The following is a 57,671-nucleotide window of genomic DNA, read 5'->3' as shown; positions in this document are numbered from 1 at the left end:
AGTTCCAAAGTATGCCGTGTTTGCCCTGGTAGATAAAGGGGTTGACCGTAACGTTTGGTGATTCGGAACAGCCGAAACATGTGAACCCATGCTGTAAATTGGATAGGCGAACGATGTTCCGTACTGGATTTTCAGCCTTTCGACCGCATCCGTATCATCACTCGTCCAAGCTTGCGGCGCATAATACATCATCCCCGGATCAAATCGTCCGCCGCCTCCTGCACAGGATTCAAACAGCACCTCAGGAAACTCAGCAGTCAACCGCTCGTATAATCGATAAACACCTAATATATAACGGTGAAAAAATTCACCTTGCTGGTTTGCTGCAAGTCTTTGCGAAAATGGCTCCGTAATATTACGATTCATATCCCATTTAATATAAGAAAGGTTCGTCCGTCTGATGATATTGGACATTTTTTCATAGAGATAATCAACAATTTCCGGCCTTGAAAAATCAAGTACAAGCTGGTTACGGCCAAGCGTTTTGGGAAGCTGCGGCAGCCCTATAGCCCAATCGGGATGCTCCCGAAATAAATCGCTGTCGGGACTAATCATTTCCGGTTCAAACCAAAGCCCGAACTTCATTCCCAGCCCCTTTATTTTCTCCGCCAAGCTTTCCAGACCATTCGGGAGTTTGTTGAGATCCACATCCCAATCACCAAGCGAGGTAGTATCGTCATTTCTTTTTCCATACCAGCCATCATCAAGGACAAACAATTCAATTCCTAATTCCTTCGCTGATTTCGCGATGTTTACGAGCTTTTCCTCATTAAAGTCAAAATAGGTTGCTTCCCAGTTATTAATCAAAATCGGGCGGTCTTGCTTCTTCCACTGAGCCCGAATCAAATGCTCCCGGTAAAGCAAATGAAAAGCCTGACTCATCCCATTTAAACCTTGGTCAGAATACACCATTACAATCTCCGGGGTTTGGAAAGAATCCTGAGGCATAAGCCCCCACTTAAAACCAAATGGATGAATCCCTGCCATCACTCGCGTCACATCATAATGGTCCACCTCTGCCTGCATGATAAAATTACTGCTGTAGACAAAATTAAATCCATAAACTTCACCAGAATTCTCTGTTGCATGCGGCCTTTTTAAGGCTAAAAATGGATTATGGTGATGGGAACTGGCACCGCGCAAACTGGAAATGGACTGAATACCCGCTTCTAGCTTTCGTTCATTAACATGACGTTCACGTGACCAAGTCCCTGCTAAGTGGACAAACATAAAATCTTTATCTGGAAGGTCAATCGATGCCCCCATCATTCGCTCAATGTCTAATCTCTGCGAGCCAACGTTCATTACCTGAGCACTTCTCGCAATAACTGGAAGGTCACGGAATATTGTATAATTTAACGTCAATTCCGCTTGAAGGTGGTCATCCTTTAAGAGGATTTGAAGTGTACTTGCATCTTGCGCGTCTTCAACATATGTTGCCGGCAGCCCCTCAAGTCCTGGCTTTCCGTCTAGTATTTTAAAAGTTTGATATTGAAAGTTCGGAACATGATGCTCATCGTGTTTCCTTACACTTATCGCGGGTTCGCGAAAGTCAGAATTTCCATAGGCCGGGTACTCCTGTCGTAATGTTTCCAAGCTAAAGGCCGGATCATCCGCATATGGATGACAGCTTGCAGCAGTTGGAACATCATAGGTTTGTAAATGGGAAAAATCCGATCGATGCCGTAATCCCTTCCCGTAATATAGATGGCCAAGGTGGCCATTTTTCATTACATGAAAAATATAACTTACTTGGCCATTTGTTAAATGAAATTGTTTGGTTTCTTGATTCACATGGATTAGCATAACGTTCACCTTTTTCCCTGCTTTGTTTGATATACAAAATAAGGGGATTTTTATACCAACCTCCCCTTAAAATGCGATTCTTGATAGTTTATTTGCGAATTTTCTAGTTTTATTTGCGAATGTATTACTTTTATTTGCGAAAAGGCCGGCTTTATTTGCGTATCTCTTTTTCTAGATTCTCTGAATTCGAAACTCAAATTCCATATCCTGATCAGCTCGGATTAAGTACTCATCGAGCACCGGTGCGCCCCAGCTGTCGTCCCCGCCGACACCCATCTGCTTACCCGCAATCGTTACGACCGTATAATGGATATTTGGCAGCTCATAATGATGCTTGGCATTTTCGAGCTCGAACGCCGTAAATGGTGAAAAATTGCACTCTAGCGGTTCGCTGACAGAGGAGATTCTAATTCCCCGTCCTTCCTGATTTGTAAGATTTACCCGCCGGACTCCGGTCCTGTTTCCTGACTCTTGCGGCATTACATAACCGGAAAGGTTATCGGCAACCGTATTCTTAAAAAGACCGAGCCTTGCTCCATTATTGCGGTCAGCGTAATTTTCCTCTGGCCCCATGGCATACCATTCCAATTGGTCATAATCCGCTAGCACCTTAAAAGCTAAGGCGAAAGTCGGCATCTGTGGGAGGTTTTCCGCCCCGTGATAACTTGACTTCACGCGAATGCTGCCATCTGGATACACCCCGTAGGCTACCTTTACATCTGCTTCTTCGCTAATCGAAAATTTATAAGTAAAGGAAATCGTAACAAATCCTTCCGCCTCCTCCACTTCAAAACCAACGCATTTACGTGCTAAACTCGCTGCATACCAAACCCCAGAATGGTAATCTTGTGAAAAGCCTCTGTCGTTATCTGTAGTTGCTCTCCAAAATAATGGCGCAGGTGGGTAGGCAATCATTTCATTTTCGGCATAATTTAATGAGACCAGACTACCAGCTTGTTTCGAGAAGATTGCTGAGAAATCTCTGCCATGCACACCGATATTCACATCGCCATGGACAACCCTTATTTCCCCTTCAGGTTGAGGAGTCTCAAATAAACTTTCCACCTTAAACACATATTGTCCGAAGGCAATCTCATAACCAGCATCTGCCCAAAGCTGTTTTTCCTTCAATCTAAGGAAGACATGGATACAATACTCACCAGCTGCACTTGCGATTTCCTCAGGCCAATCAAAATCAACCCGTCCATCACTCAAAGGAGCAACAACAAAATCAAGATTTTTGCGGTAGATTTCCTTCCCTTCAAAATGAAGGACATATTCCAAATCATAATCTGATGTATCAATGAAAAGATGATCGTTCGTAATCGTCACGCCATTTTTGTCAGTTGTGAGCTTCACGTTTTGATACAAAAACTTCACTTCCTGCATCTTTGGAGACAGCTCCCGATTTGCATAGACGATTCCGTTCGTACAGAACCCGTAGTCAGTTGGACGATCATCAAAATCACCGCCGTAAGCTAAATACTCTTTGCCATATCTGTCTTTTTTCATAATCGACTGGTCAATATAATCCCAGATAAAACCACCTTGATACATTGGATATTTCAGTTCCAGCTCCGTGTATTTATGCATTCCGCCAAGCGAATTCCCCATCGCATGCATATATTCGCAGCTAATGTAGGGCTTTTCTGGATTTTCCGAGAGATATTTTTCAATATCCGCAGGCTTTGCATACATCCTGCTTTCCATATCACTTGTCTCATTATAGTCGCGATTATGAAATACTCCCTCATAATGGACTAGCCGGCTAGGGTCAACAGATTTGAAATAGCGGGAGACATTGAGAATGACCTCACCAGCGTATGATTCATTTCCACAAGACCAAATCAGGATGGAAGGATGGTTTTTATCTCGTTCTAACATCGATATCGCCCGATCCATGACAATTTCCTGCCACTCATGTCTATTACCCGGAATATTCCAGGATGGTTCAACAGCCCCCATCTTTTGCCATGACCCATGTGTCTCCAAATTCATTTCATCAATGACATAAATTCCGTATTCATCACAAAGCTCATACCAATAGCTCTGGTTTGGATAATGGGAGGTCCGAACCGCATTAATGTTATGCTGCTTCAATGTTTTAATATCCCATTGCATATCTTCTTTTGTTACTGCCCGACCGTGGCGGCAATTAAATTCATGGCGGTTCACGCCCTTAAACACAATGCGTTCACCATTAAGGTGCATGATTTTATCCACGAGCTCAAATCTTCGGAAACCCACTTTTTGTGGAATTACCTCTACCAATTGACCTTGAGCATTAAAAACCTGAATATACAATTTATATAAATAAGGATTCTCTGCGCTCCAAAGCATCGGTGCATCAACTGAAATCGAAATCAATCCTTTGTTTCCTGTTAAAGAGCCGTCCACCTCAGCAATCAGATTATTCTTTGTATCGTATAACTCCCCTACTACTTTTCCAGGAAGAGCTGATTGAAATTTTAGGTCTGCAGTTAACTCTCCCTTTGAAAAAGATTTGTGCAGTTCTGTACGGATAAAAAGATCCTGAACATGAACCTCCGGCACCGTGTAAAGATATACATCCCGGAAGATTCCCGAAAAACGCCAGAAATCCTGATCCTCGAGCCAGCTTCCCGTACTGCGCTGATACACTTCAACCGCCAGCTTATTCTCTCCTTCTATTAAAAAAGGTGTAAGTTCAAATTCTGCCGGAGTAAAAGAGTCTTCACTGTATCCGACAAAATCCCCGTTTAACCACACATAAAAGGCGGACTCCACTCCCTGGAAGCTAATAAATACAGGTTTATTTTTCATTTTGTCCGGCAGATGAAACATCTTCACATAGCTGCCGACCGGATTATGGTCCATCGGTATTTCGGGCGGCCGGATCTCATTATGCCCATCCCAAGGATACATTGTATTAACATACTGAGGTTTCCCGTAGCCCTGAAGCTGGATATGTCCTGGGACCGCAATATTCCCCCAGACTGAACAATCAAAGTCTTTTTTGAAAAAAGACTCCGGTCTCGACGCTGGATTTACTGCATAATTAAATTTCCAATCTCCGTTCAAAACATGTCGCATCGCCATCGGCACAGTACTTTTTGCCTCTTCCACCGTCTCATAATACTTGTGGTCAGAGTGTGCAGGAAGACGATTAACCGCAAACACATTTACGTCCGTAAGCCAATTAATTGTTGGAATTGTTGTCATTGTGATTTTCCTTCCTATCTCGATCATTTATTTCACTGAACCCATCATCCCTGCAACAAAATGCTTTTGCATGAGGAAGAAAATAAGCGCCGCCGGCAAGGTTGCAATGACAATAGCTGTCATAATAATTCCATAATCGGGTGCGTAACTAGACCCAAGATTGGAGATCAGTAATGGAATTGTCTGATTTTCAGGTGATTGTAAAATAACGAGCGGCCATAGGTAACTATTCCAGCTCGCCATAAAGGTAATGATGGCTGCCGCGGAATAAGAGGTCTTCATCGTTGGAATATAAATTCTAAAGAATAACCCCAGTTCCGTTAAACCATCAATCCGGCCAGCTTCCAAAATTTCTTTTGGAAACATCTTTGTGCTTTGTCTAAAAAAGAAAATAAGAAAGGCTGTTGTGACAGTTGGCAATACGACAGCTGTAAGGGTATCGATTCCAAGTACCGGGACTGTTTGTGAAATCGTTCCGAACATTCGGAATAACGGTACCATTAAAGCTGCAAACGGAATCATCATTGAAAGCAATAAGATATTAAACACAACATCCTTTGCTTTGCTTTTATAAATTTCAAAACCATAACCAGCCAAGGAGGCGATGAGCATCGCTAATACGGTCGTAGTAATGGAAATCTTCGCTGAATTCATTAACGCTGTGCCAAGGTCTGCTGTATCCAACAAATTATGAAGATTTTGCATAAAATGACTGCCAGGCAGCAATCTGCCCTTTGTTACATCAACGGACTTATTCGTTGAGCTGACAATCATCCATAAAAATGGAAAAACAGAAATGATTGAAGCGATGATAAGGACTGCATAGCTGAATACACGTTTAAGATTAGTCATTTTTATCACCTGCTACTTTGAACTGAATAATAGAGAAAAAGATAATTAAAATCACAATGGCATAAGAGACTGTCGCTGCATAGCCGAAATCAGGTGTATATTTGAATGAGACATTATAGATGTACTCGGAAATGGTCATCGTTGCATTTCCTGGTCCGCCTTTGGTAATATTCATAACTTCGTCAAACAATTGTAGTGTCCCGATTGTTGACGTGATGGTTGTGAATAAGATAATTGGCTTCATCATGGGAATCGTTATTTTGAAAAATTGCTGAATGGACGAGGCCCCATCAATTTTGGCTGCTTCATATATGGATTCATCAATGTTCTGCAAACCGGATAAAAAGAAAATCATGTTATACCCTGTCCAGCGCCATGTAATCGCAATGATAATTGTAATTTTGGCCCAAAAAGGGTCTGTCAGCCATTGGATGGGTTCTGAAATAAGCGCAATCTTCATGAGCATGAAGTTAATGATGCCATCTTGACCAAATAAATATTTAAAAATAACGGAATAAGCAACAAGGGAAGTTACACACGGTAAAAAGATAGCGGTCCGAAAGAAACCCTTTAGCTTAAGTTTTTTATTATTCAATAAAACCGATAGAAATAAAGCGAGAATAATCATAATCGGCACTTGAATGATCAAGTAAATCACGGTATTTTTTACAGTGGTGAGGAACACTGGGTCCTTGAATAAACGAACGTAATTTTCAAAACCAACAAATTTCAAACTGACTCCAGTACCTGACTTAAAGGACAGGATAAGGGATTGAATCATCGGGTAGAAATAAAATAAACCAATCATTACGGTAGCAATGGCAATAAAGGACCAGCCAATCAAGGTATTTTTCACTCGAAGGTTTCGATTCGATTTTACTACCGGAAGGCTTTTCTCAGCTTTTGCGGGTATCACGATCAATCAACTCCTTTACCTTTAAAGAAAAAGCCCCGGAAATCCCGCCTGCCCATCAGTTTGCTCCATTAAACCGAGTAGGAGAAGCTAGCGAATTCCTGAGGCTAAAGTTCTCATTGTTTTTTTAAAATAAATTTATTTAATTTGCTCTTCCGCTTGCTTTTGAGCATCTGTGAGCACTTTATCAAGGTCTTTACCTTTTAAATAATCCTGCATGGCAACAGCAAGAATGTCCTCAATAGCGTAAGTGTGTAAGCCGTAGTTTACTTGAGGAATTTGAGTAGTCCAATTTGCAAAATCAGTAATAACTTTTTGACCTCCGAAGAATTCATCACTTGCTTTATAAGCCTCACCCTCGGCAGCCGGCTTGTAAGTTCCAATTGCCCCAATCTCTTTAACTAATGTTTGATAAAAATCAACATTAGAACCAAAGGTTTTTGCTAAGAATTCTGCTGCCTTTTCTTTTCCTGGCACATTTAGAACATACCATGAGCTGCCGCCTAGGTTAGAGGCATTAACAGAAGTTTCTACACCAGGAAGCTTTGGAAGCGGTGCAACTGCCCACTTGCCAGATTGTGACGCCTCTGCTTTAATGGAAGCGGTAATCCAGTTACCAGTTGGAACAGTAGCAACTGCTCCGCTGTTAAAACCGGCAACAAATTGGCTCCAGTCAGAAACAGGTTTAACAAGGCCAGCATCTAAAATTGCTTTATAAGTTTTAAAGGCATCTTTCAATGCAGCGTTGTCTGCTAGATCAGGTGTTGTCCCATCGTTCTTTAAATACCATGAACCAGCAGATTGGATCATCATACGAATAAGACCAAGGTCTTTTGGATCCTGCGTTAACATTTCTTTACCAGTTGCAGCTTTTACTTTTTTACCAATTTCAATATATTTGTTCCAATCGATACCTTTTAAATCATCAATTGTGTAGCCTGCTTTTTTCAAATAATCTGTTCTTACATATAATCCTGTAACACCCGTATCAAATGGAAGACCGTAGCGCTTACCGTCCAAGCTGGTTGGAGCTAGTTTATATTGGGCAAAATCATCTGCATTAAATGTTTTGCTTAAATCATAGAATGCATCTGGATATGCTTTAAGGAAACTTTGCGCACGATAATCTTCAATTAATACAATGTTTGGCAGCCCTTTTGTCGTTCCTGAGCTTAATGAAGTGTTGAGCTTTTGAACAATATCCGCTTGAGCGTTTTCAACGACTTTAATATTGAGCTTTGGATCAACGGACTTGTAAGCTTCTTTTGCTAGATTCATTGCTTTGATATTAAAATTAGGATCCCAAGCCAATACGGTTATTTCTTTTGTATCTTTCGAGCTGCTGGAAGCTTTCTCTTTTGTTCCAGAAGAGCAGGCAGACAATAACAGTATGCTTACTAATAACAGTGCCAGTACTTTCTTCATCGATCTTTCCCCCCATTTAAAAAAGTATGTAAGCGTTATCCTTACATACTTAATGTTAGCATCTGCCTAAGAGCAATCGTTAGGACGATATTTTTCTAATCTGGTAATATTTTTGTAAAATGAATGCGGTTACATTCCCTAAATTTGTACTTTTTTTAGATAGTAAGACTTTTTTTAGATTGAATGAATAGGCAGAAGGATTCTAACCTTTGTCCCGTTCCCAATCTCACTAGAAATCGTTACACCATATTCCTCCCCATAAATCAGCTGAATCCGATCATGGACATTCCGTACACCAATTCCAGAGAAAAGCTGTTGTTTGCGCTTTGTTTTCGGAATCGTATTATCGACCCCAACTTCCATACCATCCCCATTATCAACCACTTCACAAATCAAGTTTTCACTGTCTCGCCATACTAATACATTAATGTAGCCTTCCGCTTTCCGGTTAAACCCATGGAAAAATGAATTTTCCATGAACGGCTGTAAAATCAGTTTCGGAATTTGAAAGTCCATACAATCCGGCGCTAGGAAATAGTTGACCTTGATCCGGTCACCATAGCGTTTTTGGTTAATTAATACATAGTTTTTCAGATTATCGATTTCCTGCTTAACCGAGATGGTTTCACTCACATTACCGATTGTATTTTGCAGCAAGGAAATCAAGGCATGAATGGTCGCTTCTGTCTCTTGCTTTTCCCCCTGATTCACCATGAATTTAATGGAAGTCAGTGTATTGTATAAAAAATGAGGGTTAATTTGCTGCTGCAGGGCCGCCAGTTCTGCATTTCGTTTTTCCTTTTGCGACAATATCAATTGCTCGACATACTCATGCAATTCATCCAGCATGGAATTAAAGGCATTGCCAATTTGCCTTGTTTCATACGTACCTGATACAGAAACATACTGATCGAAATCATGTTTTGGGGCACTGCCAATTTGCTTGACCAGGCTTGTTAATGAGTTTGTTAACCTTCTTGAGGCAAGAAAAACAATCATAAGCGCCAGCAAGACTATCGCCATTGCAACAAGTGCAATCGCCTTTTTGTCAATTAAATCGCCGAAGGCAGTTTGCTTGTCGATAATATTAAACAGATACATATCAAATTGAGGGAGGTAGTCCATTAAAATGATTTGATCCTTCCCCATAAATTTGCCGACGATATATTGGTGTGATTGGTTTTTTAACTTATCCGCATATCCTAAAAGCTCTTTTGATTTTTCTCCGATAAGCTTCGTTCGATCACTCGAGACAATACCGCCTGACTTGTCCACTAGAAACACATGATTACCGGGGCTTGTATAGTTGCTATAGAATTGACGGAATTCATTTTCTCGAATGGCAAAATACATTGAACCATAGACGGTTCCGGAAATCCGATCCATTAAGGCCTTGGAAGCAACAATAAACCGCTGGTCTCCTGTTTCTGAAGCTGTATAGGGACGCTGATCGTATTGGTACATCAGCTTTTTCGGCTGTCCAAGAGTATTCCTGACAAGAGTACTGTTTTTCAGTTCCTGGTCAGAAATCGTCCAAACATTCCGATCTGTTCGGAAGCTGACTCCATTTCTACCTAAAAGGATTATTTCTATTTCATATGGGTCCAAATTGGATTGGATGTGTTTTAACTGCTGCCCCACCGTATAAAAAGAGGTCATTTGTTGGACAGTAGTTTGTTTTTCGGTTAGTACGGAGCGGATTGTACCACTCTCAAGAATATTGTTTGCGGATGTAACGATCGAGTAATTAAATGTTTCAAAGCGCTCTTTTACCTGGTTCATTACTTTAGCATTCATGATACTAAATCTTTGAAAAAAGAATTGCTCGGCCATTCGAATGGTTGTCCATGCAATGGTGGTGGAAACAATGATGATAATCACCATTGTGATTAGGAACATATTAATAAATAAACCATTATGTTTAAGACGTTCAGAAACAAGTCTCATTGCTACCATCTCTTATCTGAAGTTTTGTTTTCTCTTAAATTGGCTGGGAGACAATCCCTTTATTTTTTTAAATACTTTACAAAAATAACTATGATCAGAATAGCCAACCATTCCGCTGATTTCGGAAATGCTAGCCGCTCCCTTGATCAGTAATTTTGCTGCTTCTTCAATGCGGATTTTATTTAAATATTCAATGAATCCTTCGTTATTATGCGTTGAAAAATAGCTGGAAAGATAGGAAGGATTAAAATGAAAATGCTTGGCAACTTCCTTTAAGGTTAGCGGTTCTGCATAATTCTCCCTCATGTATTCCATCAGCTTTTTCATATTAAGATTTTCAGGCTGATTTTGGGCAGAATTGATACAATTCTTGACTTCCTCAATAAAACGGTCCAGCAGTTGAACAGTTTCACCGGCCGTTTGAGCTTCATCAATTGCCCGAAAATACGAATATCTTGCGTTCTCTAATTCCTTTACATCATATTCCATATTGCTAAGCAGAACAGTGATGTTAAAAATAATGTTTCCAAAGAAAGCTTTATATTCAAAAACGTCCATCGTATAGCGGCTGGATAGTGATTGGACATGATTGAGCAAATAACTTAGAGCGGAATCAAATTGCCTGCGCTTAAATTCACTTGTGAACCATTCCAGATTAAAAGGATCCGTTTCAGACGGCAGCTTTGGCAGATTTTTAGCCATTAAGAGTCCGATCCCCGGCAAAAAAAATCGAAAGTTTAACAGTTTTAACAGACTTTCATTGCATTGGGTGCTAATTTGAGAAAAATCGCTGAATTCTTCTGTTAACGCGAAGGCAAATTTAGAATTGGACGTTGCTACTTGATGTGCGATCTCTATAATTTTGACCATGTCTTTACCGTTGAGATTAATGAGAAATGAATTGATATCTTGACTTACGTTAAAAAAAGTGTGGACAGCTTCATTCAGGTTTGTTTTTAAGGCGTTTTCAATGATCCCCTTTACTTCATCGAAAGAGTCGGATTTTCCATTCGAAGGTGTATTCTTTACACCTAACAAACAGAAATGGCTATACGGAAAAACGTTAGAGATGATCATAGGATCGTACTCGGTGTTATATCCAGAAATTAATTTTTGAATAATTTGTCCGGTTGATAGATTAATATCTGCCTGCTTCCCTGAATTTTGAAGCAAAGGGATTCTGCCGCGGGCTATATTCAACGCCTGTAACAGACTGTTGGCATCAAGCTTCGGTTTTAAGATATAATCCACGACCCCGCTTTGGAAGGTAGACCTTACATAATCAAACTCTCCAAAACTACTAAGAATAATTACTTCAATAAGGGGGTATTTATCTTTTACCACCCTCGTTAATTCTTCTCCGTCCATGATGGGCATGACAATATCCGTAATAATAATATGGGGATTCTTACCCTCAATTAATTCAAGCGCCTCCTGGCCATTTGCAGCCTCGCCAACAATTAAAAACCCTTCCTTTTCCCAATCGATATAATGTTTAATCCCTTGTCTAATCAATAATTCATCATCTACAATTAGCGTTCTGCATAATTCTGGAGCTGTCATGGAAAATCCCCCTCCTTAAAAAACCCATAAAATTCTGTAAATTAAAGCGGTACATATCACATAGAAATGAACACTTCATTTAATTTATTAAAGGCAATAAATATTTTACCGCTTTTATTGATAAAAATGCCTTCAGGTTCACGTTTTGTATTCAAAGATATTCGCTTCTTTTTGCCTCCGTTTGCCAGAAAAGACATATACTCACCATTTGAAAGTAAATAATATAGACCATTTCCAATCGAAAAGCCTTGGATCTCCTTTTTTGATGTTTTACCAATCAGTCCCCTAATATGAATCTTTCCACGCCAGTCTCTTATTGCATTCTTGCCTGCCCCTAAATGTATTTTATTAATATCATATCCATCACCTGATTTTGAAACGGCAATCGCAGTCTTGCTGTCCTCCATTGCAATCACATTTGGATGAATGGTTGAAGGCACCTTCCAAGTCCTTTCAACCATCAATGTACTTGGATTAATTTTTTGAAGTGTATAGCTTGGCTGGCCATTTATATCCGCTAATTGAAAAAGATAGCCACTTATATAGGAGAGTGCTTGTCCGTGACCAATTGTCAGCAATTCACTTTTTTTCATCAACTCTCCCTTACGATTATATTTATAAATATAACCATAGTGGGTCTTATCTCCTGTTGCATATGTTAAATAAATATTATCATTTCCATCAGCTGCTAAACCTTGCAATCCCTTTGCAGTACTGCCTGTAACATTTTTAGGATCGCGGTATGGATAGAACATGGTTTTCACCTTTATTTTGTTGCCAAATGTAATAGTATGGGTTGGGTTTGCTAAAGATTCCCCTTGAACACGATTATATGAGGGTATTAATAATCCCCCAAGACAGAGTACTGCTATAAATATCCCTATTATTGTTTTCTTCATTTATGTCCTCCGATATAATGGTCTTTAGTTAAAATAATACCTTTAAACACGAAAAAATGCAGGCCAATTTGCCTGCATTTTTATTCCATCCTATTTAGCTAAAAGTGCTAATGTTGTATCTAAAAGAACGTTTACACCCTTTTCACATTCTTCCCATGTGGTCAGTTCTTCCTCGCAATGGCTTTTTCCATTTTTGCTTGGAACAAACAGCATGGCAGTTGGAACAAGGCTTGCAATGAATTGAGCATCATGTCCAGCACCGCTCACCATCCGCTTATTGGAATATCCAAGCGACCGGGCAGATTGTTCAAAGTGATTGACTACTTCTTCATCAAACCAAACCGTGTCACGCTCCCACAGCTTAGTAACTTTAATCTCACAACCTTCATCTAAACCTAGATGTGGCAAGCTTTGAACAAAATCCTTAAAGGTACTGACAATTTCTGTATCCTTATGGCGCGCTTCCAATGAAAAGACAACTTTATTCGGAATGACAGTATGGATGCTAGGATAAACATTTACTCGTCCGATTGTAAATACTAAGTCTTCATCTAGTGAACCCAAGCGGCTGCGGATTTCATTGATTAAATTATTTGTAGCAAATAAGGCATCTTTTCTCATATCCATTGGGGTGGTTCCAGCATGATCGGATTCACCAGTTACTTCAATTTCGAAGCAGGCCATTCCGACAACGCATTCGACAACGCCAATGGCGAGTGCTTCTTTTTCAAGGATTGGCCCCTGTTCGATATGCAATTCTAACAGAGCGGTTGCTTCTTTCAAGCGGTTTGCCTCTTCGCCAACATAGCCGATTGTCTCTAGGGCATCCCCAAAGGTAATACCGTCTGCGTCTTTCTTTTGTAACATGGTGACTTTGTCAAATTTACCGGCAATGACGCCGGAAGCCATCATCGAAGGTTCAAATCTTGCCCCCTCTTCATTAGTCCAGTTTACAATCGTAATCGGAATTTTCGGCTTTACGCCATTTTCCACGAGGGTTCGGACCACTTCTAATCCGGCAACAACCCCAAGCACTCCGTCAAAGCGGCCGCCCTTTTTTACCGTATCCAGATGCGAGCCAATGACAATTGGAGGTTTATCTTCCGTTCCAGAAAGTGTCGCGTACATACAGCCCATATCATCGACCTTTACTGTTAAGCCGAGTTCTTCACAGGTGGATTTGAAATAATTTCTTACTAGACGGTCCTGCTCCGAGAGGGCGAGACGGGTGACCCCATTGTTTTCTGTTCGGCCAAAATCCGCGAACCGTTCTAACTCCTGGTGAAGTCTTTCTCCATTAACCAATAACTTTTGACGTTGCATGATTAACCACTCCTTTTTACTGATAGATTTGCAGTCCATTTTCATAACACTTGGTACATCCGTGAAACAAATGTAAGCGTATACAGTTTTTAAAAGTGTCAGTAATCCTTGTTTCAAACAGTTATAGTTATGCCAGTATGTAAATATTCAGACTTGTATATAAAATTATATACTATTCCAGCCCGTTGTCATTAGACAAAACATAAAATCTTTTCCATAAATTGTTTTATAGTTTGTAAAGTTCTACCCAACAAAAAAAGTGGAAGGCAGCTGCCCATCCACTTCTTTCTTCATTATTAAGGATTAATTTTTGTATTGAAGACTTGTTTACCATCTTTATATTCTAGGATTGTTGCTGATTTAATTGGGTTATGATTTTTGTCAATGGATACAATTCCGGTTACAAGTGATAGATCTTTCGTTTGTGCTAAAGCATCTTTAATTTTAGTTGAATCTGTACCACCGGCACGCTTAATTGCATCTGCTAACATATAAACGGTATCATAGCCAAGTGCATTGAAGGCATTTGGTGATTCGCCCTTGTTCTTTTCTTTAAAGAGTGTAACAAAATCTTGGATCTTTTTATCTGGGTCTTCAGATGAATAATGGTTTGTGATATACGTGTTATTCAATGCGTCTTTTCCTGCGATTTCAACTAGCTTTGGAGAATCCCAGCCATCTGCACCCATAAACGGTACAGTGATTCCTAATTCACGAGCCTGCTTAATGATTAAACCTACTTCTTCATAGTATCCAGGAATAAAAATGAATTCAGGCTTTTTCGCCTTAATACGAGTTAATTGAGAGCGGAAATCAGTATCTTTAGCAACATAAGCATCTTCTGCTATAACCTTGCCGCCGTCAGCTTCAAAAGTCTTTTTGAAGGATGCAGAAAGACCTTTAGCGTAATCACTAGAGCTGTCTGCAAAAATGGCTGCGTTTTTAACCTTTAATTTTTGTGCTGCAAAGTTTGCTGCAACTGTTCCTTGGAATGGATCGATAAATGATGTACGGAAAACAAATTCATTCAACTTTCCTTTGTCATCAACTGTTACGTTTGGTGCAGTCCCAGATGGTGTTAATAAAACTGTTTTCGTATCATTTGCGATTTGCGCCTGTGCAAGGGTGTCACCGCTGGTTGCTGCTCCAATAATAGCTGTTACATGGTCTTGGCTTGATAATTTAACTGCACCGTTTGTTGCTTCGGCTGCATCTGATTTATTATCGACTTTTACCATCTCAATCTTTTTGCCGTCAACTCCACCTTTTTTATTGATTTCATCGACCGCAATATTAATCCCGTCAAGCAGCGATTCACCGTAAGATGCAACCCCGCCAGAGAGCTCCAAGTTTACCCCAACTTTAATAGATTTGCTATTGTCGGAGCCTGAACTGCTATTTGCTCCTGAGCATCCAGCTAGAATTCCAGCCACTAAGCTCGATGCCATAAAAAGTTTTGCCATTTTCTTTTTCATACTAGTAATCTCCCTTTTCTGATTTTATCTCTCTGATGTAATTTTTAATGTTTTCAGAATATAACTTATGGATAGCCCTGTCAATGTTTTTTCAGAATAATTTTTAAAATTAAATTTTTCCACCACAACAGACTCCTGTCCATTACACGTGGACAGTTTGTTGTAACCGCTGTAGGAGTAGTTCTGCAAACTTTCGGCACCGTTTTAGGTCCTGCAGCTGTGGTGTTAACTCTACTTTCAGGGTAACCGCCAATTCGCTTTGAACATAAAGCATGTCCCGGAACTTATCGACAGCCCCGCAATAGTGAGGGTAAAATTGATCCCCTGTACCGAATACACCCGTTATGATTGAGTGGGTATCCAGGTTTTCAAATGCCCTAAACAAAGGCAGCATCTCTTCGGGAATTTCTCCGTTTCCCCATGTATACGTTCCGACTACAACGACGTCAAAATGACTTAATTGCCATAAAGGAAACTCTAAAATGGTAAACAACTGAGCATCTATGTCATAGCCCTTGATTAATCCTCCTAAAATCGAAGCGAGTTCTTTCGTATTCCCTGTAATCGAGGTATAAACGATGGCTAACTTCATTCCCGTCTCCTCCTACAGTTCATCAAACCCATTCGATTGCGTTACCTTGGAATAAGTTCTTGATTTTTGCTCAAAGAAATCTGACTTCGTATCATTAATCATTTCATCGCTAAATACATGGATCCACGGCATTGGGTTGTCACGGTCTGGATAGAGGTTCTGTAAACCCAGCTGCCGCAGGCGTTTATTTGCCAGGTACTCAACATAGCCGCTGAATTCCTCCAAATCAATTCCCTCAATATCTTTTAAGATAAACGCAGCCCATTCATTTTCAAGCTTTACTGCCCGATCTATCGTTTGGTAGATATACTCCACATTTTCCTCTGTATTCAGCTCCGGATTCTCACTTAAAAGAATACGGATAAACTGCGCGACAAAATAAGCATGCTGCATTTCATCCCGCTGAATATAGCTGATCATCGTGCTCGTTTTGAGCATTTTTTGTTGGCGAGCAAGATGATAGAAAAAGGCAAACCCGGCATAAAAATAGATTCCTTCCAGATTGATAGAATTCACTGAGAGTTTAAAGAGATTTAGTGGTGTTGGGTTTTGCCGGAAGTTCTCATATGATTCTAAAATGAATTGGTTCCGTTTCCGGACAATCGGATCATTTTTGGCTTGATCAAACCGTTTGTTTTGTTCACTTAACGGCACTAGCGAGCTCAAAATATAGGAATATGATTCGGTGTGAACTGCCTCCTGCTGTGAAATTACGGCAAAAATCGCCTTAAAGCTTGAGTCCGACACATAGTCCATGACCTGGCTCATCGTCGGTGTTTGCAGGCTGTCTAAGGAAGCTAATTGAGTATTAATTCTTAGAAAAACATCCTGCTCCACTGGTGAAAGGAACTCCCATTGCTTCAGGTCATCCTGCATATTAATCTCCTGGGCTTTCCAGAAGTTTGATAGTAAGGTTTGATAGAGGTCGTACATTTGCGTGTAGGCAATGTCATTCCAGTTCAGCAGACCGGAGGATTTTCCATTGATGATTCCTGTTGATTTATTTGGATGCTCCGGGTTTAGTAGTTTTATTTTTTTTAGTGGCAGTTGTGTATTCATTTTGAAGGCCTCCTTGAAAAATAATTTCGGGTCATTTAGGTAGTTTTGTAATTTACGAGTTGCTTGAAGGACATTTTCTCAGTCCTTTTGTATGATTTTGTCCTTCATTCGGCTTTTGATGGACATTTTCTTTGTCCTCTTGTATGATTTTGTCCTTCATTCGGTTTTTGAAGGACATTTTCTCGGTCTCTTGTATGATTTTGTCCTTCATTCGGTTTTGAAGGTCATTTTCTCGGTCTCTTGTATAATTTTGTCCTTCATTCGGCTTTTGAAGGACATTTTCTCGGTCTCTTGTATAATTTTGTCCTTCATTCGGCTTTTGAAGGACATTTTCTCGGTCTCTTGCCTGATTTTGTCCTTCATTCGGCCTTTGAAGGACATTTTCTCGGTCTCTTGTATAATTTTGTCCTTCATTCGGCTTTTGAAGGACATTTTCTCGGTCTCTTGTATAATTTTGTCCTTCATTCGGCTTTTGAAGGACATTTTCTCGGTCTCTTGCCTGATTTTGTCCTTCATTCGGCTTTTGAAGGACGTTTCCATTCGGCTCTCCGCTGATTTTGTACTTCATTTAGCTTTTGAAGGACATTTTCCTTCGCCTTCCCAGCAATTTTGTCCTTAACCCGTATAAAAAAGTCTATTTCCCCTAGCTATGACACGCTTCGCACTCCTCAATCTCAGCTTGAGACGTACTCCGGACATAATAAGTAGTTTTCAGCCCCTGCTTCCATGCCTCCAGATGAAGATTTAGTAACTCCCGTGCCTTAATATCATGACGAACATACAGATTAAAACTGATCGCTTGGTCGATATGGCGCTGGCGGGCAGCGTTTTGCTTAATACTCCAGACCTGATCCAAGTCATGCCGGGCCCGGCGGAAATACTCATACGTCACATGATCCAAATCTGGAGCCGTTACCTTGAACTTAAAGTTTTTCTTTTCCTCCGCGTACTCTACAGAATAAATTGGATCAATTCCATCCGTGGATCCGCCAATTTTAGCCGTCGAAGAATTAGGAGCAACCGCCATTAACCAGCCATTGCGAACCCCGAACCTCGAAACCTCCTGCTTCAATGAAAGCCAGCGATCCTTCACATATTTTTTTCGTTCAAAGTACGCACCAGTCTGCCACTCCGAACCCTCAAACTTGCTGTAGGCCCCTTTTTCTTTAGCAAGCTCAACCGAAGAACGAATCGTGTAATAAGCAATTTCCTCGTATAGCTCATCAGCTAACCCGACCGCATCCTCCGATTCCCAATGAAGTTTTTTCAAGGCTAGCAGGTGGTGCCATCCAAAGGTCCCCAGCCCAATTCCACGAAACTTTTGGTTCGTTAGCTGAGCCTGCCCGACCGCAATCGTATTTAAATCAATCACATTATCCAGCATCCGGACCTGAATCGGTATCAGCCGTTCCAATACATCCGCTGGCACCGCCTTTGCCAGATTAATAGACGATAGATTACAAACCACGAAATCACCAGGTCTACGGACAATGACAATATTTCCATCCTCATCAACATGCTCATTAACGACCCTAGAGGCAGACATGTTTTGCGCAATTTCCGTGCACAAATTACTGCAATAAATAGAAGTTCGCCCCGCCCCAAGAAGGTGCTTATTTGGATTTTGCCTGTTCACCTCATCTCGATAGAACATATAAGGAGTCCCGGTTTCCAGCTGCGAGACCATAATCCGGGCCATAATTTCCATTGCCCGATAAGTTTTGCGCGGAAGAAGCGGATTCCGGACAGCTTCCTCATATTTTTCGGTGAAATAAAGCTTGTCCTCCTCATCGTAAAAATCCTCCAAGCCAAGAGGCTGGCCAAACTCGTCCTTCCAGCCCATTATCTGCTTCACTTGATGCGGACAGAACGTGCACCACTGTCCAATACTTCTACCATTCTCGTCGACTTCTTCAAGCTTTTTCATAAATAAATCTGGGATCGCGACTCCTGTAAAAATATCATGAGCTTTGCGCCGCTCGTCGCCATTATTTGTCTTTAAATCAAGAAATCCATTCATAATATCCTTATGAAAAATATCGAGATAAACCGCGATGGCCCCCTGCCTTTGGCCTAACTGGTCAACGCTGACCGCTGTATCATTGATCAGCCGGATCCACGGCACAACCCCTGACGAATTGCCTTTAAACCCTTTAATATCGGAGCCAAGGGCGCGCACCTTGCCAAAGTAAATTCCAATTCCGCCGCCATCCTTACTTAATCTGGCACTGTCCCAATTGTTTAAATAAATCCCATCAAGCGAATCGTCAACGGTATCAATAAAACAGGAAGACAGCTGACCAAAGCTTTTTCCCGCGTTGGACAAGGTTGGTGTTGCCACGGTCATATAAAGATTGCTCATTGCCCAGTAGGCTTCTTTGACCAAAGCTAATCGTCGGTGGGGCTGCTCTTTTTGCATCAATGTCATCGCAATGACCATGAACCTTTCCTGCGGAAGCTCATACAAATTTCGCTCATAATCCTTGGCTAAATATCGATCGGCCAATAAAAATAATCCTATGTAGTTAAACAAGTGATCGCGTTCAGGTATGATTTCTCTGCCCAGCTGCTCGATCTCACCCTGCCCATAAGAATCCAATAGTTCACTAGAATAGATCCCTTTTTCCGTTAAAGTCCTAATTAACTGATAAAAGTCACCATATTGTTCCTCCTGTGAATAACCACGATTACGTGCTGCCTCCCTATATAATTCCTGCAAATACAATCGTGCAGCAACAAATGTCCAATTGGGCTGATCCATCGCAATCCGATTGAGAGCGTACATAAGAGCTTGCTGAGTTTGTTCTTTTTCCGGTGCATCTTGTATTTTTTGAACGAGTTCTGCAGTATCAAGACTATATTGCTCTGCTGCCTGCTGGATTACCTCGAAAACGTATTCTTTCGTGATCATTGAAAAATTCCTCCTAAAAATAGAAAAGTGTAAGCGCCTTGGTCAGCCCCGACAAGTGCTGGAGGACCTGACGGTGAAGTCGTTCTTTGACTTCATCGTCAGGGCCGAAGCAACCTCGAGGGGCTAGGCGCTGAAACTGGCCAATAAAAAAATCCGCTCGGGGCGGATTCGAGCGGATGAAACGACAACAGAAAAGAGGATTCAAGAAAGCATGCCTTCCTTGACCTAATTTGCCACCGTTCCAGCTCCCAATCCCCGAGGAAGTGAAACATCTCAAATTAGGACAGGTCTCCTGACTCATGCTTCTCCCTACTCTGAGCCCTTCCCGTATAAGCACCTGTTTTCACAAGAAACTTATACAGTGGTCATCGCTCATTTCGTCTGCATTTACAGTTGCGGGGGCAGCTCTGGATTCTCACCAGATTCCCTTTTAAGCCGTTTGGCATCCTAACTTAAGGCTAACACAATATGTAGTTGTTTTAATTCTCATTAAAATCAATATATAGTAATAGAATTATTTTTTCAAGTTTAATTGTTTTCGCTTCTATATATTGGTAATATTTATCTAAAAAAATAAGGTGATAATCCATGGCATTAGGGAAATTGATTGGGCGTGGAAACACAGCGGAAGTGTATGAATGGGGAGAAAATGAGGTCATCAAACTTTTTGATCTGCAAATTCCGGAAAGTCTAGTAGATGAAGAATATCAATCTAATATATTGATTCAAGATTTACAGCTGCCTTCCCCTCTCGTAAATGGGAAAACAGAAATAGATGGTAAGAAAGCAATTATCTATGAAAAAATAAATGGAAACAGTCTGACAAAACAGCTTACAAGGAATCCCTTTGCCATCCGAGGCAGGGCAAAACTTTTTTCACAATTACACCAGCAAATTCATAAAAAAGATGGCGCAGCCCTTCCGAAACAAACGACTTACCTCACAAGAAATATTCAACACACCAATTTATTAACCCCAGAAGAAAAGCAAGCGATTTGTGATTTTTTGAAACAACTGCCTGAAGGTCATCAGGTCTGCCATGGCGACTTTCACCCCGACAATATACTAGTCTCCAAGAATCAAGTTAAAGTGATTGATTGGATGACTGCAGCTTGCGGCAACCCTATTGGAGATATTGCGCGAACTTATATCATTTTAAAACATGCTTATTTGCCTAAAAACATGCCAGCTTTTGTGAGGGCCTCACTCGAGCGAGTCCGAAACAGATTTTGCACTTATTATCTTGAAGAATATCGGGAACAAACATTATTAACTTTAGAAGACCTCGAAAAATGGACCATACCTGTCATGGCTGCCCGGTTAATTGAGGGGGTTCACCCGGATGAAAAAGCGGTATTACTCCAGGAAACCCGCAATCTTCTAAAAAAATATTATTCTCATTAAAAAATGAGCCTGCCCTTCTAATGAGTGGCAGGCTCGTTTCCCATAGATTAAGCTGATACTTTTTCAGCGTATGCATGCTTCAGTTGCTTTCGGGCCCGATACAGACGGGTCTTAACGGTAGCTGCTTTAAGATTTAGCAGGCAGGCAATCTCATTTTCTTTTAAACCATAATGGATTTTCAAGATCAGCACTTCCTGAAATTCCTTTGATAAACAGCCCATCGTCTCATTTACCTCTTCTTTAAAGAGACGGATTCCAACCTCTTCCTCGAGATTTTCCCCGGACCGTTCCAGCCCGATGACCGGCTCCATAGTCGCAGGGTCAACGAGCATCAAGCCCTTTCGTTTTTCCACTCGTAAAAAATCAATCGCGGTCCTGGCTGTAATGGCGGACAACCAGGCACCCAATTTATTCGAATCTTCTACTGTATCCAGTTTCTTATAGGCCTTCAAAAATGCCTCCTGAACAATATCCTCAGCAATAAATCGATCCTTGGTGTAGGAATAAGCGATATAGTGCAGGCGCTGTGAGTACTCTCTAAATATTTGATTAAAATCAATGGAGCCCAAGACCCCACCCCCTTTATGAGAAGAAGTGCCATTATCTGAAATGTTCTTTTACAAAATCTGGCGCATGTGCTTCATCGAAAAATAATACCTCTTTGTAGTTACCCCTCTTATAGTAAAAAACGACAGTATAATCCTTTTGAGGATGACTTCCTGCCCTTTGCAGCGCAAGTTCAATTTCTTGCTTGTTCGTGCTTTTTAGCGAATTTTCATCCTTTTCCAGCTGTGGAATCGGTTCTTCTGAATCAAATGCATTAGAGTAATCCTTCTTTACGACCAGGATTTTTGAAATATCCTTGTTCGTTATTGTCACCCTTTCCAGTTGTTTCTGTTTCTTTAACCACTCTGTAAAATTTACAAAGGACGGTCTCAAAGTGAAATAAATATTTCTGTTTTTCCCCATATCCACTTCAATCCCGGAACCTCGGTCTTGGTAATAAAGATTGTCCTCATAGGATTCCGCTAATATATCGGACCGTAAGAGCGAAATAGCCTCCTTGATCTCGATTGGATCGGCAAAAGCGGCCTCTTTGCCAACCGGTCCATTCGTACTAATACGAATCGATCTGATTTGATTCACATTGATTTTAAAAATCTCATTCGTCGCAAGTTTATATTCTTTCGATTCGTTAATTGTTTTGAATAGATCCGCGTAAAGACGCTTATCCACCCTGTATTCTCGAGTTACATATTTTCCGTTTTTCAATTGATATCGTAAAAACAAATCCTGTGTCTGCTCAGAGATATGCCCCTTATTTAGCTTCTCATTCGCAATAATTTGCTTATGGAGGTTTCGAACCGATTCAATATTTGCTTCTTCTTTCAATGGTTCTGGTACACGAAATTTTTCAGTTGATGAATATTGGCTCCTAAAAAGGTATGGGTTATCCGTAATTAAAACGTTTTGAATTTCTGTTTGGTTCGGTACTCGTTTTTCATAGACTCCTAGTGTCTTAACCCCCAGGATTAACACTGCAAATATGGCTGAAAAAACAACCAACCCCTTTAATCGTCTAAGGCTGAACACGCGCCATGTTTTTTGCAGAACCATTTCTGCAATAAAATAGCCGATCACTGCTCCAATCACATATCCAAAAATAATCCAGCCGGTATTAGCATTTTGTACCTCACTAAAATACACTCCGCCAAGAAACATAACACAAAGCGTCACACCATATTTGAAAACCGAACGTAAGCGGACAAGCGCAATTGCTTCGGTAACTGTTTCCATTTTCCTTTTTTTATAAAAAAACAATGCAAGACCATAAAGGACCACCGATAAAAGCAAATAAATGACCACATACTCCCATTTTAAATCGGCATTATTAAGGGTGATCGCCGTCGTAATCGGTGACATCTTTTCCAAGTCCCGATTCAAAAGATAATCGCTTGGAAAACCATATAATAATATTTTTAAATTAGAGCAAACCAATACTGTTATTCCTACAGGGAACAGGACAAATACGTAGGTGAGCACTGCCTGAACCGCAGAAATTCCAGTCATCATCGCAATAAACACACCAGCTATAAACAACAGCAGGTCAAATAAAATCGTGGTTCCTGCCCAAATAAGAATATCGGTTTTGCTATAAATCGCCGTAATATCAAGATTGATCCGAATGATTAATAGCAAAATCGTTGTTATCGCAACCGGTAAAACCAAAAGGATGATTCCCGTAAGCGCATAATGATGGAAAATTTTATCTCTTTTAAGCGGGATACTATGCATCAGGTCTGAAGCCTGTTTTACATGTAAAAAACGGAATAAAAACACCGCCAGCAGGACAGGTACGATAATCATTAAGGTAATTTGAATATCATAATAAAATTGAAAAAGGTTTTCAGGATGCGCGTAAAAGGCTCTATTTTCTTCCGAAGAATACCTCATGATCAGCTGCAGCGGCAGCGCAAACAACAGTCCAAAAAAATAAACGATAGAAATCCAGCCCGTCCCCCTGCCAATTTGCATGATGAGTTCTCTATTAAACAATGACATTTTTGATGGCATAGCCGATATCCCCCATTTCGTAAATAAAGATTTCTTCGAGAGTGAGCGGCAGCAGGTCAAAAATGACCGGATTCGTTTGGCGGATTTGTTTTGCGATTTGATCCTCGTCACCTCTAATGATGAACAAGTAGATGCTTCCCCGTTTTTCTTGATGAAGCAGGTCCAGATTTTTCAGCAGTTGTTTTGGAAGATCGTCCTTATAGGCTACCTGCACTTTTTGAACATTTGCCTTCAAATCATCCAATTCTTTTTGCATAATGAGTTTGCCCTTATGGATGATTCCAATATGGTCGCAAATATCCTCGATTTCACGAAGATTGTGAGATGAAATTAAAATCGTCATTTCCCGTTCAGCCACATCATTGATTAGCAGATTCTTCACTTTTTTCCTCACAACTGGATCCAATCCATCCATCGGTTCGTCTAGAATGAGAATTTCAGGGTTGGCAGAAAGGGCCAGGATGAAAGCTATCTGTCTTTGCCAGCCTTTTGAAAAGGTGTGGATTTTTTTCGATAGGTTGACTTCAAATAACTCAGCCAGTTTATGAAAACGCTCCTCGCTCCAGGTTGGATAGATGTTTTTATAAAAACGGGCCATTTGCTTGGTTGTATAATGGGATAAAAAATACGGCTGGTCCGGTATGTAAAAAACCTTCTGTTTCAGATTGATGTTTTCAAATACCGGTTGGCCCTCCACCGTAACTTCTCCTGATTCTTGACGATAAATACCGGCAAGCAGCTTGATTAAGGTTGTTTTCCCCGCCCCATTGGACCCGATTAACCCATAAATCGATCCTTTTTGGATGGAGAGATTCACTTGGTCCACCGCTTTAAAGCGATCAAATGTTTTGTTAACATTGTTCATTTCAATCATTGCTTTCGCCTCCCCCTTTTGAAGCGTCTAAGTCTTCGATTAATTCGATGATTTCTCTTGCCTGGATTCCCAGGTATAGCGCCTCTATAATTAGCTTTTCTAGCTCCTTTTTAACCCCTGCGATTTTCTCGTTGTCCTTCATTTGGTTGTTAGGACTGACAAAGCTTCCCTTGCCTTTTATGGAGTAAATAAACCCTTGGGTCTCAAGCTCCCGATAAGCCTTCTGGATGGTATTCGGATTGATGGACAGTTCAGTGGCAAGCGCCCGGACCGATGGCAGCTGCTCGTCGGGTTTGACCACCTCATTCATTATCAATTCCTTCATTTTGTCGACAAGCTGTTCATAAATGGGCTTACGGCTTCGAATATCAAGCTCAAACATAAAGACCCCCCATCTGTACTAAGTGTACTATTATTCGTAATACAGTTTGATTATATTCCATCTACTTCCAAAAAGAAAGGGTAATTCGAAAAAAATAAAAAAGCCCGGCTCAACCAAGAACCAGGCTTTGTGATCAATTTAGTATTCATTTCAGACGTGTCCGTCACACGTGGACAAATCGAGGCAAAAGTCCACGAACGGTGTCAGGCACCGTCTTATTTTTTCTTTGCGTGTTTGCGCATGTCGAAGGCTACTGCGACGATGATGATGGCGCCTTTGACGATGAATTGGATGTATGGGCTTACGCCAAGGAAGGCTAGGCCGTAGTTGATGATTTGGAAAATCAGTACCCCGGTAATGACGCCAGGTACGGTTCCGATACCGCCAGATAAGGATACTCCGCCGACAACGCAGGCAGCAATTGCATCCAACTCGTACATATTACCAGTATTGTTGGTAGCACTGCCGACACGGCCCGCTTCAAGCGTTCCTGAGAAACCGTACAAAATACCAGCAATCATATAGATAATAATAATATTTCTGGCAACGTTTACCCCAGATACCTTTGCAGCTTCTGGATTTCCACCGATTGCGTACATGTTTTTACCAAGTGTCGTTTTATTCCAAACTACCCAAATGATAGCCGTAACAATAATCGCATAAAGGACTAGATAAGGAATCTCGTATTGTCCAATAGGAATTCCCCGCTGGGCGAAAGTCGTAAATTTTTGACTTAATCCACCGATTGGCTGCGCCCCGTACGGAGGACGGTCGAAATAGATGGAAGTGATTCCGTAAACCCCAATCATCATCCCTAATGTGGCAATGAACGGAGGAACATGGAATTTAGAAACAATCACACCATTTAGTACCCCAATAATTCCCGTGATGGCCATTGCAATTAAAATTGGTACAAAAAGCGGCAATTCATGAAGATGAGGATACATTTTATACGCATAGTCAGATGCCTGTAAAAGGGATGCAGACACAACGGCTGCAAGTCCGACCATCCGTCCAGCCGATAAGTCTGTGCCCGCAGTAATCAAAATCCCAGCCATCCCAAGGGCAATAATGATACGAGATGATGATTGACTTAAAATATTGATTAAGTTCGTAACGGATAAAAAGTCTGGAGAAGCAATGACAATTCCCACGACTAATAGAATTAAAAACACATAGATTACATTATTAAAGAGCCATTTAGAGACAGTAGTTTTTTGTGAAACTTGATTATTCATTTGCATCTCCTCCTAATACAAAGCTGCTAATCGCATGATTTCTTCTTGCGACGTTGTGGCCGTTTCCACGATTCCAGCTGCTCTTCCATTACTCATGACTAAAATGCGATCAGTAGTCCCTAAAAGCTCAGGCATTTCAGATGAAATCATAATGATTCCCTTTCCTTCAGCGGCTAATTGGTTGATTAATTGATAGATTTCGAACTTCGCGCCTACATCAATCCCCCGTGTTGGTTCATCCAGTAATAGAATATTTGGTTTGGTTAACAACCAGCGGCCAATGATCACCTTCTGCTGATTTCCACCAGATAAACTACCAATGGAGGTCCTTTGCGAAGGTGTCTTTACTTTCATCGAGTCAATCACCCATTTGGTATCATCAAAAACCCTTTTATCAGATAAGAACAATCCATTTGTCTTATATTGCTTCAGATTCGAAATGATAGAGTTAAAACTGATACTCAGCTCTGGATAGATTCCCGTTGTCCTTCTTTCTTCAGTAACAAGGGCAAAACCATTTTTGATGGCATGCTGCGGGGTCGGATTTTGGACCACTTTGCCATTCACTTCAATCGTTCCGGATTTTAGTGATCTCATTCCAAATAACGATTCCATCACTTCTGTTCGTTTTGAACCCACTAAGCCGGCAATTCCTAAGATTTCGCCTTTACGAAGTTCAAAATTCACATTCGAAAAAGAACCTTCTGCTTCCGCTGTTAAATCGGACACCTTTAGGATGACTTCCCCTGGCTGATTGATTTTTGTAGGGAAGCGCTGTGAAAGATCTCGTCCAACCATCAGCTTGATAATTTCGTCGGTGGTTAAGTCCTGTGCACTCTTTGTTGCGATGTACTGTCCATCACGCATGATCGTTACTTCATCAGAAATTTTTAAAATCTCTTCCATTTTGTGTGAAATATAAATGATCGCCACATTTTCGCTTTGCAGTTTCTTAATGATTTTAAACAAATGGTTTACTTCATTCTCTGTTAGGGAGGATGTCGGTTCATCCATCACAATGATCTTAGAATGGTAGGAGACCGCTTTTGCAATTTCCACCATTTGCATTTCGGAAACAGATAAAGTACTTACCTTGCTGCGCGGATCCAGATTAATATCAAGACTTTTAAAAATAGCGACAGTATCGTCATACATTTTTTTCTCATCAATGAAAATACCTTTTTTCGGATAACGACCAAGCCAGATATTATCCATGATATTTTGCTGACGCACTTGATTGAGCTCTTGGTGGACCATGGAAACCCCGTTTTCGAGGGCTTGCTTGGAATTCGCAAATGCTACTTCTTTTCCGTCAAAAACAATCTTGCCTTCGTCCATGGAGTAAATCCCAAATAGGCATTTCATCAACGTCGACTTTCCAGCACCATTTTCACCCATCAAGGCATGAACGGATCCCGCTTTTACTTTTAGGGAAACATTTTGCAGTGCGATAACTCCTGGGAATCTTTTTGTTATATTAAGCATTTCAAGTAGATTAGTAGTACTTGTTTCTGACATGAGCGAACCTCCTCGCGTAGGGTGAAACTTCGTTCAGGAATATATTAGGATGGGATGAAAAAGTGTCCAGCTTCGCTAATTATGGAAGCCTAACCCCGAACGAAGGAAAAGCATAATCTTTTCCTTCGTTCGAGGAGCGCCATGCCCCTTGTGATCAACTCAAGGTTCTGGACTTAGGCGCTGCCTCTATGAAACTATTGTTTAGTAAAAGCTTACTTATAAGCGTCTTTACCTTCTTGGATGTTATCCTTAGTGATTTGCACGTAAGGTACACGAACTGCTTTTGCATCGTCCAGTTTCCACTGAGTTCCGTCTAAAACATCCTTGCCTTTTGCAGCATTTGCAGCTAGGTCAATCGTAGCTTTCCCTTGGTTTTTCGCATCATTCAAGATGGTTCCAACCATTTTGCCTTTTTCAATCATTTCAAGTGCTTCCGGAATCGCGTCAACCCCTACAACCGGCATGAATTTATCGCCAGTGAAGTATCCTGCTTTTTCAAGAGAAGCTATCGCACCTAAGGCCATGCCATCGTTGTTAGCAATAACGAATTCAATTTTGTCGCTGTATTTTGCTAACCAGGCATCCATTTTCTCTGTCGCTTTTGTTGCATCCCACATTGCGGTATCTAACGCTAACTGTTCTACCTGAATGCCTTTTTCTTTGATCGTATCAACTGCATATTTCGTACGTGCCTCTGCATCCGGGTGCCCTGGCTCACCTTTTAATAAAACGTATTGGAGTTTGCCGTCATGGTTTTTGTCCCATTTATCTTTGTTTGCCTCCCAAGCCTTAGCAATTAATTCACCTTGAAGGACACCTGATTCAGATGAAGTTGTACCAACATAGTAAGCTTTGTCATAGCCTTTCAATACAGCAGCATCCGGCTCTTTATTAAAGAAGATAACTGGGATGTTTTTCGGTTTCGCTTTATCAATAATCGTTTGAGCCGCTTTTGGATCGACTAGATTAATAGCCAGTGATTTTGCGCCTTTTGCAATCAGCGTATCCACTTGCTCAATTTGTTTGGATTGGTCATTTTGAGAGTCATTCAACATTAATTTCACGTTGCCTTTTGCCGAGTCTTCCATTGAACGGCGTACATAGGACATGAAGTTATCGTCAAACTTATAAATCGTAGCACCTACAGCTGGCAGGTCGCCGTCCTTGCCACTTGCAGAATTTCCAGAGGTTGAGCTGCTGCAGCCCGTAGCTAAAAGAATACTAGAAGCAACCGTTAATGAAAGGATGAGGCCTTTTTTCTTATTAAACATCGAATCAATCTCCTTTATGATAAAGTTATTGGAACCGGTTTCAACACCTGATGTAAACCCTTACATTCATGGTAGCATGGAGCTTATTTTTCAAATAGTTCAAAACAATAGCACTAATTTGTGATTATCTAGACTATTTTGTTTTTCGAGAATTTCTTCAAAAAAAATAGACCAAATCCGATTTGGTCTTATAAGCTATTATTCTTTTATTACTGCCTTGCGGAATTCTGATGGCGATGAGCCTGTTAGCTTTTTAAACACACGGCTAAAATAATTGGGATCCTTGTAGCCAACGGAATAACAAATCTCCTTCAAGCTTTTCCCCGGATCCTCCATTAAGGCCTTTGCTTCTTTAATCCTAATTTCTGTTAAATAATCGATAAACGTCATCCCGAACCGGTCCTTAAACAATTTGCTAAAATAAAATGGACTGAGCTCGACATACTCTGCCACTGATTCTAATGTGATTGAATCGGCAAAATTCGTTTCAATATAATCCTTTGCTTTTTGCAGCATTCCTTTCGCATGATTGGTCCGCCATTGCTGCACGGATTGAACAATGGATATAAGGAGTGCTTTTCCGGCTTCAAGTATCTCAGCAACATCCTCTGACTGATGAACCACAGGAGTTCGATCTAAATTCACACCTAGATCATGCAGCATACGGGAAATCAATATGAAGAGCTCATCAAATGATTTTTTTACAACAGCAGCCTCTATCTTTGAGTTCGACTGATGTTTGGTAATAAAGGAATCAAAGAGAAATAGTACCTTATTCACATCGCCTTGACGAACTGCTTCTAATAACTTTTTCTCCATCTCAAGGATTTCTGAAGCAATGGTTGAATTTTCTTCCGTGTCAGCTTGTTTTACCCCAATTAAATACTTTTGGTTTGGATTTTTCAGGAGGTGGTTTAATGCCATCACAGCCTCATGATAGGATTTATTGAGTTCATAAGCATGATTGTAAGGGAGGCCAACGCCAATCCTTAATTCTGCTTGAATGGACTCTTTTTGAAAAAGGGTCAATAAACTTTCAATTACATGCTGCGACAGCGATTTAAACAGCAATTTTTCGTTCGTTTTTTTCCAAAGGAACAATACAGGCACTTGTAATTCTATTAATGGGCCAATCATGATTTCCTGTTTTTTTACAACCGAATGCAGGGACTCCTTCAACCAGGTGTACCAATTTTGTTTCTCCGTAATGGTAAATTCCCTTTGATCCTTGGGCTTTAGAGAGAAAAGCATGATATAGCCCGTGGTAATTTCCACCCCTAACAATTGTCCCCATTCCTCAAAGGTGATGTCCTGAACTTGGTTAATAATAAGGGAAGAGACCCATTCTTTTTGTGCGAGGGTTACCGCACGGTTCAGGTTTTCCCGCAGGCTTTGCTGTTCTTCCTGCTGTTTGCGCTCTTCCTGAATTTCAGAGGAAACCCGTGCGAGGGAGTCTAAAATATCCCGTTTTCTGCTTGGCTTAAGAATATACTCCTTAACACCTTGCTGCATGACTTCTTTGGCATATTCAAACGTATTAAAGGCCGAAACCATGATGAATTTAATGGCCGGGTTGAGCTTTTTGATTTCCTTGACAGCTTGCACCCCATCCATTCCCGGCATTTTGATATCCATAAAAATAATGTCGGGATTAAGTTCGACTGCCAGTTCTGTCGCTTTCCTCCCATTCGGGGCTTCACCGATTACTTCAACACCTTCCATGCCTTTTTGAATCATTTTTCCGATTACCTTCCGCTCAAGGGCTTCATCATCGACAAGTAGAATTTTAAGCACGTTCTCCTCCACCTTCCCCTTCATCAGGCAGGACTAGTCTAAACGTTGTCCCTTTCTCTAGTTCAGATTCAATTTCAACAATCTCGTTCCGCTGATAAAATAACTGCAGGCGTTTAATTACATTTTTCACGCCAATGCCCGTCGAATGGCCCGTCGATTTTTCCAGCTCAAAGGTCTCTTCTTTTTCAATCCCTTGGACATAGTCTTGAAGTTTTTTCTTGGTTGCCTCGTCCATGCCTCCCCCGTTATCCTTCACCTCCACGAAAATCCGGTCCATTTGCCGATAAATATTTAAGCTGATCACCGCATTTTCCTCGTATTCCTCCACTCCATGGATGAAGGCGTTTTCAACTAAAGGTTGAAGAATTAAGCTTGGCATTTCAATATCTAAGCAATCCTCTTGAATATCGGTCTTAAACTGAATCCGTTCCCCAAATCTGGTTTGCTGGATATAAAAATACTCTTTCACCACTCTAACCTCATCTCGAAGGGTGGATGCCTTATTTAAATCGCCAAGATTATAACGGAGCAAGGCCGCAACCGCTTCAATTAATCTTGAAGTCTCTTCTGCGTCCTCTAAGTAAGCCATTTTAGAAACGGTGTTCAAGGTGTTAAAAAGAAAATGTGGATTAATTTGATTTTGCAGACTCTTTAATTCCAGTTCCTTTAAGAGCTTGTCCAATTCGGACTTTTGTTTGATTTCAATGACCAGTTGCCGGATATTTGTCCGCATTTGGTTAAACGTTTCTGTTAATAATTTTAATTCATCATTTGTGGAAACCTTAATATCCTCCCCGGAAAAATTTCCTTTCGAAATTTCTTTTGCGGCCTTCGAAAGCTGGCGAATTGGTTTCGTAATTCCACCCGAAATCCACAAAGCAAGTAAGGTACTAAGAAAAAAAGTGGCAGCAAAAAGGGAAATAGCCATTAATTTGTAGTAATGGTTTTGCAATTCGATTTCACCATAAAATTTTTGATAGTCTGTCAGCTTATTATTTAACAATGATAGTGTACTTTCTTGTAGAAATGAGGCAATTTTCAAGGCTTCATTATAATGATCTGAATAGCGGTTAATATCATCTTTTTGAAAAAAATGAATCGAGGTATCGCATTCTTCCAAAAAGCTGTCGATCATATTTTTATAATTTACAAGGGTAATATCATTGGTGTTAATTTCTTGATATAGCCTCTTTTGATCCTTGAGCAGTTTTATCTTTTTTGCTGTATAGTCCTCTAAATAACGTTCTTCTTTATCCAAAATATACGCATGCAGGCTCTCGGTAATTTGGTTGGTCCGTTTTGAGATATCATTTAACAAAAGAAACTGTTCAAAGCTGTTATCGTATTCTACCACCAGTTTTTCACTGCTATTATAAAAATAAAAACCGATAGATGTTAACAAAACGACAAGCACAATAAAATAAAGCAACAGTTTGGATCTAATTCGGAATAGCATTTTTTTTGCCCGCCTCCATTCTGTTCTGATGTAAGTCGGACAAATCTTTTTTTCTGATTACCTGTGTTTCTGTATGGACAATCGGCGGTATATGTTTCTTCTCCATTAGTTCAACCATCATTTTGACCGAACCATAACCCATTTCATAGGGCTGCTGGACTACGGTCGCATTTATGGTTCCTTTTTGAAGATTTGCAATGGTTTCTGGCAGGACATCAAAGCCAATTATATAAATGTCATGCTCTCTCTTTTTCAATTCAACCACTTTGGCAATACTGATTCCGTCTAGGGCACTTGTCCCATAAAAGGCGTTTACTTCTGGGTGTTCCTGCATGATTTGATAGGCTTTCTCCGCTGCCCGAATTCGGCTGATTTGTGATTCTTCAATCGCAACAATATGAATGCCTTTTGCTTTTTTTACTGCATCCTTAAACCCTTTTACCCGCTGAATCATATGATTCGCGTAAAAACTCCCGGTAATGATGGCCACATTGGCCTTCCCCTTTGTATCGGCAATTAACGCTTTTCCCGCCAGGTAACCTGCATGATAATTGTCCGTACCGATATAGGCAATGCGCTGGCTATTGGCTGCATCTGTATCAATCGTAATGACCGGGATTCCGTAAGAGGAGACAACCCGATTAATCAGCGGGGTAAACTGCTTGTTGCTCAATCCCTGTGTGATGACTCCATCGACCTTAGCGGCTGCGGACATTTCAATTGTTTTTAAATGCTCATCAATATTCGCCTGTTTCGGTCCGACGTACTCAAGTACCACTCCGTAATGCTTCGCCGCAGCTTTTGCTCCCTTTTCGACAAGCCGCCAATATTCGTTATCAAGCTCCTCAGGTACGAGCACAAAATGATACCGCGCCTCTTCGATTGTTTTCTTCGTTTTTGGTATGTCATGGGTAAAGATTTTATATCCATAAAAAATCGCAAAAGAGCAGCTAATCAAAAAACAAAGAATGCCTAAAATATAAGCGGTTTTAGTTAATCTGCCCATAAAACAACCCCAGTCCCAGTGAGTGAAAAAACTACAACCATTATACGGAATTTTCACAAAATCAACAACGAATAAAAAGTGACACATAAGAGTGACACACATAAGGTGACAACATTAGGTGACAGGCACCGTTCGTGGACAAATTGTAAAATTTGTGTGTGTGGAGTGGACACTAAGGGGATTAAAAAACTAATCAAACGTTTGATTAAATCCAGTAGAGGTCTTGGGGTGTATGGCCTTTTTGGAACTAATCAAACGTTTAGTTGAATTTTTTCGAATGGCATTTGGTGCGTATTGGGGTCACTGTAATGCTTCGATGTAGTATAGAAAAGATGAAAAGTCGTTTTTTATTAACGGCAGGTTTAGCCCGATCTGCATGAGTTCGCTGCCAAAATATTCTTGATTCCCATTGTTGAGTTTATAACTCTTTTTAGCCTCCAGCCCCTTTAATTTCACACGCTGGAAGGGTGGATTTGGAGATGCCATGGTTTTAAAATAAAACAAAACTGCTTTTATCTTATCCTCTGAAACATACATCCAGGCTGAATCCGTACCAGTAAAGGGATTCATCAACCGGTAAAGATCCCCAAAACAAACCAACTCCTTGATTTTATGATACTGTTTGATCTGTTCCGCGACCAATTTCTTATCATCCCCGCTCAGCTTATCGATATTTAATTCAAATCCAAGATTTCCCACCATCGCCACATGGCATCTCATTAGGAGAGGTGTTGTCCTGCCCACTTGGTGGTTTGGCACATCCGAAACATGGGAGCCCATTGTGATAGCGGGATAGAGCAGACTCGTTCCGTATTGAATTTTTAACCGCTCGGCAGCATCGGTATCATCACTTGTCCAGGTTTGCGGCATGTAATAAAGCATGCCCAGGTCATACCGGCCGCCGCCACCGGAACAACTTTCAAATAAGATATCAGGAAAACGTTCAGTCAGACTCCCTAAGATCCGATAAAGTCCCAGCATATAACGGTGAGCGGTTTCCTTTTGCCTTTCAGGCGGCAGTGCCGCGGAACCCACCTCTGTCATATTACGATTCATATCCCATTTAACATAAGCGATTTGGGCACTTTGAAAAACTGCTGTTAAGGTATTAATTACATAATTGCACACGTCTTCCCTGCTTAAATCTAGTATTAATTGATTTCTCGACGGTGTCCGTTTCCTGTCAGGCACATGCAGGCACCAATCCGGATGTTTTCGGTACAGGTTACTATCCGGTGAAACCATTTCAGGCTCCACCCATAATCCAAACTTCATCCCCTTTTTTCGGAGATATTCTCCTAAGCCCTCTAGTCCGTTAGGAAGCTTTTTCTTATCAACCATCCAATCCCCCAGCGAACTTTTTGCATTGTCCCGATGTCCAAACCAGCCATCATCAAGAACAAACAGCTCAATTCCCAATTCTTTTCCTGCATCAGCGATGCTCTTTAATTTTTTTTCATTAAAATTGAAATAAGTAGCCTCCCAATTATTAATTAAGATTGGCCTCGTTTGATCACGATAAGCACTACGGCAAACTCTTTTTCTTAGAAATTTATGAAAGATTCGCGACATCCCCCCGAGACCTTCATTGGAATAAACCATTAGTGCCTCTGGGGCTTGAAAAATTTCTCCCGGTTTTAACAGCCATGTAAAATCAAAGGAGTTGATGCCCATGGCAAGCCGTGCGGTTTGAAACGGGTCCACTTCGATGGAGGCCAGAAAATTCCCACTATAGATGAGGCTGACCCCATAAACATCCCCGTGCTCCTCGTCTGCATTTTTGGAAAGCAAGGCGATAAATGGGTTATGCTGGTGGCTGCTTGCCCCTCTTGCCGATGAAATCATTTGTGTCCCGTGGTACAGCGGATTTCGCTCAATATGGCGCTCTCGCCCCCAAGTGCCGTGGAGATGCAGCCAGTCCCAATCGGCATGATGAAAATCTACCGACGTACTCATACACTTCAAGATTTTTACTTGTTGGGACCCGAGGTGCTCAACGGCAGTGGATCTTGTGATGACTTCGAAGTCCCGATAGATAGAATATTGAAGATGGAGACCAATCCCAAGCTTGGAATCTACCAATGTAATCACGAGAGTTTCGGCTTCTGATTCAGCTTCTACATAGGAAGCAGGCAATCCGTTTAAAGGGCGTTTTCCTTGAAAAATTTCATGGGAGTCGTAGACGAATTCTGTAATAGTAGATCCATCAGCGGTTTGGAGTTGATAGCTTGGGGAGCGGAAATCCCCGTTCCCAAACGCCGGATACTCCTGTGGCAGTGTATCTAGTGAAAATTGCGGATGAGCCGGTTCTGTTGAAGGCGAAAATGCCCTTCCCTTATAGGAAAGAATGGCTGCAGCCTGTTTTGTTTCCACCCGTTTCCCCCAATACAAATGGGCAGGATACTTCCCATGTACAATCTGGATTAGATAGCTGACCTTGCTATTATATAAATGAAAGATTCCGTCTTGTTCATTCCACTCAATTGGCATAACCCGTTCCTCCTTAGAACACGTCCTACTTCATCATATTCCCATGATTGAAATCAATGTTCTATATTTCTTGCAATCTACGGCTGTCCACCTGACACGGACAAAAATAGGGATTTGTCCACGGGCGGTGCCTGTCACTTTGTTTCAACTGTGGAGGATATATTTTCCATACACCGAATATATAAAGAGGAAGATATTTTTGAAAGGGGATAGGCTATGAGCTCCGTAAATGAAAACTTAGTAGTAACCAGGAATCTCTTGGTTGATGAAATTAAATCTCTTACCAATGAGGAATTTAATTATAAGCCGGGCAAAGACAAATGGAGCATTGCCGAGGTGTGCCATCATCTTGTTTTGCTGGAGGGACGAACGGCTAAGCTTATTCACCATCTAGTAACTAATCCAGAAATTAACAAGGCCGAGTCAAAGCCCATCCACCTTGCGACTGACCGCACTACAAAGTTTAATGCTCCTGAAATCGTTCAGCCCAGCGGAGAGCCATTTGAAGTTCAACAGATGCTGGAAATGTTAAACGATGCTAGAAATAAGCTTCTGAAGGTTTTGGATAGCCTTGAAGATCAAAGCGTTTTAGCGGAAAGATCCGCAGTTCACCCTGTCTTTGGAGAAATGCCATTAACTCAATGGATAGAACTGATTTATCTCCACGAGCAACGGCATATTGAGCAAATAAAGGAGATTAAGCAGTTTGTTAACAGGCATTAAATCTCTCCATAAAAAAGATGCACTCACCTTTAAGTGCATCTTTTTTAATGCAAACCGTTTTTAAACTTTACAAAGACCCCATCTGTTTTTTAATCATTTTTTTAATAATCCGAATCTGCCCTCGATGGCTTAGTTCATCTTCAAAAACATGGAACCATTTAAAATAGTTATTCGCAGGGCGGTCCCACCAAAACGGAGTTTGTTCAAACAGCCATTCATCCGGGAGCATTTTAAACATGGTGATGGTTTCATTCCGAACCTTCGCTAATTTTTCCAAATAATGCTCGATTGGATAGCCCTTAATCACTTCTCTTGCTGAGGCGCCTAAATCTAATCCGGGGTTCAATCGACCGACCTCTTCATCTGTTAAGTCGCGATTTTGGAATGTTAAAATTTGATAGGCCTTTTCCACCTCACCCATATGGTCTAACAGCATACCAATCGAATTTGCTTCCTCATCATAAAGAAAGTCGAGCCCCTCAACTGTTAGCGCTTTGACTTCCTCAATGGTGATTGTTCTTGTATAGTTCATCATTGATACTAATTTACTAAACTCAGGACTAAGCCCTTCTTTTTGATCAATTAAATATAAAGTATCTAAATTTGCCATATGCCCCTCCACGTTTCTGTAAAATATCCAACGTAATAATTCAATTTTTCAAACTGGAATTCCTTTTATTTCAAAAAAATAACCCCTTCGTTTCGAGGGGGTCAGAGGCTATTCTATTCGTAGTCTAGAAAAATATGATTATTTATGACGGCACATTTTGCAGACTTTGATTGTTACGTTTTCCACTGTTTTATACGGATACAATAATTTAATTCTCGTTCTGCCACACAACGGACATGTCCCACGCCCCCTCGAAGGCAGATAGCTGATCGTTTTCCCCCGATTCCTCTTCGCCATTTCCATCCATCCTATTCAATAAATCTTGTTTCTTTATTAAATGATGGACCTGCACAAAGATTGATAGGCAGATAACTTTTTTCATTAAATTCGGTAAAAAATGGGGACAGACACGTAAATCAACTCATGTCTCCCCCACACGGACAAAATCGAGGATTTGTCCACGAACGGTGCCTGTCACTTTATTGATTCGGAAACAGGTCTGACAGCTTTTTTATTTTTCCATCGACATCTTTAAATACAATATGGTCGCGGGTGAATTTACGAGGGGTATCAATTCCACAGGCTGCCGCTAATGCGTATAAACCCTGCCTGACATTTATAATGTAGTTCATAACCCGCCATTTCTTTTCTTCCGGAACAAGTGCTTCTTGGTATTTGGGGTCAGTGGTGGTAACACCTGCCGGGCATTTTCCCGTATGACACTGCATCGCCATAATACAGCCCCCCGCAATCATGAATCCCCGGGCAGAATTTACGGCATCCGCTCCAATGGCAAGGGCAATCGCAATTTTATCCGCTGAAATCAGCTTTCCAGAAGCAAAAATCTTAAATTGATTGCGGACACCATGCTCATTGGCCTTATCGACGAATGTAATCAATGCCGGGTACAGCGGCAACCCCATCGTATCTGCCATCGATTTATAAGTAGCACCCGTACCGCCTTCACCGCCATCGATCGTAATAAAATCAGGATAGATATGGAGCTTTTTCATGGTTAAAAATAATTCATCAAGCATGGCCGCCGCCCCAATGACAATCTTAATTCCAACTGGTTTCCCTCCCTCCTTTTGCAGGAGTTCGACAAAGGTAAGCATTTCTACCGCATTTCGTAAAAAAGGAAAGCGGTTGGGGGAATTTATGGTCTGACCCACCGGAACCTTGCGGATACTGGCTACTTTAGGAGTAACCTTTGTCCCTTCAAGATGCCCCCCGCGAATTTTTGCGCCTTGACCAAATTTCAATTCAAAAGCTTTAATATTAGGCTCCTCTGCCTTTAACTTAAATTCAGCGAGCGAAAAGTCCCCATTCTGGTCGCGAAATCCAAATAACCCTGGGCCAATCTGGGCGACAACATCCGCCCCGCTCTCTAAATGCTCCGGAGCCACTCCACCTTCTCCTGTATTAATCCACGAACCACCTGCCATTTGGCTGCCGAGACCCGTTGATAAAATATAGTTTTCACCTACCGAACCGTAAGAGGTCGCCGAAGCACCGAACGATCCAAGAAGCCTCCAAGGAACTTTCCGGTCCGGCCCGACAATAATCGCATCCTCGTAAGGGTATAACCAGCGATCGGCCTGATCTTTTTCAAGCTGCTCCCTCCGGGTGAACAGACCCTCATGTTCAATTTTATATTTCATCGCATGAATCTTTTCCTGATTGTCCACACGAAGTTCCTCTGTTAATAAAGGAAACAGACTATTTGCTATATAGAAACCCGGCTGATCAAAGTTCCTTTTCGAGCCGAAGCTTAAAAGGTCATTCCGATATTTTGCCGAAAATACAATGCCTAAGAAGTCATATCTTGAAAAAGGGCGGCCGTCATTATCATTTTCATACCAATACTGTCTTAATTTCGGCCCCATTTGTTCGAAAAGGTAACGCATCCAGCCCAAATACGGATGCAGTCGGATAATCGAGTGCTGAGGTCTTTTTGCGATACTCCGAAGCCATAAAAATAATCCAAGCAGCCCCATAACAAATACAACCAAAATGATAATCAGAGCAGTCATAAATATCCATAATCCCCTTTTACATGGTAGCTATATTACAATCAATCTATGCAAAAGAGGCGAGGGTGTTATTAAAGGTATCTGATCGTAACCATTTAACTGTAAAATTGGTAAAAAAACAAACAAGGATGCCCTTTTAACGAGAGCATCCTCAGTTCACCCACCACTGTCCACTGTACACGGACAAATTCGTAAGTTTGTCCACGAACGGTGCCTGTCACCTTAGTTGAGGTGTCACTTTAGTTGAGGTGTCACTTTGACTGTCACCTTGTTCTAATCAGCCGCTAATTTCAGTATCGGCTTTTGCTGTCTTTTTTTCTTTGAAGTAGTATCCAAAATAACAGATGAGCAAGAAGCCTATCCCAACTAGTAATCCTACTAGCTGGGTTGGATCAAATGCCAGGAAGATTAAGATCGATACGCAAAATACGATACAAATAATTGGAATCAACGGATAGAACGGAACCTTGTATTGCAAATCCTCCAATTTTCCGCCTCCCTGCAAATATTTACGCCGGAACATCAATTGAGAGAGTGCAATTCCAATCCAAGAAATGGTCACAGAGATACCGGCAATCGACATTAATAACACAAACACAGTATCCGCGGCAATCACGCTTGTTAGCAAAGATAAAAGGGAAAAAATCATCGTAAATACAAGAGCAGTAAATGGAACTTTGCGCTTTGAAAGTTTTCCAAAGTACTTCGGTGCCATTCCCTCCCCTGCCATCGCCCACAGCAAACGTGTCGAGGCATAAATACATGAGTTCCCTACAGATAAAATGGCGGTTAAAATAATAAAGTTCATAATATCAGGTGCGTACGGGATCCCCGCCAAATCCATTAAGGTTACAAATGGGCTCTCTAACAATCCCAATTCTTTCGTTGGGAAAATCGCTGATAAAATCACAATCGAAGCAAGATAAAAAACAATAATTCTAAAAAGGACGTTTCGAATGGCACGAGGGATGTTCTTCTCGGGCTCTTCACTTTCTCCGGCTGCAATCCCAATCAATTCCGAGCCTTGGTATGAAAAAATAACATTCATCATGGTCGTAAAGAGAATGACAAATCCGGTCGGGAACAAACCTGATGGAGCAAAATTTTTCGCAAACGGTGCCGGACGGTCTGATAACGGAATGATGCCAAAAATAGCTCCCAGCCCAATAATTATAAAGAAAATAACCGCTATTACCTTAATCCCGGCAAACCAATATTCGGCCTCGGCAAAGCCTTTTGTCGTTAAGGCATTCAGTAAAAATAACAAGGCGATAAAAATCGCACACCAAATCCAAACCGATATATCTGGAAACCATCGTTTCATCAAAATTCCAGCTGCGGTAAATTCCACTCCGGCGGTTGTTGCCGAACCGATAAAGTACATCCACCCTAGTGAAAAGCCGGCCGAAGGATTAATAAATTTAGTCGCATAGGTTTGGAAAGAACCGGTAACAGGCATATAGACGGCAAGTTCACCAAGACAAACCATAACCAAATAAAGAATAATTCCGCCAAATAAATAGCCAATTAACGAGCCGCCCACTCCTGCTTGATGAATCGTATACCCTGCATTTAAAAATAATCCTGTTCCAATGACACCCCCAAGCGACAGCATAAATAAATGCCGGCGCTTCATGGAGCGATTTAACTGATTTTGCTGATTTTGCTGATTTTGCTGAGCCCCTTGTTCCATCACTTCCCACACCCTTCGTTTAATGTATTATGAACGGACAACAGGACATGTAAGACATGTCGGACCGCCAGTTCCCAGGTAAGAAATTTCATTTCCTTCGTACTCATAAACCGTTGCCCCGGCATCAAGTAACTGCTGTTTTGTGGAAGGGTTTTCAGATGCAATCATACAAACACGCGGTGCCAGGGCAAGAACATTACACCCGAGACGAAGATATTCATCCTCTGATACCTCTATTAATTGAATGCCGCGCTCAATCAGCATCTGCCGTAAAAATACAGGCATCAATCTTGAATAAACAACGGCTAAATCCTCATCAACCAAGCTAATAAACGACATAAGATGGAGACATTCATTCTCGCCTTGGTCATGCGGAAGCTGCACGACAATAAATTCATCCACTAAATCCTTCGTGATCTCTTTTAACTGCCGGATCGCCTCATCATTTGTGCGATAACCGCGGCCGACAAGCAGTGTCCGGTCATTGAGCCAGACAATGTCTCCGCCATCACAGACAGCATCGCCAGTAAGCTCCCCGATAATAGGAATTCCTTTTTCCTGTAAAAATTGCTTATATACCTCGGCTTCAGGCTGGCGCAGTTTTTTTCCTGATTTTAAAATAATTGCTCCATTTTTGGTGAACTTAACAGGATCGTGGGCATAGAGCGAGTCTAAGCCGACACTCTCTGAAGCTGGTAAAAAATCAATCTGTTCTACATGCTGTTTCAAAATCGAAAGAAACTTATCATATTCATGTTGAGCTTTTGAAAAATCAGGCTCCTCAAGGTAGTTGAATTTTTTCCATTCCTTACTTAAATGTTCCTGGTTAAGAAATGCATCTTTTGGATGCTTCACAATGACATGGCCTAGTTTTTTATGCATGGATTGACTGTATGACAAAATTACCCCTCCTACTATTTTTCCACATATCGGAATACATTTCCCCATAGAGGAAAATCTATTAATAAAATAGTATGATAGATGAAATCACATGTCAATATTTTATGAATTTACTGAATAATTTTGTTTTTAAATTTTTCCCGCTATAGTAGATAATAGAAAGGAATAGGAGTTGAGCATATGCAGACAATTGACCGCGCCATGCAGGTTGCAGCTGTTCTTGCCGGAAATGAAACAAAAAGGTGGTTTTCCATCACCGATTTATCGAAGGAATGTGAGTTACCTGTAAGTACGATGCATCGAATCTTACAATCCATGAAAAAACATGGCTTGATTCAACAGGACCCTGATTTAAAGCTCTATTCGTTAGGGACTAAGTGGTTAGAGTATGGTTTGCAAATGTATGATACTTTTGATTTTGTAGGTCAGGTCCGCCCGGAAATGGAAAAATTAATGCTCGAGGTTGAGGAGAGTGTGTATTTTAGTAAACCAATTGGACTGGAATCGTTAATTGTCGAGAGGATTGACTGCCAGCAAAACCCGATACGTATTTATGACCAATTAGGAATCCGGATTCCTCTGAATGTCGGGGCGGCCAATAAAGTAATGCTAGCAAACATGCCAAAATCCGAGGCAGCAAAAATAGTAGAAGCTCTGGTTCCAAAGGTGGAGCAGGAGGCTTTTGTTGGAGTTCTAAATGAGGTACGTGCAAAGGGATTTGGAGAGAGCCATGGAGAGAAAACGCCGGGAACTTCCTCTGTTGCAGCACCGGTTTTTAATCAATTAAATGAACTGATGGGCGCCATCAGCATCGGGTACGTTTCCTTTAATATATCAGAAGAAAGACAAACCTTTTTAAAGGAAAAAGTAGTCGAATACGGAATCCGCATTTCCTCCAAATTAGGATACAAATTTTAAGGCAGAAGCCGATTTCTAAGCTTCTGCCTTTTTGTTTCGCACCACTATCCAACAGAACGTCCACCCCACACGGACAAAATTGGCCTTTTGTCCACGAACGGTGCCTGTCACCATAGTGGTCACTCTAGGATGATTTGGTGGTTGCTATGGTTGGGCGGCACCATTGGATAGACATTTTCCTCTTCTACTACATCGAATTCGATTAAAGCTGGACCGCTGTGCTGAAATGCCTCTGCTATCACCCGTTCAGCTTCATCCTCGGTACGAGCCTTATATCCGGGAACGCCATAAGCCTCTGCCAGTTTTGCAAAACTTGGTGAGCCAATTTTGACGGAAGAATAGCGTCCATGGTAAAAGAGCTCCTGCCACTGACGAACCATACCAAGATATCCATTATTAAGGATGGCAATCTTGATCGGAAGTTGATATTTTACTGCTATGATTAATTCCTGCAGGTTCATTTGAAAGCTGCCGTCACCGGATACACAAAGGACCGGCTCACCCGGACATGCCGCCGCTGCACCAATTGCCGCTGGCAGCCCATACCCCATTGTCCCCAAACCACCTGATGTAATCAGAGTTCTAGGGGTTGAGAAAGCATAATGATGTGCTGTCCAAATTTGGTGCTGTCCCACATCCGTAACAACGATTGTATCGTGAGCTGAATATTCATCCAGCTTTTTTATTACCGTCTGCGGGCTGAGAAGACTATGAGGCTTGTCAAATCGCGGCACTGTCCGCTTCCACCCAATTACTTCATTTGTCCAAATTTCAACATTTCTTAAAATCTGCTGATAATCTAACCGCCCTTTAAGCTCACAAAGAAACTCTTTTGCATCACTGACAATCGGCAGGTCCACCGCAATGATTTTGTTGATTTCAGCCGGATCCACATCGACATGGATTTTTTTTGATTTTGGCGAAAACCCGCTGATTTTCCCCGTGACCCGGTCACTAAAACGGGCCCCAATACAAATCAGTAAATCACATTGGTGAACAGCTTTATTCGCAGCAAATGTCCCATGCATCCCCAGCATTCCCAAGTACAGCGGATTTGCAGACTCCATCGCACCAATTCCCATAAGGGAGCTGACTACCGGTATTCGAGCCTGCCGAACAATTTCCCTTAAAAAGTCGGCTGCTCCGGAAGAAATCAAACCACCGCCAATAAAAAGAACGGGTTTCCTTGCAGATTCAATCAATTCTAATGCCGATTCAATCGATTTTTCCATCTGTCCCTTCCTTACTTGACCCCGAGGACGCGGATAACTTAGAAGTCCTTCCTGATTATTCGTTAATGGCCCCGCCGCATATTCGATTAAAACAGGGCCTGGTCTCCCCCCTGCTGCTATGGTTAAGGCATTTTGCAGTGCCTCGGATAAAAGTTCCCAATCTTTCAGTTTAAAAGAGTACTTTGTTATCGGCATCGTGATTCCCAAAACATCCAACTCTTGAAATGCTCCCTTAATTTGCGGCTTGGTTACCAGCGGACCCGTGACTATGACAAGCGGTACTGAATCGCTATAAGCCGTTGCAATTCCTGTAATTGCGTTAGTTACTCCGGCAGTGCTTGATAGGAGGACGACACCGGGTTTCCCTGTCGCACGGGCAAAGCCATCTGCTGCATGAACCGCGGCCTGTTCATGATTTAATTGAATATAACGAATATTTGATTGGTCAACACCTGGAAGCAGGCCACGGTTATCACACCCAAAAACACAATCCACTTCTAAAAGACTTAAAGACTCAAATAATCCTATTTTTTCTGTTACCTCTTTTTGCAAAAACATACCTTCACCTGATTTCCAATTTTCTAATATTTTAAATCATCAGAAATCAAAAGTATGTGAAGTAAATCATGGTTTACCTATTAATTTTGAAAATCCTTTAGAAGAATTATTGTAAAGCTTTTCGCCACTGTCCATCCCACACGGACAAAAATCGCGTTTTGTCCACGAACGGTGCCTGTCACTTTAGATGTCACTTTTTTTCAATTCCAGTTAGGATGGCGTAGCCGTTTTTGACTTTCGCTTTGGCCAGGATTTCTCCTTTTGCTGAGGACGCTTCCCAATCCATTCCGGTGTTATCCTCAACAAAATATTTATCCAGGCTGTATTGAATGAAGGCAACTTCATTTTGGTCCCGATTATCCCCGATATAGTCCAAGGTTCCTTTTAGATATACAGCGCCTGATTGCGGTTTTACAAGGGAGACCTTGACCGGGGTGTCAATCCCTTTCTTTTTCTTCAACGTCACATACACCTTGATTCCACCCCGCCCATCTCTCATTTCATTTATCACTTCTTCCTCCACTAACTCTTTCGGGACCTCCTCTGCATCATAACTTAGGGTCACATAGTCCCCACGAAATAAATCCGTAGGGTCGATTGGCCTAGTTTGAAGAATAATTTCTTTCCCCGTCATCAATGTATAAAGAGGGATAAAGCACATGCCAAGGAGAATGACCACTGGCACTAAACAAGCCAATAAAAGCTGCTTTCCCCGCGTTTGCTTATTCATTGACTCTTCCCCCCTTCTTCCTTTGTTTTTCAAAATAAAAACCAAAACCGAGTAGGAGGAGACCGCCTATGATAAAGACAAGTGATTTCGGCAGGAAGTCAAACGATAGGTCAATATAAAACCGGAATATCAGTCCGCAAAGAATCACAATGCTAAACAAACTGCCCCGATTCACTAAAAATAGTACAAAAATCAGGTAAAGAATCGAGAACGGAATATACGCCCAATCAATCGAAGAAGGCCAGACATCTTCGAAGGAAAGCATCAGAGCGGCAACCCCATGAATAAGATGACCCAATAAAACATAGACATCTCTAATTTTTGATCTTCTAAGAATAAGCGCAATGCCAAGAGCCAAATAGATTAACCCATATAGATATAGGGACTCATCATCTCCGCCGATAAAGAAGGTAATAACCGTACTGATAAAAACAAGCTGCTGCAGCCCATTCACAAACCCCACTGCTCTTGAAAAACCAATTTTTTCATTCAGGACATAAATGACCGCGATCAACAGAATCGTCCAAATCGGGATACGATCTCCTTGAAGGAACGGTTCATCTAGCATATAAATAAGGGTAAACAAGGCGGAAACAAGAAGAATCCATTTGTCCCGCAACACCCAGGCTAAGGGCAAAATGCCAATTGACCACCATAAAAAAGCCCCCTGAAAACTACCGCCAAAATGGAACATTTGTCCAATCAGGAATATTCCCGCTCCGAAAACCATCACGCCAAGATAATAAAAACTTCTTGATGTTTTTGGTAAGCTTTTTTCCAGCTTATATCCCGCAAAATTGCATCCCAGATACAACAAGAAAATAAACAGAAACTTAACCGTTTTTCCGATTTCACCCCAATTACTGGCGATAAAACTAAGAATCCCCACCCCAATTAGAATGGACCCGACATATAAGAGCGTTTTTGTAATCGATAGCTTTTCCTCCACTTTATATAACTCTTGAATTTCTTTTGCCTTCCCCCTGGGTATCGTCTCTGAATCTTCTAAATACTGAAGTTCTCGCTTTAAAAATTCAAACTCGTTCCTCTTCACTTTTCGCTTGACCACTAATCTCGCCCCTTTCTGTATAAAAATATCTTTATGCCACCGCTTCTTTCTAACCTCATTTTAACAATTATATGGTTATATAGTTAATTTTTTCTAATTACTATATAATTTTCTTCCGTTAAGATTTGTACTCTTCAATATAAATTTCTATCTTAAGTAAGATCATTCTCGGTTGCACGTCATAAAAACTTTTTCCATAAGATAGAAATAAAAGCAGTTTATTCTGCTGAAAAAGGAAGATGTGGTGCTTCCAGATGAGTAAAAGTGAAGATTATTTATTTCAAAACCTTCAAGAACAAAATATGACATTTGAGCATGTCTTTGACCAAATTGTTTCTTTCATGAAATCTGACCCTTTGGGAAACTACCGGCTAATGGTCGGAACAGACTCACAGGTTCATCGGTCGTATACTGTTTTTATCACGGGTATTGTCATTCAAAATGAAGGGAACGGGGTGTGGGCCTGTATTCGGAAATACGTTGTTCCACGAAAAATGCTGCACCTGCATGAACGGATTTCCCTTGAATTATCCCTGACAGAGGAAATCGTCTCCATGTTTACAGAGGGGCGAAAAAGTGAGCTCATCAATATTATTCTTCCGTACCTTTATCAGGGGGCAACCTTTGTCATGGAGGGACATATTGATATCGGGGCAGGAAAACGGAATAAAACCAGCGCATTTGTAAAAGAAATGGTAACAAGAATGGAGTCAATGGGGGTCGAGCCAAAAATCAAACCGAATGCTTTTGTCGCCTCAAGCTATGCAAATCGCTACACAAAATAAAAGCCTGACACCCAGCGCTAACCAAACGCCCTGAGAGCCAGGCAAACAGGCTAAAAGTAGCGTTGTCCACCCCACACGGACAAAATAGCCGATTTGTCCACGGGCGGTGCCTGTCACTATTTATGCCACTTTATAAACAGTCCAATTCTACGGTGACGGTTGTGCCGACACCGATTTGGCTTTGTATTTTCATTGTTCCATGATGTTCTTGGATGATTTTATTGCTAACGGTTAATCCGAGGCCAATTCCTTTATCTTTTGTGGTGTAAAAGGGTGTTCCTAGGTAATTCAATCGTTCCTGTTCAATCCCCACACCTTCGTCCGTAAAGCTAATCATGACTCGATTGCGGTCCACTTTTTCTACATTAATATGTACGGTCCCGCCTTTTGGCATGGCTTCTATTGCATTTTTCAAAAAGTTAACAAATACTTGTTTAAGCTGATGCAGGCTGCAATTAATCTCAACATGATCCGTTGGATAATTTATTTTGATTTCTACTCCATGTAAGAGGGCCTGTGGATGCAGGACGTTAATGGTGCTGTCTAGGATCGAAATTAACTGTTCCCGTTCAAAATGGATTGCTTGTGGTTTTGCTAAAGACATAAACTCATTCACAATCATATCAATCCGGTCTAATTCATTCATAATAATCGATAAGTATTGGTCATTCTTTTCCTTATTTGCCGTACTTTTTAAAAGTTTGGAGAACCCCTTTAAAGATGTTAACGGATTTCGGATTTCATGGGCAACACCTGCCGCTAATTGTCCGATGATGGAGAGCCTATCCAAATTCCGAAAAGCAGCATCATTGTTCACTCTCTCGGTTATATCCCTTCCTACCGTAACATAAGATTCTACTTCTTTTTTTTCATTAAAAATCGGACTAATATTGGTTTCAGAATGAATGATCTCATTCGTACTTGTCTTCATTTTCACTTGAAAAACTTGGGATTCCCCTGTTTCCTCTATTTTTTGAAACATCTTTTTGAAATCTTCCATTTCCTCAGGAAAAACCAAATCAAATATACTGCTGCCCACTAATTGCTCGGGGGTGTAGCCAATTCTTTGTTCATGGGATGGGGAAGCATAGAGAATATCATAATCCTTTGAATAAACTTTTATCATATCGGTTGTATTTTCCGTAATTAATTTATACAATTCACGTGTTCGTTTTAACTCTTTTTCCATTAAAACCATATGTGTGATATCACGATAAGTTGCAATTATGGCGATCATTTCATCATTCGAATTTCGAAAAGGTGAATAGGTAACCGATATGTCCAGGGCCGTGCCATCTTTATGAAACCGTTGAATAATCATATTGGTAAACGATTTGCCTTGTTTGACCTCTTCAATAATTTCCTTCACTAAATCGGAATGTGGAAATTCATCAAACCTTTTTCCAATAACATCTTCTTCTGTATAACCGAAAATCTGTGTATACACAGGGTTTATGCGAATGAATCGATTTTCCATATCGACGATCGCAAATCCGTCTGCTGTACAATTGAGAAACAAGTCAATTAATTCATCAGGATTATATAAAACCGATTCATTTCCATTACCAAAAATCGGGATACTAATCGACATAGAAACCTCTCCTACCGCTACAAATATTCTCTCCATCCATTTTACTGAATTTTACGGTAAATAAAAGAACTTTTTTGAATAAAGTGACAGGCACCGCTCGTGGACAAATTGGCCGTTTTGTCCATTCCACGTGGACACAGGTATTATCTCCTTTAATTAAGGAGGACAAAAATATGGATTAGAAAGGCTGCCAAGAAGGTCATAGCTGAGGTAAGGTGGAATTTACGCCGAAATCCAGAAGACTTTTTATGACGCAAATAGCCGGCAAATAATGTTACCGAAAGCATGAGGATTGCAAGATAACCGCTTACAAATTTTACATGCGTAAAACCAATCAGCGGCCCCACCTTACTTAAATTAATCAACGCATGGGCCAAAATAAGAATGGTAGCAGAGACTCCTATTTTTATATGCCACTTCATTAAAGCTCTTGAAAATTTTGCCAGGCGAATCTTCACTTTTCGTTGCGAAGTATTCCGAATCACAAGAAAAATGAAATACATATTCACATTCATGATAAAAAGAATCACAGCAATCTGTGCCAATAATTGGGCCAAAACCACACTGGAATTATCATGAGGGCTAATTATCCAAATATATCCTGTCAAAATAACGACTAACGCAGTATTAACAATCAGCCAAAGCCGATGATACAAAATAATCCCCTTCTTCCATACTGGATTTACATGTTGCCTACAAAAAATTGGGGCTGACACCAAAATACAATACAACAATAATGCCTTGAGAATCAGTCCCTAATATTATATAGCCTTTTTTACCACTTTTGTAATTTCATTTACAACTTTAAAACACCATCGCTTAACTAATATAGCCTTCATATTTAGTCAAAAAAACACCTGGATACAAATATCCAGGTGCTACAATTTTATATAGTTCCTACCATCCGTCCCAAGATCCCCATCCCGGTAATACGTCAATTGACATCCCTTTTCATCATAATTAAACCGTTTCGGCAACCTTCTGCTCCTGCAGCATTGTCCCGTTCGCTGCAAAGTTGGTGTGCCATGAAAGTGCCTTTTCTAATACGTGAGGGGTCTGACCTCCCCGAACAAGTGCCTCACGATAATATTCTCGAAGCTGCTCGCGATACATCGGATGTGCACAGCGCTCGATGATCAGTTCCACCCGCTGCCGTGGAGCCAATCCGCGCAAATCTGCATATCCTTGTTCCGTCACAATCACATCAACATCATGCTCTGTATGGTCAACATGAGAAACAAACGGAACAATACTTGAAATTTTGCCGCCCTTGGCAATCGATTTTGTAACAAAAATGGCTAAGCGGGCATTCCGGGCAAAATCACCGGACCCGCCAATTCCGTTCATCATTTTCGTTCCTAACACATGTGTTGAATTGACATTCCCGTAAATATCTAATTCTAATGCAGTGTTAATTGAAATCAAGCCAAGGCGGCGGATAATTTCCGGATGATTGGAAATCTCCTGCGGCCGCATAATCAACCGATCCCGATATCGATCAAAGTTTGCAAAGACCTCTTTCATTTTTGCATCCGAAAGTGTAATCGAACAGCAGGATGCAAACTGAACCTTTCCTGCGTCCATTAAATCAAAAACGGCGTCCTGTAATACCTCTGAATAAACCTCTAAATCATGAAACTCTGAATCGACCATTCCATGAAGAACCGCATTGGCAATCGAACCAATTCCAGATTGAAGCGGGGCAAGACGTTCCGTCAGCCTGCCTGCAGCTATCTCCTTACGCAAAAATCCCATTAAATGCTGGGCCATAACAACCGTTTCCTCATCAGGTGGAACAATTGTAGACGGAGAATCCAGTTGATTGGTAAATACAATCCCCTTAACCTTTTCAAGGTCCACCGGAATTCCAATTGTCCCAATCCGGTCATCCACTTTCGTTAAAGGAATCGGGTCCCGTTCTCCCTGTTTCCCAAGCTCATATAAATCATGCAGTCCCTCTAGGTTCACCTGATGCGCCAAATTTATTTCAATAATAATGGACTTGGCATTTGCAGCGAACGATAAGGAGTTCCCAATCGAAGTCGTTGGAACAACCATTCCATCCTCCGTAATTGAGAACGCTTCCAAAACAGCCACATCAATTGGGTCCATTACATTAGCACGAACCAATTCAGCAGTGTGTGACAAATGCTGATCAACAAACAAAATCTCACCATTGTTAATTTTGCTCCTCATGGTAGGATCCGCTTGAAACGGCAGACGTTTTCCTAAAATCCCCGCTTCGGCAAAAAGCTTATCCACATCGGAACCTAAAGAAGCCCCGGTATACACATTCACCTTAAAGGATTCCTTTTCCGCCCGTTTCACTAACGCGAACGGAACCGCTTTCACATCACCGGCACGTGTAAATCCACTTAACCCTAATGTCATCCCATCTTGAATCCATGATGCTGCTTCCTCTGGTGTTACCACCCTGTCCCAAAGCTTTGAATCACGAATCCGCTCAAGCCGTTTATCCATATCCCATCCAACCCCCTTACCTAAGATTTTACAGATAAGGTTGATCATTTGGGGATTTTAAGGATTAGTTACGAAAAATTCAGATAAAACAGCAATTTCACAGGATAAAACAGAATTTTTAAAATCCAAGCAAGCGGCGAAAATAACTGGAATAGGATTGACTCACCGGAACTTGATCACCATTATCCATCGAAAGAACAAACGTGGAATGGGTATCAGGATAAATCGCTTTAATATGATTCACATTCACAATAAACGAGCGATGACAGCGGATAAAATAATCCTTTGGCAACAGAAATTCAAATTCCTGAAGGGAGTATTTATGCGTCCCACTATGCTCCTTGCCAAAAACATAAGTCTTTTTATCCTTGGCTTCCAAGTAGACCACCTGTGAAAAAGGAATTGGAAGCCAACCATCCTCCGTTTTAATCGTTACAACCAATTTTCCGCTTGTTAAGGATGGAAAAATAGCTGTAACGCAGCCTTCTAGCTTTCCATCATGAAAAAAGGGCACCGCCATCCCATGATAAGGAATACCAAAAACATCCCGATCAATAAATTCAGAAATTTTTTGCTTTGTTTGAATCGCTTTGTGAGCAATGGTTCCTTCTTTTAAAAGATCCCCTGGCCTAATTTTTAAATCAACCCGTTTACTTGGCCGATAATAGATATATTCCGTCTTATTGGATACCGCAATAGAAATTTCATCAGAAAACAATTCACTGATTACATCTAGAAGAGAAACGACAGTAATGCTTTCCATAATCCGGCCCCTCCTCCTACAAAATTTCACAACGCCCGTTGTACCTCCTAAGGTTGGCACATTGTGACATACACTTAAAATTCTACTATAATAGTATACCATTTAAACATACAACCATATCCGCTCAATCCTAGTCCCACCTCTTATAAATCTAATAGAAAGACGGCCGGTTACTATGTTCTAAAAAAACAGACACCGTTATTCAACCGGTGCCTGCTTCCATTTTTTATTTATTGAACTTTATAAATGCCCGGCTTTATACAACATTAGTTTCCTAACTGTCCTATTTCCTCATTTTTCCCAAATCGCAGCCCAAGAAACTCCTTTTCTAGCTTACTACTTGGTAATGGACGGCTGAAATAAAATCCTTGTAATTTAGTTCGGATACGAGTGGTAACATAACGGATTTGTTCCTCTGTTTCAATTCCCTCGACAATGACCTCCAAATCCAGCCCCTTGATAATCTCAAAAATTCCTGATAAAAGAATCGTATCAAAAGGCTGGGCCGGTACATTTTTTATGAAATTACGGTCAATTTTGATGACATCAATCGGCAATTCCTTTAAATACAGTAAGGAAGAATTCCCTACCCCAAAGTCATCTAAGGCAATTTTAACGTTTCGCTTTTTCAGATCTTTCGTAAATTGTAGGACCTCATCAAGGTAATGATGAATATCACTTTCGGTGATTTCAATTTGCAGCATCGAAGGTGGGAACGCATAATCTTTCATAACCTGATCCAGCTTTTCAATCAGGCCGCGGTCCTTCATTTGCGATTTTGAAATATTAACAGACAAGGTCAATTGATTCCACCCGGCTTGATACCATTTGCTGACTTGTTTTACTGATTCCTCTAGTACCCATAACCCAATCGCCGGCATTACTCCCGTCTCTTCGGCAATCGGAATGAACTTACCTGGAGGAATCATTCCTTTATCCGGGTGATTCCAGCGTAAAAGCGCCTCCACCCCAAGAATGCTTTTATCAGCCCCGCAAACAATAGTTTGATAATTTAATTCTAACTGATTTTTTTGCAGAGCAAATTTTAAATCATTTTCAAGTTCCAGTAAATTTTTATAACTACTGTCTTCCGCGAGATCCTGAAAAAAGAAGTATTGATTCTTTCCTTTCCGTTTTGCCTCATACATAGCAATATCGGCGCTTTGCAATAATTGTTCAATGGTTTCACCATCAGGGGGGTACATGCTAATCCCGATACTGGCCGTGACGACCGTTTTAAACGGCGGTATTTGGTATTCCTGTCCTACCTGAAATAGAATCTCTCCTGAAAGGTTTTCAAGTTCTGCTATGCTTTCATACTTTAGTAAAATAACAAATTCATCGCCGCCAAAACGGGCGATTACTCCATTCTTCTCATTTATCATAGGAAGTACCCGTGCACAAACACTCTTTAGCAGGGCATCGCCAACTTTATGTCCCAATGAGTCATTTACTCGCTTAAAACCATCCAAATCTAAAAATAAAACGGCCATTTTACTTTGATTTTGCTGCAAACGGCTAGTAAATTCCTGAAATAAAAAATAGCGATTTGGCAGTTGGGTCAGCTGGTCGTAATAAGCAAGATTAATGACTTCGCTATGTTTCTCTTCAAGTGACGACAGCATCTGATTAATCGAATGCTGCAAATCTGTTAATTCGTCCTTTGGACCATTACTAATACTGATTCTCGAATTGATATCTTTTTTATTTTGTATCGTAAATAACTGCGAGGACAATTCCCGAACGCGGGAAAGAATATATTTATTTAGCAGAAAAATCGTCAGCACGATAAAGAACAAACTTGTAAGGATTAAATAGAAAGTCAATTGTTTCACGTTGGCCAGTTTCTGTAAATAAAAATTCCGTTTATTGATTAGCCTAATTTCATACGCCTTCTTTTTAGCGTAATCTTGCAAATACAATGAACCTTCCATTTCTGTTTCACTTATTGGTTTGACAACATGCTGTAATGAAAAATGCCGCTGGTCCGTCTGATGTAAAGAAAGTGAAAGCTGGAGTTCCTCCCCAAGTTCTAAAATCGAGCCGTTATTTATCAAACGTCCCATGATTAAAGTTCCGGGAGACGGTCCCTGACCATTCGTCCGATACACCGGTTGAATGGAGGATATTGCTAGACCAAGATCTGTTGTAACCAATCGGGGACTTTCCCCAATATTTGGAGAATCCAAAAGAGGTAAATACACCTTATAAAAATCACTGTTTATTGAGAGCTGCTGATGTTTTTTAAAATCATATGCCTTTTGGAAAATGACCTGGTTTTGATTATTAATATATAGCATAAAATTGACTTCGTTATTTTCGAACGTGCCATTTTGAAGACTTGCTTTTGGGAAATCCGGATTTTTTCCTGTCAAAAAGGAATAGCTATCATCCCAGACAGCCCAATCCCGATTCGTTCGATTCAGATTATCCATATTAGATTTCAAGTAATTTTGAACTCGGTCGAGATCTTTTAACGAATTATTACGATCTAATTCGATTGAATCCTCAAGTAAAAAGGGGCGAATAAAGATGAAAAGAAGAGTGAGAAAAAGAAACATCGTAATACCTACAACCAAGAGCGTTTTTACTTTTAGTTTCATCCATCTTTTCCTTTCTATGATTAAAGGCATTAGCTGATTTGGTAGGGAATCATACTTCTAAATTGTGTAAAAAGAATACTCCTCTTCCACTTCAAATCTGTCGAAAGTTGCAGAACTTTGTATTCATATTAGTTTGATTTTATCATCATCCATGATGAATTTTTATTGTAAATTTTTTCAAATAACCATATTTAAATTTTCATTGAACGAAATTTATAAGCATGCTAGTATATATAGTAATATAATAATTCCTTTAAAAATCAGTCCAGAGAGGCTGAAAAGGGCGCGTAATAATGAAATAGGCTAAGTCTATCCATGCCCTTTTGTCCTCTGTGACGAAAGGGCATTTTTAGTATTACGCAGTACTCTTTTTAACGTAGTCCTGTGAGGCTTGAAAAGAGAATGGAAAATTCATTTACTGAATTGAGTATCCATTCCCTTCAAACATTTGTAAAAAACTGGAGGGTATTAAAAATGAACTATCAGAAAAAAACAGTTGTTGCGTCAGTAACGGGCCTAACACTAGAAGGCATGGACATTATGTTTATCTCCTTCGCCATGTCGATGATAATTGCCAACTTTCACATTGATTTAGCTACAGGAGGACTTATTTCTTCGATTACGAATCTGGGAATGCTTGCAGGCGGAGTGATCTTTGGAATTCTAGCAGATAAGTTTGGCCGGGTTCGGACGTTTACGTATAGTATTATCTTTTTTGCCATTGGTACTGCCCTAACGGGAATGGCCACGAATATTGAACAAATTTACATTTTCAGATTTATCGCCGGACTCGGTGCAGGTGGGGAATACGGAATTGGAATGACGCTTGTGGCCGAGGCGTGGCCAAAGGATAAGCAAGGAAGAGCCTCCTCTTATGTAAGTATTGGTGCTCAATTTGGTGTTATTATCGCAGCCGTGCTAAGTGCGATCATCCTTCCGGCATTTGGCTGGAGAGCATTGTTCTTTGTCGGAATTATTCCAGTTATATTCGCCATTATGGTACGTAAGAACTTAAAAGAATCACCGGCATGGCTGGCAGCTCAAAAACGCCAAAAGGCTGATAAAAGACTCGAAAAAAGCAAACTTCCTCAATTATTTGCTACACCGAGAACATCTGTGACCACCATTTCGTTAGCGATTATGGCAACTGTTCAAATTGCCGGCTATAACGGCTTGATGATTTGGCTGCCATCTATGCTGCAAAAATCACAAGGATTGTCCGTTTCAAGTTCTGCTTTGTGGACGATCAGTACGGCAGTTGGGATGTTGATTGGAATGCTGACCTTTGGTCAATTCATTGATCGTCTTGGCATGAAGCGTTCTTACGGGATTTTCTTACTTGCCTCTGCGTCTGCGGTGTTTTTATACTCGCAAGCAACAGGTGGTGCAGCAGTACTCATTGGCGGGGCAATCGTAGGGTTCTTTTCAAACGGAATGTTTGCTGGCTATGGCGCACTAATCAGCAGTTACTACCCCGTTCAAATCCGTAGTACTGCCACAAACGCGATTTTCAACTTTGGACGTGCACTTGGAGGACTGTCACCTATCTTAGTCGGCTATATTTTGCAAAAATATGATATGACCGTCGCAATGACGTATTTGGCAATTCTTTACTGCGTATCCTTTATTGTGATGCTCAGTCTTAAGAGAAATCCGCGGACGGAGGCTGTAGAATTGAAACGTGCTGGTTAGCACAATCATGGAATATACAAAAAGGGAAGCTGGCTAGGTCCAGATTTCCCTTTTTTACGTTGTTTAATATTTATTTAAAGATTAAAAAACAGACACACATTCTAAGTGCTGGTGAGTATTTACGCATTAATTATCATTTCTTCTAATTTATTATCTTAAGTGAAATGTTTTCTAACTCCATCCTTTAACCATTTCGCTGTCAATGTTTCTACATATATCATCTCTTCTGGTGTGCCTTCGAATATAATTTGTCCGCCTTGTTTTCCTCCTCCTGAACCTAATTCTATTACCCAGTCGCTGGCTGCTATAAAGTTTAAATTGTGTTCGATTATGATGACAGAATTACCTCTATTTATGAGATTTTGAAATACGTCTAAGAGTTTTCCATTATCTTCTCTGTGTAGCCCTAAGGATGGCTCGTCTAATAGGTAGATTTGTCCTTCTTTTTGTAAGTGGCTTGCAAGTTTTAGACGTTGGATTTCTCCTCCGCTTAGAGAACTTGTCGTCTGTCCCAAGGTTAGATACCCTAATCCTACGTCTTTTAGCGTATTCACTCTTTTTATGATCTTTGGTATTTTAAAATAGTTAATAGCCTCGTCTATTGTTAAATCTAAAATCTCTACTATATTTTTATCTTGATATGTATAGACAAGCGCTTCGTCTGAATATCTCGTTCCTCCGCATGCTTCACAAGGGATTGTCACCGGGTCAGCAAATGCTACTTCCGGCGTTAGGACTCCCTTTCCTTTGCAGATAGGACATGCTCCTAACGAGTTAAAGCTGAACAAACCTGCGGGTTGGCCTGTTTCTTTTGAAAATGTTACGCGAATATCATCCATTATTCCCATATATGTAGCTAGGGTCGAACGGTTGGAGATTCCTATGCCGGCTTGTCCTACCGTTATGGTTTCTGGATATCTTTCTGTGAATGCTTCCAATATTAAGGAGCTTTTACCTGAACCTGATACTCCACATATAGAGACTAAGACATTTTTAGGAATATTTACGCTTATATTTTTTAAATTATTGTTACTTGCTCTGTTTATTGTAAAATAACTCTTTATATCCCTTGGATTTTTATTTATTTCTAGCTTGTGGTTTAGGGCTGTTGCGGTGGGAGAGTTTTTTAGTCCTTCTAATTTTCCTTGATAGATAACTTCACCTCCATTTACACCTGATTCTGGTCCCATTTCTATTATTTCATCCGCTACTTTTATTACTGATAGATTGTGTTCGATTATGATTACAGTATTATGTTGGGCTTTTATCCTTTTTAGCATTTGTATTAACATATCCACTTCTTCCGGATGGAGTCCT

At 40.8% G+C, this 57,671-nt stretch carries 44 protein-coding genes and 1 riboswitch (2 of these 45 cut by a window edge); of the genes, 5 read left to right on the top strand and 39 right to left on the bottom strand.

Features of this window, described 5'->3' with window-relative positions; translation table 11 throughout:
* From ACFQZ9_RS11030 to ACFQZ9_RS10965, 14 genes are all read right to left on the bottom strand, one after another.
* On the bottom strand, window positions 1-1,806 hold the 5' portion of the coding sequence (locus tag ACFQZ9_RS11030; protein ID WP_498943835.1) for an alpha-galactosidase. Its footprint begins 423 nt before the window's first position; the window shows 1,806 of its 2,229 coding nt (coding positions 1-1,806); it begins with the start codon at window positions 1,804-1,806; its stop codon lies off the left edge, out of view.
* A gap of 171 nt (window positions 1,807-1,977) precedes the next feature.
* Window positions 1,978-5,007: a beta-galactosidase, LacZ type gene (gene lacZ, locus ACFQZ9_RS11025; RefSeq protein WP_498943806.1), complete on the bottom strand. Its 3,030-nt coding sequence runs from the start codon at window positions 5,005-5,007 to the stop codon at window positions 1,978-1,980.
* Window positions 5,008-5,034: 27 nt separating this feature from the next.
* Entirely contained in the window at window positions 5,035-5,859 is an 825-nt protein-coding gene (locus ACFQZ9_RS11020) for a carbohydrate ABC transporter permease (RefSeq protein ID WP_198313016.1), read from the bottom strand.
* A complete protein-coding gene (locus tag ACFQZ9_RS11015; RefSeq protein ID WP_498943834.1) occupies window positions 5,852-6,778 on the bottom strand; it encodes a carbohydrate ABC transporter permease in 927 nt (308 codons plus the stop codon). The genes ACFQZ9_RS11020 and ACFQZ9_RS11015 overlap by 8 nt, the downstream gene beginning before the upstream one ends.
* Window positions 6,779-6,910: 132 nt before the next feature.
* Window positions 6,911-8,197, bottom strand: coding sequence for an ABC transporter substrate-binding protein (locus ACFQZ9_RS11010; protein WP_498943805.1), 1,287 nt, complete (start codon window positions 8,195-8,197; stop codon window positions 6,911-6,913).
* Window positions 8,198-8,371: 174 nt separating this feature from the next.
* Window positions 8,372-10,144: a cache domain-containing sensor histidine kinase gene (locus ACFQZ9_RS11005; protein ID WP_498943804.1), complete on the bottom strand. Its 1,773-nt coding sequence runs from the start codon at window positions 10,142-10,144 to the stop codon at window positions 8,372-8,374.
* Between the two features lie 12 nt (window positions 10,145-10,156).
* Complete coding sequence (locus ACFQZ9_RS11000) at window positions 10,157-11,707, bottom strand: response regulator transcription factor (RefSeq protein ID WP_498943803.1); 1,551 nt, start codon at window positions 11,705-11,707, stop codon at window positions 10,157-10,159.
* Window positions 11,708-11,763: 56 nt separating this feature from the next.
* Window positions 11,764-12,606: a hypothetical protein gene (locus ACFQZ9_RS10995; RefSeq protein WP_498943802.1), complete on the bottom strand. Its 843-nt coding sequence runs from the start codon at window positions 12,604-12,606 to the stop codon at window positions 11,764-11,766.
* Window positions 12,607-12,696: 90 nt separating this feature from the next.
* Entirely contained in the window at window positions 12,697-13,929 is a 1,233-nt protein-coding gene (locus ACFQZ9_RS10990; protein WP_498943801.1) for a Zn-dependent hydrolase, read from the bottom strand.
* A 296-nt stretch (window positions 13,930-14,225) separates the two neighbouring features.
* Window positions 14,226-15,404, bottom strand: coding sequence for an ABC transporter substrate-binding protein (locus ACFQZ9_RS10985; protein ID WP_498943800.1), 1,179 nt, complete (start codon window positions 15,402-15,404; stop codon window positions 14,226-14,228).
* A 142-nt stretch (window positions 15,405-15,546) separates the two neighbouring features.
* Window positions 15,547-15,996: a flavodoxin domain-containing protein gene (locus ACFQZ9_RS10980; RefSeq protein ID WP_498943799.1), complete on the bottom strand. Its 450-nt coding sequence runs from the start codon at window positions 15,994-15,996 to the stop codon at window positions 15,547-15,549.
* A 12-nt stretch (window positions 15,997-16,008) separates the two neighbouring features.
* Entirely contained in the window at window positions 16,009-17,055 is a 1,047-nt protein-coding gene (locus tag ACFQZ9_RS10975; protein ID WP_498943798.1) for a ribonucleotide-diphosphate reductase subunit beta, read from the bottom strand.
* 52 nt (window positions 17,056-17,107) lie between these two features.
* Window positions 17,108-17,623 (bottom strand): hypothetical protein, encoded by a 516-nt coding sequence (locus ACFQZ9_RS10970; protein ID WP_498943797.1) that lies wholly within the window; start codon window positions 17,621-17,623, stop codon window positions 17,108-17,110.
* A 75-nt stretch (window positions 17,624-17,698) separates the two neighbouring features.
* Window positions 17,699-19,966: a ribonucleoside-diphosphate reductase subunit alpha gene (locus ACFQZ9_RS10965; RefSeq protein WP_198313007.1), complete on the bottom strand. Its 2,268-nt coding sequence runs from the start codon at window positions 19,964-19,966 to the stop codon at window positions 17,699-17,701.
* Window positions 19,967-20,231: 265 nt separating this feature from the next.
* A riboswitch (cobalamin riboswitch) is annotated at window positions 20,232-20,431 on the bottom strand.
* 123 nt (window positions 20,432-20,554) lie between these two features.
* On the opposite strand from ACFQZ9_RS10965, the gene ACFQZ9_RS10960 reads away from it, so the two are divergent.
* Window positions 20,555-21,370: a phosphotransferase family protein gene (locus tag ACFQZ9_RS10960; RefSeq protein WP_498943796.1), complete on the top strand. Its 816-nt coding sequence runs from the start codon at window positions 20,555-20,557 to the stop codon at window positions 21,368-21,370.
* A 47-nt stretch (window positions 21,371-21,417) separates the two neighbouring features.
* Here ACFQZ9_RS10960 and ACFQZ9_RS10955 read toward each other — a convergent pair whose 3' ends face one another.
* The 11 genes from ACFQZ9_RS10955 to ACFQZ9_RS10905 form a co-directional block, all read right to left on the bottom strand.
* Window positions 21,418-21,939, bottom strand: a complete 522-nt coding sequence (locus tag ACFQZ9_RS10955) for an RNA polymerase sigma factor (protein WP_498943795.1) — start codon at window positions 21,937-21,939, stop codon at window positions 21,418-21,420.
* Between the two features lie 31 nt (window positions 21,940-21,970).
* On the bottom strand, window positions 21,971-23,944 hold the full coding sequence (locus ACFQZ9_RS10950; RefSeq protein ID WP_498943794.1) for a multidrug ABC transporter permease: 1,974 nt from the start codon (window positions 23,942-23,944) through the stop codon (window positions 21,971-21,973).
* The gene (locus tag ACFQZ9_RS10945; protein WP_198313003.1) at window positions 23,919-24,818 is read right to left on the bottom strand and encodes an ABC transporter ATP-binding protein; all 900 of its coding nucleotides are present in this window, start codon (window positions 24,816-24,818) and stop codon (window positions 23,919-23,921) included. The genes ACFQZ9_RS10950 and ACFQZ9_RS10945 overlap by 26 nt, the downstream gene beginning before the upstream one ends.
* Window positions 24,811-25,200: a GntR family transcriptional regulator gene (locus ACFQZ9_RS10940; protein WP_498943793.1), complete on the bottom strand. Its 390-nt coding sequence runs from the start codon at window positions 25,198-25,200 to the stop codon at window positions 24,811-24,813. The genes ACFQZ9_RS10945 and ACFQZ9_RS10940 overlap by 8 nt, the downstream gene beginning before the upstream one ends.
* A gap of 215 nt (window positions 25,201-25,415) precedes the next feature.
* Window positions 25,416-26,438, bottom strand: a complete 1,023-nt coding sequence (mglC, locus tag ACFQZ9_RS10935) for a galactose/methyl galactoside ABC transporter permease MglC (protein WP_498943792.1) — start codon at window positions 26,436-26,438, stop codon at window positions 25,416-25,418.
* Window positions 26,439-26,450: 12 nt separating this feature from the next.
* Window positions 26,451-27,956: an ATP-binding cassette domain-containing protein gene (gene mglA, locus ACFQZ9_RS10930; RefSeq protein WP_498943791.1), complete on the bottom strand. Its 1,506-nt coding sequence runs from the start codon at window positions 27,954-27,956 to the stop codon at window positions 26,451-26,453.
* 212 nt (window positions 27,957-28,168) lie between these two features.
* The gene (gene mglB / locus ACFQZ9_RS10925; protein WP_026573604.1) at window positions 28,169-29,227 is read right to left on the bottom strand and encodes a galactose/glucose ABC transporter substrate-binding protein MglB; all 1,059 of its coding nucleotides are present in this window, start codon (window positions 29,225-29,227) and stop codon (window positions 28,169-28,171) included.
* Window positions 29,228-29,425: 198 nt separating this feature from the next.
* Window positions 29,426-31,021 (bottom strand): response regulator, encoded by a 1,596-nt coding sequence (locus ACFQZ9_RS10920; protein WP_498943790.1) that lies wholly within the window; start codon window positions 31,019-31,021, stop codon window positions 29,426-29,428.
* A complete protein-coding gene (locus ACFQZ9_RS10915) occupies window positions 31,014-32,477 on the bottom strand; it encodes a sensor histidine kinase (protein WP_198312999.1) in 1,464 nt (487 codons plus the stop codon). Before ACFQZ9_RS10915 ends, ACFQZ9_RS10920 begins: the two co-directional genes overlap by 8 nt.
* The gene (locus tag ACFQZ9_RS10910) at window positions 32,461-33,483 is read right to left on the bottom strand and encodes a sugar-binding protein (RefSeq protein WP_498943789.1); all 1,023 of its coding nucleotides are present in this window, start codon (window positions 33,481-33,483) and stop codon (window positions 32,461-32,463) included. The genes ACFQZ9_RS10915 and ACFQZ9_RS10910 overlap by 17 nt, the downstream gene beginning before the upstream one ends.
* A 300-nt stretch (window positions 33,484-33,783) precedes the next feature.
* Window positions 33,784-35,973: an alpha-galactosidase gene (locus ACFQZ9_RS10905; RefSeq protein ID WP_498943788.1), complete on the bottom strand. Its 2,190-nt coding sequence runs from the start codon at window positions 35,971-35,973 to the stop codon at window positions 33,784-33,786.
* 216 nt (window positions 35,974-36,189) lie between these two features.
* Here ACFQZ9_RS10905 and ACFQZ9_RS10900 point away from each other — a divergent pair, with 216 nt between their 5' ends.
* Window positions 36,190-36,696 (top strand): DinB family protein, encoded by a 507-nt coding sequence (locus tag ACFQZ9_RS10900; RefSeq protein ID WP_498943787.1) that lies wholly within the window; start codon window positions 36,190-36,192, stop codon window positions 36,694-36,696.
* 67 nt (window positions 36,697-36,763) lie between these two features.
* On the opposite strand, the gene ACFQZ9_RS10895 is transcribed toward ACFQZ9_RS10900, so the two are convergent.
* From ACFQZ9_RS10895 to ACFQZ9_RS10875, 5 genes are all read right to left on the bottom strand, one after another.
* Entirely contained in the window at window positions 36,764-37,306 is a 543-nt protein-coding gene (locus tag ACFQZ9_RS10895; RefSeq protein WP_498943786.1) for a DinB family protein, read from the bottom strand.
* A gap of 138 nt (window positions 37,307-37,444) precedes the next feature.
* Window positions 37,445-37,603 (bottom strand): hypothetical protein, encoded by a 159-nt coding sequence (locus tag ACFQZ9_RS10890; protein WP_165976348.1) that lies wholly within the window; start codon window positions 37,601-37,603, stop codon window positions 37,445-37,447.
* A gap of 182 nt (window positions 37,604-37,785) precedes the next feature.
* Entirely contained in the window at window positions 37,786-39,339 is a 1,554-nt protein-coding gene (locus ACFQZ9_RS10885) for a glutamate synthase-related protein (RefSeq protein WP_498943785.1), read from the bottom strand.
* Window positions 39,340-39,616: 277 nt separating this feature from the next.
* Window positions 39,617-41,032 carry an amino acid permease gene (locus tag ACFQZ9_RS10880; RefSeq protein ID WP_498943784.1) on the bottom strand — a complete coding sequence of 472 codons (1,416 nt, stop codon included), beginning with the start codon at window positions 41,030-41,032 and terminating at the stop codon, window positions 39,617-39,619.
* A 27-nt stretch (window positions 41,033-41,059) separates the two neighbouring features.
* Window positions 41,060-41,914 (bottom strand): dimethylarginine dimethylaminohydrolase family protein, encoded by an 855-nt coding sequence (locus tag ACFQZ9_RS10875; protein WP_498943833.1) that lies wholly within the window; start codon window positions 41,912-41,914, stop codon window positions 41,060-41,062.
* 198 nt (window positions 41,915-42,112) lie between these two features.
* On the opposite strand from ACFQZ9_RS10875, the gene ACFQZ9_RS10870 reads away from it, so the two are divergent.
* Entirely contained in the window at window positions 42,113-42,850 is a 738-nt protein-coding gene (locus ACFQZ9_RS10870; RefSeq protein ID WP_198312994.1) for an IclR family transcriptional regulator, read from the top strand.
* Window positions 42,851-42,969: 119 nt separating this feature from the next.
* Here ACFQZ9_RS10870 and ilvB read toward each other — a convergent pair whose 3' ends face one another.
* The 3 genes from ilvB to ACFQZ9_RS10855 all read right to left on the bottom strand — a co-directional run bounded on the left by ilvB (window position 42,970) and on the right by ACFQZ9_RS10855 (window position 46,439).
* Complete coding sequence (ilvB, locus tag ACFQZ9_RS10865; RefSeq protein ID WP_498943783.1) at window positions 42,970-44,640, bottom strand: biosynthetic-type acetolactate synthase large subunit; 1,671 nt, start codon at window positions 44,638-44,640, stop codon at window positions 42,970-42,972.
* A gap of 190 nt (window positions 44,641-44,830) precedes the next feature.
* Window positions 44,831-45,370 (bottom strand): GDYXXLXY domain-containing protein, encoded by a 540-nt coding sequence (locus ACFQZ9_RS10860; RefSeq protein WP_498943782.1) that lies wholly within the window; start codon window positions 45,368-45,370, stop codon window positions 44,831-44,833.
* Window positions 45,363-46,439: a DUF2157 domain-containing protein gene (locus ACFQZ9_RS10855; protein ID WP_498943781.1), complete on the bottom strand. Its 1,077-nt coding sequence runs from the start codon at window positions 46,437-46,439 to the stop codon at window positions 45,363-45,365. Before ACFQZ9_RS10855 ends, ACFQZ9_RS10860 begins: the two co-directional genes overlap by 8 nt.
* 254 nt (window positions 46,440-46,693) lie before the next feature.
* Here ACFQZ9_RS10855 and ACFQZ9_RS10850 point away from each other — a divergent pair, with 254 nt between their 5' ends.
* Complete coding sequence (locus ACFQZ9_RS10850) at window positions 46,694-47,224, top strand: ribonuclease H-like YkuK family protein (RefSeq protein ID WP_498943780.1); 531 nt, start codon at window positions 46,694-46,696, stop codon at window positions 47,222-47,224.
* 130 nt (window positions 47,225-47,354) lie between these two features.
* On the opposite strand, the gene ACFQZ9_RS10845 is transcribed toward ACFQZ9_RS10850, so the two are convergent.
* The 5 genes from ACFQZ9_RS10845 to ACFQZ9_RS10825 all read right to left on the bottom strand — a co-directional run bounded on the left by ACFQZ9_RS10845 (window position 47,355) and on the right by ACFQZ9_RS10825 (window position 54,662).
* Entirely contained in the window at window positions 47,355-48,815 is a 1,461-nt protein-coding gene (locus ACFQZ9_RS10845; protein WP_498943779.1) for a PAS domain-containing sensor histidine kinase, read from the bottom strand.
* Between the two features lie 152 nt (window positions 48,816-48,967).
* Entirely contained in the window at window positions 48,968-49,471 is a 504-nt protein-coding gene (locus tag ACFQZ9_RS10840) for a hypothetical protein (protein WP_498943778.1), read from the bottom strand.
* Between the two features lie 304 nt (window positions 49,472-49,775).
* Entirely contained in the window at window positions 49,776-51,296 is a 1,521-nt protein-coding gene (gene scpC, locus ACFQZ9_RS10835) for a succinyl-CoA:acetate CoA-transferase ScpC (protein ID WP_498943777.1), read from the bottom strand.
* Window positions 51,297-51,414: 118 nt separating this feature from the next.
* Window positions 51,415-52,059, bottom strand: coding sequence for a LytTR family DNA-binding domain-containing protein (locus ACFQZ9_RS10830; RefSeq protein ID WP_498943776.1), 645 nt, complete (start codon window positions 52,057-52,059; stop codon window positions 51,415-51,417).
* 266 nt (window positions 52,060-52,325) lie between these two features.
* On the bottom strand, window positions 52,326-54,662 hold the full coding sequence (locus tag ACFQZ9_RS10825) for an EAL domain-containing protein (RefSeq protein WP_498943775.1): 2,337 nt from the start codon (window positions 54,660-54,662) through the stop codon (window positions 52,326-52,328).
* Between the two features lie 474 nt (window positions 54,663-55,136).
* Here ACFQZ9_RS10825 and ACFQZ9_RS10820 point away from each other — a divergent pair, with 474 nt between their 5' ends.
* Complete coding sequence (locus ACFQZ9_RS10820) at window positions 55,137-56,354, top strand: MFS transporter (protein ID WP_498943774.1); 1,218 nt, start codon at window positions 55,137-55,139, stop codon at window positions 56,352-56,354.
* Between the two features lie 155 nt (window positions 56,355-56,509).
* On the opposite strand, the gene ACFQZ9_RS10815 is transcribed toward ACFQZ9_RS10820, so the two are convergent.
* Window positions 56,510-57,671: the 3' portion of an ATP-binding cassette domain-containing protein gene (locus tag ACFQZ9_RS10815; protein ID WP_498943773.1), read on the bottom strand. It continues 1,118 nt past the right edge of the window; only the last 1,162 of its 2,280 coding nucleotides appear in the window; the start codon falls outside the window, past its right edge — the gene reads right to left on this strand; it ends in the stop codon at window positions 56,510-56,512.

The sequence above is a fragment of the Neobacillus sp. GCM10027624 genome (genome assembly GCF_042675345.1).
In the GTDB taxonomy this organism is placed as follows: Bacteria; Bacillota; Bacilli; order Bacillales; family Cytobacillaceae; genus Neobacillus; species Neobacillus cucumis_D.
Note: the sequence above shows the minus strand (reverse complement) of the source record. Positions and strands in the feature narration are given on the sequence as shown.

Bases quoted from the DNA above. Each gene is read 5' to 3' on its own strand.
- lacZ (WP_498943806.1), bottom strand. From the start codon at position 5,007: ATGACAACAATTCCAACAATTAATTGGCTTACGGACGTAAATGTGTTT.
- ACFQZ9_RS11020 (WP_198313016.1), bottom strand. From the start codon at position 5,859: ATGACTAATCTTAAACGTGTATTCAGCTATGCAGTCCTTATCATCGCT.
- ACFQZ9_RS11010 (WP_498943805.1), bottom strand. From the start codon at position 8,197: ATGAAGAAAGTACTGGCACTGTTATTAGTAAGCATACTGTTATTGTCT.
- ACFQZ9_RS11005 (WP_498943804.1), bottom strand. From the start codon at position 10,144: ATGAGACTTGTTTCTGAACGTCTTAAACATAATGGTTTATTTATTAAT.
- ACFQZ9_RS11000 (WP_498943803.1), bottom strand. From the start codon at position 11,707: ATGACAGCTCCAGAATTATGCAGAACGCTAATTGTAGATGATGAATTA.
- ACFQZ9_RS10995 (WP_498943802.1), bottom strand. From the start codon at position 12,606: ATGAAGAAAACAATAATAGGGATATTTATAGCAGTACTCTGTCTTGGG.
- ACFQZ9_RS10990 (WP_498943801.1), bottom strand. From the start codon at position 13,929: ATGCAACGTCAAAAGTTATTGGTTAATGGAGAAAGACTTCACCAGGAG.
- ACFQZ9_RS10985 (WP_498943800.1), bottom strand. From the start codon at position 15,404: ATGAAAAAGAAAATGGCAAAACTTTTTATGGCATCGAGCTTAGTGGCT.
- ACFQZ9_RS10980 (WP_498943799.1), bottom strand. From the start codon at position 15,996: ATGAAGTTAGCCATCGTTTATACCTCGATTACAGGGAATACGAAAGAA.
- ACFQZ9_RS10975 (WP_498943798.1), bottom strand. From the start codon at position 17,055: ATGAATACACAACTGCCACTAAAAAAAATAAAACTACTAAACCCGGAG.
- ACFQZ9_RS10970 (WP_498943797.1), bottom strand. From the start codon at position 17,623: ATGAAGTACAAAATCAGCGGAGAGCCGAATGGAAACGTCCTTCAAAAG.
- ACFQZ9_RS10965 (WP_198313007.1), bottom strand. From the start codon at position 19,966: ATGATCACGAAAGAATACGTTTTCGAGGTAATCCAGCAGGCAGCAGAG.
- ACFQZ9_RS10960 (WP_498943796.1), top strand. From the start codon at position 20,555: ATGGCATTAGGGAAATTGATTGGGCGTGGAAACACAGCGGAAGTGTAT.
- ACFQZ9_RS10950 (WP_498943794.1), bottom strand. From the start codon at position 23,944: ATGCCATCAAAAATGTCATTGTTTAATAGAGAACTCATCATGCAAATT.
- ACFQZ9_RS10945 (WP_198313003.1), bottom strand. From the start codon at position 24,818: ATGATTGAAATGAACAATGTTAACAAAACATTTGATCGCTTTAAAGCG.
- ACFQZ9_RS10940 (WP_498943793.1), bottom strand. From the start codon at position 25,200: ATGTTTGAGCTTGATATTCGAAGCCGTAAGCCCATTTATGAACAGCTT.
- mglC (WP_498943792.1), bottom strand. From the start codon at position 26,438: ATGAATAATCAAGTTTCACAAAAAACTACTGTCTCTAAATGGCTCTTT.
- mglA (WP_498943791.1), bottom strand. From the start codon at position 27,956: ATGTCAGAAACAAGTACTACTAATCTACTTGAAATGCTTAATATAACA.
- mglB (WP_026573604.1), bottom strand. From the start codon at position 29,227: ATGTTTAATAAGAAAAAAGGCCTCATCCTTTCATTAACGGTTGCTTCT.
- ACFQZ9_RS10915 (WP_198312999.1), bottom strand. From the start codon at position 32,477: ATGCTATTCCGAATTAGATCCAAACTGTTGCTTTATTTTATTGTGCTT.
- ACFQZ9_RS10910 (WP_498943789.1), bottom strand. From the start codon at position 33,483: ATGGGCAGATTAACTAAAACCGCTTATATTTTAGGCATTCTTTGTTTT.
- ACFQZ9_RS10905 (WP_498943788.1), bottom strand. From the start codon at position 35,973: ATGCCAATTGAGTGGAATGAACAAGACGGAATCTTTCATTTATATAAT.
- ACFQZ9_RS10900 (WP_498943787.1), top strand. From the start codon at position 36,190: ATGAGCTCCGTAAATGAAAACTTAGTAGTAACCAGGAATCTCTTGGTT.
- ACFQZ9_RS10895 (WP_498943786.1), bottom strand. From the start codon at position 37,306: ATGGCAAATTTAGATACTTTATATTTAATTGATCAAAAAGAAGGGCTT.
- ACFQZ9_RS10890 (WP_165976348.1), bottom strand. From the start codon at position 37,603: ATGGCGAAGAGGAATCGGGGGAAAACGATCAGCTATCTGCCTTCGAGG.
- ACFQZ9_RS10885 (WP_498943785.1), bottom strand. From the start codon at position 39,339: ATGACTGCTCTGATTATCATTTTGGTTGTATTTGTTATGGGGCTGCTT.
- ACFQZ9_RS10880 (WP_498943784.1), bottom strand. From the start codon at position 41,032: ATGGAACAAGGGGCTCAGCAAAATCAGCAAAATCAGCAAAATCAGTTA.
- ACFQZ9_RS10875 (WP_498943833.1), bottom strand. From the start codon at position 41,914: ATGCATAAAAAACTAGGCCATGTCATTGTGAAGCATCCAAAAGATGCA.
- ACFQZ9_RS10870 (WP_198312994.1), top strand. From the start codon at position 42,113: ATGCAGACAATTGACCGCGCCATGCAGGTTGCAGCTGTTCTTGCCGGA.
- ilvB (WP_498943783.1), bottom strand. From the start codon at position 44,640: ATGTTTTTGCAAAAAGAGGTAACAGAAAAAATAGGATTATTTGAGTCT.
- ACFQZ9_RS10860 (WP_498943782.1), bottom strand. From the start codon at position 45,370: ATGAATAAGCAAACGCGGGGAAAGCAGCTTTTATTGGCTTGTTTAGTG.
- ACFQZ9_RS10850 (WP_498943780.1), top strand. From the start codon at position 46,694: ATGAGTAAAAGTGAAGATTATTTATTTCAAAACCTTCAAGAACAAAAT.
- ACFQZ9_RS10845 (WP_498943779.1), bottom strand. From the start codon at position 48,815: ATGTCGATTAGTATCCCGATTTTTGGTAATGGAAATGAATCGGTTTTA.
- scpC (WP_498943777.1), bottom strand. From the start codon at position 51,296: ATGGATAAACGGCTTGAGCGGATTCGTGATTCAAAGCTTTGGGACAGG.
- ACFQZ9_RS10830 (WP_498943776.1), bottom strand. From the start codon at position 52,059: ATGGAAAGCATTACTGTCGTTTCTCTTCTAGATGTAATCAGTGAATTG.
- ACFQZ9_RS10825 (WP_498943775.1), bottom strand. From the start codon at position 54,662: ATGAAACTAAAAGTAAAAACGCTCTTGGTTGTAGGTATTACGATGTTT.
- ACFQZ9_RS10820 (WP_498943774.1), top strand. From the start codon at position 55,137: ATGAACTATCAGAAAAAAACAGTTGTTGCGTCAGTAACGGGCCTAACA.